The organism is Devosia marina (assembly GCF_009758415.1).
Classification (GTDB): Bacteria; Pseudomonadota; Alphaproteobacteria; order Rhizobiales; family Devosiaceae; genus Devosia; species Devosia marina.
The window spans coordinates 1-46,251 of sequence record NZ_WQRF01000013.1; the positions used below are offsets into that span (position 1 = coordinate 1).

At 60.4% G+C, this 46,251-nt stretch carries 48 protein-coding genes and 1 riboswitch; of the genes, 25 read left to right on the top strand and 23 right to left on the bottom strand.

Annotated elements, in window-relative coordinates:
* Positions 1-601 precede the first annotated feature (601 nt).
* The 4 genes from ribH to ribD are packed head-to-tail and all read right to left on the bottom strand — an operon-like array spanning position 602 to position 3,923.
* Positions 602-1,045, bottom strand: a complete 444-nt coding sequence (gene ribH, locus GO014_RS18305) for a 6,7-dimethyl-8-ribityllumazine synthase (RefSeq protein ID WP_157291736.1) — start codon at positions 1,043-1,045, stop codon at positions 602-604.
* Entirely contained in the window at positions 1,038-2,258 is a 1,221-nt protein-coding gene (gene ribB, locus GO014_RS18310; RefSeq protein ID WP_157291737.1) for a 3,4-dihydroxy-2-butanone-4-phosphate synthase, read from the bottom strand. The genes ribH and ribB overlap by 8 nt, the downstream gene beginning before the upstream one ends.
* Entirely contained in the window at positions 2,234-2,842 is a 609-nt protein-coding gene (locus GO014_RS18315; protein ID WP_157291738.1) for a riboflavin synthase, read from the bottom strand. Before GO014_RS18315 ends, ribB begins: the two co-directional genes overlap by 25 nt.
* On the bottom strand, positions 2,823-3,923 hold the full coding sequence (ribD, locus tag GO014_RS18320) for a bifunctional diaminohydroxyphosphoribosylaminopyrimidine deaminase/5-amino-6-(5-phosphoribosylamino)uracil reductase RibD (RefSeq protein WP_246204732.1): 1,101 nt from the start codon (positions 3,921-3,923) through the stop codon (positions 2,823-2,825). The genes GO014_RS18315 and ribD overlap by 20 nt, the downstream gene beginning before the upstream one ends.
* A 41-nt stretch (positions 3,924-3,964) precedes the next feature.
* Positions 3,965-4,114, bottom strand: a riboswitch (FMN riboswitch).
* A 193-nt stretch (positions 4,115-4,307) separates the two neighbouring features.
* Here ribD and GO014_RS18325 point away from each other — a divergent pair.
* Positions 4,308-4,586 carry a hypothetical protein gene (locus GO014_RS18325; protein ID WP_157291739.1) on the top strand — a complete coding sequence of 93 codons (279 nt, stop codon included), beginning with the start codon at positions 4,308-4,310 and terminating at the stop codon, positions 4,584-4,586.
* Between the two features lie 106 nt (positions 4,587-4,692).
* Here GO014_RS18325 and queF read toward each other — a convergent pair whose 3' ends face one another.
* From queF to GO014_RS18340, 3 genes are all read right to left on the bottom strand, one after another.
* Complete coding sequence (gene queF / locus GO014_RS18330) at positions 4,693-5,154, bottom strand: preQ(1) synthase (RefSeq protein ID WP_157291740.1); 462 nt, start codon at positions 5,152-5,154, stop codon at positions 4,693-4,695.
* Complete coding sequence (locus tag GO014_RS18335; protein WP_157291741.1) at positions 5,151-5,729, bottom strand: VUT family protein; 579 nt, start codon at positions 5,727-5,729, stop codon at positions 5,151-5,153. Before GO014_RS18335 ends, queF begins: the two co-directional genes overlap by 4 nt.
* Positions 5,730-5,906: 177 nt before the next feature.
* Complete coding sequence (locus GO014_RS18340) at positions 5,907-6,482, bottom strand: hypothetical protein (protein WP_157291742.1); 576 nt, start codon at positions 6,480-6,482, stop codon at positions 5,907-5,909.
* A 178-nt stretch (positions 6,483-6,660) separates the two neighbouring features.
* Here GO014_RS18340 and GO014_RS18345 point away from each other — a divergent pair, with 178 nt between their 5' ends.
* Positions 6,661-7,464 (top strand): FecR domain-containing protein, encoded by an 804-nt coding sequence (locus GO014_RS18345; RefSeq protein WP_157291743.1) that lies wholly within the window; start codon positions 6,661-6,663, stop codon positions 7,462-7,464.
* Between the two features lie 148 nt (positions 7,465-7,612).
* Here GO014_RS18345 and GO014_RS18350 read toward each other — a convergent pair whose 3' ends face one another.
* From GO014_RS18350 to GO014_RS18370, 5 genes are read right to left on the bottom strand one after another with little or no spacing between them, the layout of a single operon-like run.
* A complete protein-coding gene (locus tag GO014_RS18350; RefSeq protein WP_157291744.1) occupies positions 7,613-8,329 on the bottom strand; it encodes a HoxN/HupN/NixA family nickel/cobalt transporter in 717 nt (238 codons plus the stop codon).
* On the bottom strand, positions 8,326-9,630 hold the full coding sequence (locus tag GO014_RS18355) for an MFS transporter (protein WP_157291745.1): 1,305 nt from the start codon (positions 9,628-9,630) through the stop codon (positions 8,326-8,328). The genes GO014_RS18350 and GO014_RS18355 overlap by 4 nt, the downstream gene beginning before the upstream one ends.
* A gap of 11 nt (positions 9,631-9,641) precedes the next feature.
* Positions 9,642-9,917, bottom strand: coding sequence for a metal-sensing transcriptional repressor (locus GO014_RS18360; RefSeq protein ID WP_157291746.1), 276 nt, complete (start codon positions 9,915-9,917; stop codon positions 9,642-9,644).
* A gap of 60 nt (positions 9,918-9,977) precedes the next feature.
* On the bottom strand, positions 9,978-10,739 hold the full coding sequence (locus GO014_RS18365; protein ID WP_157291747.1) for a hypothetical protein: 762 nt from the start codon (positions 10,737-10,739) through the stop codon (positions 9,978-9,980).
* 12 nt (positions 10,740-10,751) lie between these two features.
* Positions 10,752-11,474, bottom strand: a complete 723-nt coding sequence (locus tag GO014_RS18370) for a HupE/UreJ family protein (protein WP_157291748.1) — start codon at positions 11,472-11,474, stop codon at positions 10,752-10,754.
* On the opposite strand from GO014_RS18370, the gene GO014_RS18375 reads away from it, so the two are divergent.
* Positions 11,473-11,970, top strand: a complete 498-nt coding sequence (locus GO014_RS18375) for a hypothetical protein (protein WP_157291749.1) — start codon at positions 11,473-11,475, stop codon at positions 11,968-11,970. The two genes, GO014_RS18370 and GO014_RS18375, sit on opposite strands and share 2 nt — an antisense overlap.
* A gap of 365 nt (positions 11,971-12,335) precedes the next feature.
* Positions 12,336-12,968, top strand: coding sequence for a tyrosine-type recombinase/integrase (locus tag GO014_RS18380; protein ID WP_157291750.1), 633 nt, complete (start codon positions 12,336-12,338; stop codon positions 12,966-12,968).
* A gap of 727 nt (positions 12,969-13,695) precedes the next feature.
* On the opposite strand, the gene GO014_RS18385 is transcribed toward GO014_RS18380, so the two are convergent.
* Both GO014_RS18385 and gabT read right to left on the bottom strand, forming a co-directional pair.
* Entirely contained in the window at positions 13,696-15,147 is a 1,452-nt protein-coding gene (locus GO014_RS18385) for an NAD-dependent succinate-semialdehyde dehydrogenase (RefSeq protein ID WP_157291751.1), read from the bottom strand.
* Between the two features lie 15 nt (positions 15,148-15,162).
* Positions 15,163-16,440: a 4-aminobutyrate--2-oxoglutarate transaminase gene (gene gabT / locus GO014_RS18390; RefSeq protein ID WP_157291752.1), complete on the bottom strand. Its 1,278-nt coding sequence runs from the start codon at positions 16,438-16,440 to the stop codon at positions 15,163-15,165.
* A gap of 105 nt (positions 16,441-16,545) precedes the next feature.
* Between gabT and GO014_RS18395 the strand changes: the two genes are divergently transcribed.
* From GO014_RS18395 to GO014_RS18435, 9 genes are all read left to right on the top strand, one after another.
* Positions 16,546-17,439 (top strand): LysR substrate-binding domain-containing protein, encoded by an 894-nt coding sequence (locus GO014_RS18395; RefSeq protein ID WP_157291753.1) that lies wholly within the window; start codon positions 16,546-16,548, stop codon positions 17,437-17,439.
* A gap of 119 nt (positions 17,440-17,558) precedes the next feature.
* Positions 17,559-18,332, top strand: a complete 774-nt coding sequence (locus tag GO014_RS18400; protein ID WP_246204733.1) for a gamma-glutamyl-gamma-aminobutyrate hydrolase family protein — start codon at positions 17,559-17,561, stop codon at positions 18,330-18,332.
* 92 nt (positions 18,333-18,424) lie between these two features.
* Entirely contained in the window at positions 18,425-18,898 is a 474-nt protein-coding gene (locus GO014_RS18405; RefSeq protein ID WP_157291754.1) for a DUF3830 family protein, read from the top strand.
* Positions 18,899-19,066: 168 nt separating this feature from the next.
* Positions 19,067-20,101 carry an ABC transporter substrate-binding protein gene (locus GO014_RS18410; RefSeq protein ID WP_157291755.1) on the top strand — a complete coding sequence of 345 codons (1,035 nt, stop codon included), beginning with the start codon at positions 19,067-19,069 and terminating at the stop codon, positions 20,099-20,101.
* A 298-nt stretch (positions 20,102-20,399) separates the two neighbouring features.
* Positions 20,400-21,221: an ABC transporter permease gene (locus GO014_RS18415; protein ID WP_157291756.1), complete on the top strand. Its 822-nt coding sequence runs from the start codon at positions 20,400-20,402 to the stop codon at positions 21,219-21,221.
* The gene (locus GO014_RS18420; RefSeq protein ID WP_157291757.1) at positions 21,214-22,017 is read left to right on the top strand and encodes an ABC transporter permease; all 804 of its coding nucleotides are present in this window, start codon (positions 21,214-21,216) and stop codon (positions 22,015-22,017) included. Before GO014_RS18415 ends, GO014_RS18420 begins: the two co-directional genes overlap by 8 nt.
* Positions 22,018-22,020: 3 nt before the next feature.
* Positions 22,021-23,064, top strand: coding sequence for an ABC transporter ATP-binding protein (locus GO014_RS18425; RefSeq protein ID WP_116588733.1), 1,044 nt, complete (start codon positions 22,021-22,023; stop codon positions 23,062-23,064).
* 22 nt (positions 23,065-23,086) lie between these two features.
* Positions 23,087-24,517 (top strand): aminobutyraldehyde dehydrogenase, encoded by a 1,431-nt coding sequence (locus tag GO014_RS18430; protein WP_157291758.1) that lies wholly within the window; start codon positions 23,087-23,089, stop codon positions 24,515-24,517.
* A 50-nt stretch (positions 24,518-24,567) separates the two neighbouring features.
* Positions 24,568-25,488 (top strand): LysR family transcriptional regulator, encoded by a 921-nt coding sequence (locus GO014_RS18435; RefSeq protein ID WP_157291759.1) that lies wholly within the window; start codon positions 24,568-24,570, stop codon positions 25,486-25,488.
* A 129-nt stretch (positions 25,489-25,617) separates the two neighbouring features.
* Here the strand turns inward: GO014_RS18435 and GO014_RS18440 are convergent, their stop codons facing one another.
* From GO014_RS18440 to GO014_RS18460, 5 genes are all read right to left on the bottom strand, one after another.
* Positions 25,618-26,079 carry a metallophosphoesterase family protein gene (locus GO014_RS18440; RefSeq protein ID WP_157291760.1) on the bottom strand — a complete coding sequence of 154 codons (462 nt, stop codon included), beginning with the start codon at positions 26,077-26,079 and terminating at the stop codon, positions 25,618-25,620.
* Between the two features lie 17 nt (positions 26,080-26,096).
* The gene (locus tag GO014_RS18445; RefSeq protein ID WP_157291761.1) at positions 26,097-26,480 is read right to left on the bottom strand and encodes a metallophosphoesterase family protein; all 384 of its coding nucleotides are present in this window, start codon (positions 26,478-26,480) and stop codon (positions 26,097-26,099) included.
* A gap of 40 nt (positions 26,481-26,520) precedes the next feature.
* The gene (locus tag GO014_RS18450; protein ID WP_157291762.1) at positions 26,521-27,453 is read right to left on the bottom strand and encodes an MBL fold metallo-hydrolase; all 933 of its coding nucleotides are present in this window, start codon (positions 27,451-27,453) and stop codon (positions 26,521-26,523) included.
* A 355-nt stretch (positions 27,454-27,808) separates the two neighbouring features.
* On the bottom strand, positions 27,809-29,737 hold the full coding sequence (locus GO014_RS18455; RefSeq protein ID WP_157291763.1) for a DUF5054 domain-containing protein: 1,929 nt from the start codon (positions 29,735-29,737) through the stop codon (positions 27,809-27,811).
* 6 nt (positions 29,738-29,743) lie between these two features.
* On the bottom strand, positions 29,744-30,994 hold the full coding sequence (locus GO014_RS18460; RefSeq protein WP_246204734.1) for a LacI family DNA-binding transcriptional regulator: 1,251 nt from the start codon (positions 30,992-30,994) through the stop codon (positions 29,744-29,746).
* 84 nt (positions 30,995-31,078) lie between these two features.
* On the opposite strand from GO014_RS18460, the gene GO014_RS18465 reads away from it, so the two are divergent.
* The 8 genes from GO014_RS18465 (at position 31,079) to GO014_RS18500 (ending at position 40,873) form a co-directional block, all read left to right on the top strand.
* Positions 31,079-32,422 (top strand): extracellular solute-binding protein, encoded by a 1,344-nt coding sequence (locus tag GO014_RS18465; RefSeq protein WP_157291764.1) that lies wholly within the window; start codon positions 31,079-31,081, stop codon positions 32,420-32,422.
* Between the two features lie 246 nt (positions 32,423-32,668).
* The gene (locus tag GO014_RS18470; RefSeq protein ID WP_343031016.1) at positions 32,669-33,574 is read left to right on the top strand and encodes a carbohydrate ABC transporter permease; all 906 of its coding nucleotides are present in this window, start codon (positions 32,669-32,671) and stop codon (positions 33,572-33,574) included.
* Positions 33,571-34,401 (top strand): carbohydrate ABC transporter permease, encoded by an 831-nt coding sequence (locus GO014_RS18475; RefSeq protein ID WP_157291766.1) that lies wholly within the window; start codon positions 33,571-33,573, stop codon positions 34,399-34,401. The genes GO014_RS18470 and GO014_RS18475 overlap by 4 nt, the downstream gene beginning before the upstream one ends.
* Before the next feature lie 7 nt (positions 34,402-34,408).
* Complete coding sequence (locus tag GO014_RS18480) at positions 34,409-35,515, top strand: ABC transporter ATP-binding protein (RefSeq protein WP_157291767.1); 1,107 nt, start codon at positions 34,409-34,411, stop codon at positions 35,513-35,515.
* 109 nt (positions 35,516-35,624) lie between these two features.
* The gene (locus GO014_RS18485) at positions 35,625-37,031 is read left to right on the top strand and encodes a CehA/McbA family metallohydrolase (RefSeq protein WP_157291768.1); all 1,407 of its coding nucleotides are present in this window, start codon (positions 35,625-35,627) and stop codon (positions 37,029-37,031) included.
* Between the two features lie 3 nt (positions 37,032-37,034).
* On the top strand, positions 37,035-37,889 hold the full coding sequence (locus tag GO014_RS18490; RefSeq protein WP_157291769.1) for a sugar phosphate isomerase/epimerase family protein: 855 nt from the start codon (positions 37,035-37,037) through the stop codon (positions 37,887-37,889).
* Positions 37,886-38,956, top strand: a complete 1,071-nt coding sequence (locus GO014_RS18495) for a Gfo/Idh/MocA family protein (RefSeq protein WP_157291770.1) — start codon at positions 37,886-37,888, stop codon at positions 38,954-38,956. Before GO014_RS18490 ends, GO014_RS18495 begins: the two co-directional genes overlap by 4 nt.
* 357 nt (positions 38,957-39,313) lie before the next feature.
* A complete protein-coding gene (locus GO014_RS18500; protein ID WP_157291771.1) occupies positions 39,314-40,873 on the top strand; it encodes a sensor histidine kinase in 1,560 nt (519 codons plus the stop codon).
* A 764-nt stretch (positions 40,874-41,637) separates the two neighbouring features.
* Here the strand turns inward: GO014_RS18500 and GO014_RS18505 are convergent.
* Complete coding sequence (locus GO014_RS18505) at positions 41,638-41,979, bottom strand: YciI family protein (protein ID WP_157291772.1); 342 nt, start codon at positions 41,977-41,979, stop codon at positions 41,638-41,640.
* 113 nt (positions 41,980-42,092) lie between these two features.
* Positions 42,093-42,530 (bottom strand): hypothetical protein, encoded by a 438-nt coding sequence (locus GO014_RS18510; protein ID WP_157291773.1) that lies wholly within the window; start codon positions 42,528-42,530, stop codon positions 42,093-42,095.
* 108 nt (positions 42,531-42,638) lie between these two features.
* Here GO014_RS18510 and GO014_RS18515 point away from each other — a divergent pair, with 108 nt between their 5' ends.
* A complete protein-coding gene (locus GO014_RS18515) occupies positions 42,639-42,962 on the top strand; it encodes a YciI family protein (protein ID WP_157291774.1) in 324 nt (107 codons plus the stop codon).
* 9 nt (positions 42,963-42,971) lie between these two features.
* The gene (locus GO014_RS18520; RefSeq protein ID WP_157291775.1) at positions 42,972-43,355 is read left to right on the top strand and encodes an MAPEG family protein; all 384 of its coding nucleotides are present in this window, start codon (positions 42,972-42,974) and stop codon (positions 43,353-43,355) included.
* A gap of 104 nt (positions 43,356-43,459) precedes the next feature.
* On the opposite strand, the gene GO014_RS18525 is transcribed toward GO014_RS18520, so the two are convergent.
* On the bottom strand, positions 43,460-43,789 hold the full coding sequence (locus GO014_RS18525) for an antibiotic biosynthesis monooxygenase family protein (protein WP_179953008.1): 330 nt from the start codon (positions 43,787-43,789) through the stop codon (positions 43,460-43,462).
* A gap of 108 nt (positions 43,790-43,897) precedes the next feature.
* Between GO014_RS18525 and GO014_RS18530 the strand changes: the two genes are divergently transcribed.
* Positions 43,898-44,593, top strand: coding sequence for a helix-turn-helix transcriptional regulator (locus GO014_RS18530; RefSeq protein WP_210252483.1), 696 nt, complete (start codon positions 43,898-43,900; stop codon positions 44,591-44,593).
* A 108-nt stretch (positions 44,594-44,701) separates the two neighbouring features.
* Entirely contained in the window at positions 44,702-45,694 is a 993-nt protein-coding gene (locus GO014_RS18535; protein WP_157291777.1) for a DUF3179 domain-containing protein, read from the top strand.
* Positions 45,695-45,703: 9 nt separating this feature from the next.
* Here the strand turns inward: GO014_RS18535 and GO014_RS18540 are convergent.
* A partial coding sequence (locus GO014_RS18540) for an FtsX-like permease family protein (protein ID WP_157291778.1) occupies positions 45,704-46,251 on the bottom strand: 548 nt, incomplete at its 5' end.

Below are 46,251 nucleotides of genomic sequence, written 5' to 3' on the forward strand. Positions count from 1 at the left end.
ACAGCGGAAAGAACGGCTCGATCCGGCGCATCTGTTTCAGCGTCAACATCAGCAAATCACTCAAGGCAGCACCTCCTGCCACCTTGAATCACTGCTCATCATTCAACTCAACAAATTAATGGGTCCTGACCCTAGCTGTGATCCCTGAGAACCAGGGCTTTGCTCAAATTGCCGGAGCCCAGTATGGGCACCCTGAACGCGCAAAAATGGGGGAAATGGTTGCGTCGAATCTCCGACGCCGAATAGATGGCCATAGCCATTGCTGGTCTCCTGTTCCTGCAGGTGCCGCTTTGGTCAGGCCGTCAGTCCGATTGCCGTCGGGCTGGCGGCCGCCTTGCCAAGGCGGCGTGGACGGGAATGTCCGTGGGAAACGCTGGCACTTGTTGGGTCGGAAGTCACGTCCATTCGCCCAGCATGGTTAACCGTCACACAGTGTCGCCGTACTGACAGTGCGTGGAAGCAAAGCTGCTGGGCAGGAACGCGCCCCATTCCGGCCATTTATCCGGCATTAGCAAGCGCCCGTCAGCGGACTGACGGCTATCACCTCACATAACGTAGACCGGAGCGAGGCAAAGGGCGCTGGTCGATCATAGGAGACCGCCTAGCGAGCGATGGTCGCAATCGTATGGAGAGCCTCCAGACACGCCGCAGCAGCTTCCCGGCCCTTGTTGTGCTCGTCCTTGCGGCTGCGCAGGATGGCCTGTTCGTCCGTATAGGTGGTCAAAATACCAAAGGTGATGGGTTTGTCGGTCTCAAGACCGGCCTGCATCAAGCCATGGGCAGTTGCCTCGCTAATATATTCGAAATGGGCCGTGTCGCCCTTGATGACGCAGCCGAGGCAAATCACGCCGTCGAAACCGGATTGCGCCAACCGCTTGGCGATAAGTGGAATTTCGAAGGCGCCAGGCGCCGAATAGACATGGCCCGGCGCAATCGAAACGCCGTTTTCGGCGAGATAGGCCAGTGCACCATCGCGCAGGCCGTGGGTGACCTCGGGATTGAACTGGCTGACGACAAGGGCAAGGCGACATGTGGTTTCAGACATTCTGGTTCTCATGTTCCTGATGGGTGAAGGTGTGGCCGAACTTGTCCCGCTTGGTCGCGAGATAGCGCCAGTTGTAGGGATTGGCCGGGATTTCGAGCGGCACGCGCTCGGTGACATCGATGCCGAACTGTTCGAGCGACAAGGCCTTGTCCGGATTGTTCGACAGGAGCCGCAGGCTTTCGATTCCGAGCGCGCGCAGGATCTGCCCGGCAATGCAATAGTCGCGGGCATCGGGTGCAAACCCAAGGGCTGTATTGGCTTCCACCGTGTCGTGACCCTGGTCCTGTAGGGCATAGGCGCGGATTTTGTTGGCAAGGCCGATGCCACGCCCTTCCTGACCGCGTAGATAAATGAGGGCGCCGCCATCACCAGTGGCGATCTGGCGCAGGGCCTCCTGCAATTGCGGCCCGCAATCGCATCTGAGCGAATCCAGTGCATCACCGGTCAGGCATTCCGAGTGAAGGCGCACCAACGGCGTGCGCCCCAGGGGGTTGCGGATCAGTGCCAGATGCTCGGTGCCGTCCAACCGGCTGCGGAAGGCGCGCACCTCCAGCGGGATCGGCGAGTGTTCGGTGGGCAATTCGGACCGCGCCACCTCGTCCACCAAAGTCTCGTTGGCGACGCGATGGGCAATGATGTCCCTTATGGTGAGGATGGGAAGATTGTGCTCCCGGGCAAAGACCTCGAGATCGGGCCGCCGCGCCATCTGCCCGTCGTCCCGCATGACCTCGCAGATCACGCCGGCGGGCCGCAATCCGGCCAACCGCATGAGGTCGATCGCCCCTTCGGTATGGCCATCGCGCGCCAGGACGCCATTGTCGGCGGCCCGCAGGGGAAAAACATGCCCCGGCGAGGCGATATCGGCGGGCCGCACCTCGGGATCGGCGGCAACCTCAACGGTTCTGGCCCGGTCATGTGCCGATATGCCCGTTGTGATCCCCTCGACGGCCTCGATGGACACGGTGAAGGCGGTCGAGCGGCGGGCCCGGTTATTGGCCACCATCGGGGGCAGACCAAGCCGGTCGACCTGTTCGCCGGTGAGCGCCAGGCAGATCAGGCCACGGCCATGCCGAGCCATGAAGTTGATTGCCTCAGGAGTCGCATACTCAGCGGCAATGACCAGATCGCCTTCGTTTTCGCGATCCTCGTCATCGACCAGGATCACCATGCCGCCATTGCGTAATTGGGTCAGGGCTTGAGATAGGGCAGACATAGGCGCTCCACATATTTGGCCATGACATCCACCTCGACATTGAGATCGTCGCCAATGGCGAGGGTGTTGAGATTGGTGTGCTCCCAGGTGTGGGGGATGACGGTCACCAGCACGGCAACGCCCCCGTCCCGCTGGTCCAGGCCATTGATGGTGAGGCTGATGCCATTGAGGGCGATAGAGCCTTTTTCGACGCAATAGCGTCCAAGGGCGTCGGGCAGCACAAAGACATGCTTGTAGGCGCCATCGGCCTCGACCCGCTCCACCAGCCGCGCCAGTCCGTCGACATGACCCTGCACCAGATGGCCGGAAAGCCGCGTGTCGAGCGTTACCGCGCGCTCCAGATTGGCGTATTGGCCGACGGCCAGGCCACCCAGATTGGTGCGCGCCAGCGTTTCGGGGCTGATGAAGAAACGGGCGCGGCCGGCGCCATCGAATTGGGTGACTGTCAGGCACACGCCATTGACTGCAATGCTCTCGCCCAGCGATAGGTCCGCCCATCCGCTCTCAAGTTCGATCTCCAGCGAGCCGCCATTGGGCGCGGCCAGAGAGACGCGTGCGCGTTTTTCAATGATGCCCGAGAACATCTTTTTCCTTTCCGTGTGAATAAGCTTGGGAAACCAGGTTGCGCCGAACGGTCACCCGGTCGGTCCCGTCGGGATTGGCAGCCTGTTCGATCAGGACATGCTCGTCCCAGAGGCCGGTTGTGAGCAGATGCGTGGTGAGGTTCGGACCGGCTTCGACCAGCACTTCCATGCCGCCCGCCGCGCCAATCGCTTCCAAGGCGTGGTGCACGTCATCGGCCAGGTGCAGGGCAAAGCCGCGCTGTCGGGCGGCATCCAAATAGGTCTCGGTGACCCGCCGACGCCCGTCCAGAATCACCAGCATGCGTTGCTTTTCCGAATGGTCTGGCACGCGCCGCACGGTAAAGAGGGGGTTGTCGGCGAGCACCGTCCCCGAGCCTGTCAGGATGGCATCGGCTCGACGCCGCAGACGATGGGCCAGTTCCAGCGATGCAGCGCTGGTAAAGGTCTTGCGCCCGGCAACCGGCACCATGCTTCCCGATGCGGAAATGGCCTGCTTGATGGTGATGAAGGGCAGACCGGCTTGGCTGCGCTTTGCGAATGGCGCGAGCAGCCGGTTGGCTTCTCCAAGCAGCACAGCGGCCTCGGGGTGGTGGTGCAGATCGGACAAGAAGTGCACATCGAGCCCCGCTGCGCGCAGGCGTTCGGCGCCGCCGCCCGTGACTTCAGGATTGGGGTCACGGCAGGCAATCCAGACCAGGCGTGCGCCGGTGCCCAGAATGGCTTCTGCGCAGGGTGGCGTGCGGCCGTGGTGGTTGCAGGGTTCGAGCGTCACCACGACACTGTCGATTTTATCGGCAAGACCGGCGGCGCGAGCCTCGTTGATGGCGTCAGCCTCGGCATGAGGCATGCCTGCCCGCCGATGTGCGCCGGCAGCCAGTTCCTGCCCATTGGCGTCGAGCAGCACGCAACCGACCGGCGGATTCGGCGCCGTCGCGCCCTCATGGGCCCGCGCCAAATCCAGCGCACGCGCAAAGGCGCGCAGGATCGGCCGCGGCGGAAGATCTGGATTGGGGTAAACTGCGCTCTCGTCCATGCCCGTCCCGTCGTCACCAAAGACGCGTTCCAGGGCAAATGACGACAAGCACGCGCTGTCCGGTGAACGGAAAGCGCGCGTCGACGATCATCGGTTCTCTTCCATCCGGACTATACCGTCGGCCCCGGAATTACACCGGGTCTGCTGACCCCACCCCGAAGGATGGGCGCTCGCGGGCTGATGTGCACAAAGACACAATTACCGCCGGTGGGGAATTTCACCCCGCCCTGAGAACACTAGCAGGTAGCCTGCTTCAATCTGACTTAGAGCAAGGGCGGCAACAGATCAAGAAGGCGCATCAACGTGCCCTTATCCCGAGCATGTGCATGCAAGTTATCTCAATAGCGATTTAGTTCGAATAGGAACCGTACGGGAATCTAACCAGACACTGCGAGACCGGCCGAGTTGAGCCGAAGTCCTACGAGGGTGTTTATGAAAAAGTCTCTTCTTCTGTCTTCCGCGCTGTCGGTCGCCGCGGCGATTGCGATCGCCAGCCCCGCACTGGCCATTGGTTCAGGCGACGTGCCTGCTCCTGTGGATTTGATTGACATGGCAGGCCCGGGCCAAAGCCACACCAATGGCAGCGGCATTTCCGGCTTTGACGGAAACCAGGGAAATGATCGCAAGGTGGGCAATGCCGGCGGGGGGTCCGTGTCGGAGCCCATCGAAGAACCGGTTGAGGAGCCGGTGGACGACGGTGGGGTCTGGTAATATTGCCCAACCCCGCAGGGCAGCCTCAAGTTGTGAGACTGCCCTGCGAGTCAATTTCCGGGTTCAGTTGCACGCTCGCCTTGGTTGGCGCACTAACAGACTGAACCTAGCCACGGCCGCGATAGCTGGGAACGCCAGTGTCTGGTAGCCAGAGATGGCTCGGCGGAGCCCCGGTCTGCCAGAAGACGTCAATCGGGATGCCGCCGCGCGGATACCAGTAGCCGGCAATTCTGAGCCAGCGCGGCTCGAGCAGACCCACCAAACGACGCCCGATCCCGACTGTGCAATCTTCATGGAAGGCCCCGTGATTGCGGAAAGCCGTCAAATAGAGCTTGAGGGATTTTGACTCTACCAGCCACCTATCTGGAACGTAGTCGATGACCAGATGGGCAAAGTCCGGCTGGCCGGTGACCGGGCAAATTGATGTGAATTCAGGCGCGGTGAAACGGGTCAGGTAATCGGTATCCTCGTGGGGATTGGGCACGCGTTCCAAAACGGCCGTCGTGGGGTCAGTGGGTGCCGGAATGTCGCGCCCAAGCTGGCTCAGGCCTAGATGTTGCTCGCTCATGCCTGTGCTCCCTCAATGGGAGCCGCCGACGTGCGGCGTGTCTGCAACAGATGAAGTAGCGGCAACGCCAGTACCACCATCCAGCTTTTGCCTACAACCTGACCCCACATCAAGTCAGTGTTCCCAAATGCAAGTTGCAGAAAGATCAGCGTATCCACAAAGAGCCCGACGATGCTCGAGGCGAACACGGCGAGAAGCAAGCCGCGACGCCGCAAGGGCGTGAAAACCGCCATGTCTGCCAGTTCGGACACAAGAAATGCTGCGGCCGACGCAATCACCAGGGCGGGCGGCGCTATCGTGGCTGAGATGGCTGCACCAGCGACGATGGCGGCGATGGCCCAGATTGCACCAAGACGCTGTTGCACAAAATCCCGGAGGACAAATGCAAGGCCGGCCACCAGCACACCGCTGGGCGCCAGGAGGCCGGGCGCCACTGGCACAAGACAAGGGCCATCCGGAACGCAGACAGTTCCAACATTGCCGATCATCCAGTTGGCCAGCGGTACGGTCAGGGTAAAGGCAGCAATGAGGGCTAGGCCCTCGACCTTCCAACGAAGGTTAGGCGTATCTAACATGGTATTCTCCTGCTTTCAGGCAACACAGACCTGAGCGGAGCTTTCATTGCGGGAGTCGTAGGTTTTTCGCAAGGGGCGAGCCACAGCAAGCCAACTGGCGCCGGAGCTCGGTGACCGATCTGAAAACGTCGTGGCGGAGCGAAGGAACCCGGTCGTCGGTCCGATATCTAGTTGGAATTAGCGGCGCCCGCCGCCTTTCCCACCAGCATTGTCACTGCCGGAATTGCCGCGGCCCTCATTATCGTTGCGCCGTTCGTGAGCAGCTTCCACTGCGCCGTTGCTTTTCTCGTTCGCATGCGCCAGTGCAGCTTCACGATTGTTGCCCGGCAATTTGGCAGCGGCGGCCACCGGGTTGGCGCTGACTGCGTCCTCGTCGCCGACGACTTCATCACCAAGACTGCCATCGGGTTCGCAGCCCTCAACGTCTTCAAGGCCAAAGGCTTGAAAGAGCGTGGTCGGCGCGCATTCGTCAGTGATCAGTTCTTCCTGCGCAAATGCAGGCGCGGACAGGCAGCTGATAGCAAGCACGATAATGGGAAGGCGGCACATATGAGACAACTCCAGTGCGAGCGCCCAATCGATATCAACAACACGTAAACTTACCGTGCCGAAATAATGAAAGATTGCATCTGCTTGAACACGAGCGACAGATCGCGCGACCCGATCAGCGGGCGAGCGGCCGGGAACCCATGCGCAAGCCGCGTATGTCCGAGTCAGCGCTGAGAAGGTGATCCACGGAATCGCAGCTGCCATGACCCATATTTTGCTAAAACTGCGGCTTTCTGACGAAAAGCCCGGAAACCATCAGGCTGCGCAGATGCAAGCGGGCCCATGATCGCAACCCTTGATTAACGACCAGCAGGTCGCCCTCGTCGCAAAAGTTGAGGGGGCGGCGGCTGCCGTATAAAACTTGAAACACCATGATCGCCTAATGGCTATAGCACTTCCCATCCTTTTCCATTGCTTTGCAAACACCGTCGCTTACGCGGATGACTGGGTCGCTGAGCGACTTCGAGGCTCGGTGCTCGTTCTTCAGGAAAAAGATTGGGCCCCCCTCCAGCGAGGAGACATCGTCTCGGACGATAGCTACATCAAGACTTTGGGAAACGGTCGGGTGACGCTTACCCGAGGAGCAGAAGCCATAGACGTCTCTGGTCACTCGATGATCCAGATTATTGATCGGAATGGCGAGAAATTCACAAACGTTCATCAGCACTACGGCCAAATCGCCGTAGAGGCGGAAAAACGGGACGTGAAGCACTTCGGCATTCTCACGCTTTATCTGGCCGCAGTGGTCAAGGGCACGGAGTTTGTCGTGAGAAGCACGAGCGCTGGGGCCAGTGTGTCGCTCGATCGCGGTCAGGTGAGCGTGGAGGACCCGAATACCGGCACCTATGTCGAGATCACCCCCGGGCAATCCACCACCGTGGATCCTTCCGGTCGCTTTGAGGTTGCCGCAACCGGCGGCGCTACGTTGCCTGTCATTCGCAACGCTGACGGGAACGCAGTCAACGGCAAACCCGATCGCGATTCCCGTGGGAACGGCAAGGCTAATGCCGGCGGAAACGGTAACGGTCACGGAAACAGTAATGCCGGTGGCAACAATAACGGCAACACAGGCGGCAACGGTAGCGGCAGTGCCGGTGGCAACAATAACGGCAGCACTGGCGGCAACGGAAACAGCAATGCCGGTGGCAACGGCAACGGCAACCCAGGCGGCAACGGAAAGAAGTAGCTGGAGGTGATCTGCCATAATAACGGAATCAGTCGGCGGGAGGACCGGAACGACCAATCGTGGCCATTAACCTGCGCCGCACACACTCGTTCTGCTCAGTGTCTGGCGGGACAATCGCGTCGGTACCGTCCGCACGGATACGCCTTCGCTACTCAAGTAGGCGTTGAATATGCGGAGTGATAACCAGCATTAACAGCATGGTGCCGCCAAGGCCGAGTATCACCCGGCCGGCAAGCTCGAAACGCCCAACGAGTCCGCTCATTCTGGCGGCGCCAACATGCGCGGCCAAGCCGACCAGCGACAGCACGCTCCCCACCCCCACCAGCATCGCCAGGGCAAATATCACGCCGGCCTCCGGAGATCCCATCGAGGTCGCCATCACCACTGTGAACAGTGTCAATGGACAGGGCACCAAACCCGCGGCCACGGCAAAAAGACCGGGATGCTCATGCGATCGCGTGGGCCAGATGGCGCGCCAGACCATCCAGACCGCAATTGCGGCGAGCAAGACCTGGCTGGTTGTTTCGAGAAACGGCGCCCGGCCTGCCTGGGTGATAGTGCGCGACACCAGCCAATTGGCCCCGAAGCCGATGGCGACAGCGCTACCGATGTGGGTAGCGCTGAGCAGCATCGAGGTCGCGAAGGCCTTGAGCAGACCGAGCCGCTCTCCCAGGACGAAGGTTGCGAGAACCAGTTTATTGTGTCCCGGCGTCAGGGCATGGGCCATGCCGAACACAACCGCGAGCGGCATTGCTCCAAGCAGGGCAAGCCAGTCACCGCTCGCCGAGAAGGCGCTGATCTGATCTGCAACCGACCGCTGGATATCATCCTGCAGCGCAACCAGAAAGGCCAGGATATCGGTCATCGACCCGGCCAGTTGGCGTGCTCGGCGTCGATGACAAAGGCATGGATATGGCGATGGCCATGTCCGGCCAGATGCGGGTGACCTGCGGGCAGGTCATCATGGCTGTGCTCGATCTCGACCGGGTCACCCTGCGGCCAGAGCCGCGTGGCCGCGACGACGCCAAAGGTCGCAATGGCGGCCATGGCGATGAACGTAAACTGCATGCCTGCTGTCGCCCCAAGCCAGCCGGCCAGCGGATAGCTGAGGAGCCATGTGGCATGGGAGAGCGCAAACTGGGCGGCGAACAAGGCCGGACGATCTTCGGGATGGGATGAGCGGCGGATCAGGCGGCCGGTCGGCGTCTGGGTGGCCGCATAGCCGATACCGATGACGAACCACAGCGCCAGGAGTGTGCCGTAGCCGCCGACAACACTGCCCGCCAGCATTGTAGCAACAAGCAGGCCCGCTCCAGCGAGCATGACGGGACGGTCGGCGAACCGGTCCAGCAGTTTTGGCAGGGCCAGCGCAGCAACCATTGAGCCACCACCAAAGGCCGCCAGGGCAATGGCGGTGGCCTGTTGGTCGAGCCCGAAGGACGATTGCACCAGTACCACGGTATTGACGATGACCATGGCCCCGGCGGCTGAAACGGCAAAGGTCAGCGCCAGAAGGCCTCGCAGGCGCGGCGTCTTGAGGTAAATGCGCATGCCCCGGGTGGTGCGGTCATAGATGCCGCGCGGTGCAGCGGGTTTCGGGCTGGGCAGGACCACCGAAAGCACCAGCAGCGCGGAGGCCAGAAACCCGATGACTGTCCCGGCAAAGAGCCTGTTGAAAGAGATGACCGTCAGGAGCGCTGCGGCGAGCAGCGGACTGGCCACGCTTTCAAGGTCATAGGTTAGGCGCGAAAGCGACAAGGCCCGCGTATAGTGCTTCTCATCCGAGAGCACGTCCGGGATGGTGGCTTGAAAGGTCGGCGTGAAGGCGGCCGAAGCTGATTGCAGCACAAAGATCAGCACATAGACCTGCCAGATCTCGGTGACGAAGGGCAGCAGCACCGCCACCCCGGCCCGCACAAGATCGAGCCCCACTAGCATGGCCCGACGGGGCAGGCGCTCGGCAAATGCCGATGCGATGGGCGCCACGCCCACATAGGCAATCATCTTGATGGCGAGAGCAGTTCCGAGCACGGCGCCGGCATCGGCGCCCGCGAGATCAAAGGCCAGCAGGCCAAGCGCCACCGTGGCGAGACCCGTGCCGATCAAGGCGATGACCTGGGCCAGGAACAGGTGTCGATAGGTGCGATTGGCGAGCACGGCCAGCATCTGGAGAACCTTTAGAGGTAGCGGGTAATTTCACGGAAGCCGTCAATGGCGGCACGGTCGACGGAACCGTCCTGGGTGACCGCGTCATCGAGGCAGTGCTCGAGATGATCGTGGATCAGCGTCTTCTTGGCCTGCTGGATGGCCTTTTCGACCGCATGCAGTTGCTGGGCGATATCGACACAGGGGCGGCCGGTCTCGATCATCTCGATCACCGATCTCAGGTGGCCATCGGCTCGCTTGAGACGTTTGACGATATCGGGGTGCGAGGCGTGGATGTGTTCGGTCATGCACCAAGACCTATCCCCCCTGGGGGGATAGGTCAATGTCGTGATCTTCAGAGATTGGCCTTAGATCAGCTTGCGAAATTCCTGATAGTCGCCGCCTGTGCGCAGCGTCACCACGACGTCGTCACTGCCGCGATTGCGGAAGAACCAGCCATGCGTCCCCGAGACTGGGGGGATCAATTCACCAGCGTCACTCGCCACCCCGCGGCCTTTTTCATAGGTCAAGGACTGTCCCTCGCCCTCACCATGGGCATCGAAGTTGATGACGCCGCCATCGACGACGAACTCATAGGTGGCGACGGCACCAGCCTGCATGACCAGCTTATATTCCGTCCCCTCCATGGGTGTGAGGGTGAAGGTAACCTCGTCGCGCCAGAGCGGCGCGGCAACGGCCGCTGGCGCTTCAACGGGAGCAGTCGCAGCGGCCAATTCGGCTGGTGCGGGAGCGACCTCAGTCGGCACTGCCACTGTTGGCTGGGTCGACTGCAGTTCCAGGATCAGGCTTTCGAGGGCATCGACCCGCGCCGCCAGTTGCTGCGTGTCTGTCGCTGGGGCAGGCGTTGGGCTCGGAATGGTTGTTCCGGCTGCAACCGCTGCGCTCAACGCTTCTCCAGCTGCGGCCTCCTCGGCGAGCTGCATCTTGATCTGCCCCATGGTGGTGAGGCCCGTCAGACGCCCGAAGCCGGTGGGGTCGATGCCGTATTCGGAGGGCAGCACGACGGTAATGAGGATGGCCAGGGCACTCACGCCGGCGATGACGGTCGAGCGGATCAGGCGGTCCGTCGTGGGCAGGTCGGCCTTGCTGGGAAAGTCGGTATTGTACATGGGAAGTAATCCTTAGGGCACGACTATGAAGCCGACGAGCTGGTATCCGAACAGCACGAAACCGGCGCACATCATGGCGACGTTGGCAGAATAAGCGAGCTTCCAGAACGAGCGCGTGCGCCGCCAGAAACCCATGACGATGAGGATGGCGGCCAAAGCCAGCAGTTGCCCGATCTCGACCCCGACATTGAAGGCGATAAGGTTTGGCAGGAGTCCATCCGGCGACATGTCGTATTCAAGCACCTTTGTCGCGAGACCCAGGCCATGGAACAGGCCGAAGATCAGGGTCGCCGCCTTGGTATTGGGCTGGAAGCCAAGCCAGCGCTGGAAGGCGCCGATATTGTCCAGCGCCTTGTACACCACCGACAGGCCGATGATGGCATCGATGAAATAAGAGCTGATGGCCCAGTTGAAATAGACGCCCAGCAGCATTGTGGTGGAGTGCCCGATGGCGAACAGCGACACATAAATGCCGATATGCTCCATCCGATAGAGGAAGAAGATGACGCCGAGCAGGAACAGGATGTGGTCATAGCCGGTGATCATGTGCTTGGCGCCCAGATAGACATACGGCAGCAGGTTCCAGCCGGTGATTTCGGCGATGTAGCCGGCGTCGGATGTGTCGACGCCATGCGCCTGAGCGGCGCCGGTCAAGGCGAGGGCAGCCGCCAACGCCAGGAGGGCGGTCACGATCGGCCTGAATGGCCAAATCGCCCACGGAGGATTGAGGGTCATGGAATTGATCCGTGCATGTGAACGTGAGGGGCTTGCCTCTGGCGGGTCACAGCAAGGTTTTAGGTGGTCTTTCGGTGCCGAACCGGATGGAGCTCTTTATACCCAAGACCATGCCGCCGGGCCAATCCGGCGAGAGGTGGACCAAGACGACAGTCTGGACACTCGGATGATGGGGCACATCATGGGCATGATCGGTGGCGTCGTGGATATCCGCGCCGACATCACCATGGACGTGGCCGTGCGATTCCACGGCTTCGACAACGGCCCCAATGACATGCGAATGCGCTGCCGCAGCCACGACCGGCGTGGCGAGCAGCGAGGCAAAGACCAGGGCGACGAGCGCCGTCAGCCATCTGATTGGCCATATCCGCATGGTTCGAAGTTTGCCCCGGTCTGGTTAATGCGCGCTAAAGACGAGGTGCGCCACCTCGGCGCGGCTTCGTTCGCCTATGAGGGTGGCTGTTCTATGGCAGAAGGCCGGTGCCTAGGCCGATAGCGCCAGCGCCCACAACGTGCCATGCGAAAGACCAGGATGGCCGCCAGGAGGCAGAGGACCAGCGCAAGCCAATCGATTGTGGAACGCCGGCACGGCCATGTTGTGCGGCCCCCCAAAAAAGACGACAGACGTCCTCGAACACCACATGAAGACCAAACCAGATCGCCAGGTTCCGGATGTACGAACGGCAGCAAAGCTGTTTTCCCAACTCAAAGCAGACTATCCGCAAACGGCCCCGTTGGAGGCGCTGCCGAAGAGGGTTGTGGGGCAGGGGGTAGCTCTTCCGAGGCGGCACGGCGCCGACCGATGAACCGCTCGCCTTAATCGTTCTCCGATTGGCCGATGTTGGCCAAAGGAGAATGAAAATGGGTATCTCACAATATGACCCCGCCGCCAGAGGTCGGCCGGCGTGGAACGCCGGTCGGCAAGTCGGCGCAAAGCGAGCGCTCAAGGTCCGGCAGATCTGGGCCATCCGGTTCTTCCTGGACCGGGAGGGCCGCATGCGCGACCGAGCGCTGTTTGACATGGCAATCGATAGCAAGCTGCGCGGCTGCGATCTGGTCAAGCTCAAGATCGGCACACTGGTGACCGGTCATGACATTCGCGCCAGGGCGATGGTGATCCAGCAGAAGACCGGCCGGCCGGTGCAATTCGAGATCACGAGCGACGCCAGAGCGAGTTTGCTGGCGTGGCTCGAAAGGCGAGGAGGCTCGGTAGAGGATTTTGCCTTTCCTAGCAGAGCTGTTCCAAACGACCACCTGAGCACCAAGCAATATGCTCGGCTGGTGGATGAGTGGGTGACGGCTATCGGTCTTCGCAAGGAGGAATACGGTACGCACTCGCTCAGGCGCACCAAGGCCTCGCTCATCTATAAGGCCACCGGTAATCTCCGCGCCGTGCAAATCCTACTTGGCCATACTAAGATTGAGAACACGGTTCGGTACCTGGGCGTTGATGTCGAAGACGCACTAGAACTGGCAGAGCACACCGAAGTCTGACGATCAGCGGCCCCACCTTCGGTGAGGCCGCACGCGAAGACGCTTACGGACCAATATCATGCTTCGAGCGCTGTAACCGGACGGTCGGCAATCCCTTGATCACGTCACTTCCAAAGAGTGCATCCGGACCATCATTGATGCGCCCCATTCCCACCGTTCAGGCCGGGATTTTGATTTTCCAAAACCGGTCATCCCGCCTGGGTAAGAAGCCATCTCATTGAACGGGACATCGGAAGTGCGCGACGAGATGGCTCAACTGCGTAGGCTGCGTGCCCTAGCCCGTATCGGTCTGTTTGCGCTGCCACAAAACCTAGCTGTGCCTCTTAACATACCCGAAATCACAGAAGCCTGATCAGCCTGGCAAAACGGAGTGGACGCAACGTTATCGGTATTGCTAGCCTAAATTCGAGGATCTAAGTTGAACGAAGGCTGGGCAATACCTAAAAAGTGCTCAATATCCGTAGCAGAACAACGGGTCATCAGCCACAATGCCAAAATCCCCTATAATCCCTCTTGATAGCGCCACGCAGTATGTGGTGCTGGATGGAATGGTATCATTTCCAAGAAACGAGGATTGTGCCGAAGATTTTCCTGGCGATGCAATAAGATATAAAAAAAGAAGCTTCACTTCGTCACTTTTTAGCGAAGGTGCTTAAGAGATTTATGTTCTGGGCTGGGTCACGTCCAATATTTCAATGCGCAAACTCACTGAGTGACTAGCGCGAGATCAATGCACGATCAATCCAACGCAAGTATATTTGAGTTCGGTAAACTCCAAAATTCCGTGGTGTGATCCTTCACGCGAATTGCCGCTCTGCTTGACGCCGCCGAAGGGCGCCAATTCAGTCGAGATGACGCCGGTATTCACCCCGACCATGCCATATTCAAGACGTTCCATCACTGAAAACATACGGGAAACATTCTGAGTATAAAAATAGGCTGCAAGCCCGGTCTCAGTGTCATTGGCTGCAGCGATAACCTCATCTTCCTCGATAAAGCGGAAGACCGGCGCGAGGGGGCCAAAGGTCTCTTCGTTGGCCACTAGCATTGTGGCGTTGACGCCGGTCAGTACGGTGGGCTCGAAAAAGGTCTGCCCCAAACCATGACGCTTGCCACCCAGTTCAACCCTGGCGCCTTTGGCGAGCGCATCGGCGACGTGGGACTGAACCTTGGCCACCGCTTCCTCGGTGATCAAGGGTCCCTGGACAACCCCGTCGGCAAAGCCGTCGCCGACCTGTAGCGCCCGGACCCGTTCGATCAGCTTGGCAACGAAGGCATCATGGACCTTGTCCTGCACATAGATGCGATTGGTACAGACACAGGTCTGGCCCATATTGCGGAACTTGGAGATAATGGCGCCGTCTACCGCCGCATCAAGATCGGCATCTTCGAAGACGATGAAGGGGGCGTTTCCTCCCAGTTCGAGTGCCACTTTCTTGACGGTGCCAGCGGCCTGACCCATCAGAATTCTGCCCACCTCGGTGGACCCGGTGAAACTGACAAGGCGCACCTTGGGATGAGAGGTCAACACGCCGCCAATGGCAATGGCGTCGCCGGTGATCACATTGAGCGTACCCGCCGGAAACCCGGCGCGCTGCGCCAATTCGGACAGGGCGAATGCGGTCAGCGGAGTCTCCGGCGCAGGCTTAAGCACCACGGTGCAGCCAGCGGCTAGGGCCGGGCCGACCTTGCGCGTGATCATGGCTGCGGGGAAATTCCAGGGGGTGATCGCGGCCACCACACCAATGGGCTGACGCAATACCATGATGCGTGCGTCGGCGCGATGGGCAGGCAACAGTTCGCCCGCAATACGTTTGGCCTCTTCAGCATAAAACTCGACATAGGAAGCGGCATAGTCGATCTCGCCCAGAGCCTCGGCGAAGGGTTTTCCTTGTTCGCTGGTCAGTATGGTCGCAAGATCATCGCGATTGGCGACAATCAATTCAAACCATTTGCGCAGGGTGGCGCCCCGATCCTTGGCGGTGCGCGCCGCCCATGGGTGGAAGGCGGCCTGAGCCGCCGCGACGGCTTCTGTCGCCTCGGCAGCACCGTGATGGGGGACCTTGGCGATAAGCTCGCCATTAGCCGGATTGAGGACCGCTGTGGTGGCCTCGCCGATGAACTGCCCATTGATCAGGCTTTGCGTCCGCAGCAGGGTGGGATCGGTGAGAGTGCGCATATTTGGTTCCTGAACCTAGTGCGTTGCAACAAGAGCGCGACCGAGCTTGGCGAGCCCTTCTTCGAGCAGTGCATCGGAAATGGTCAGTGGGCAGAGAATGCGGATGGTGTTGCCGTAGATGCCGCATGAGAGCAGCACGAGCCCATCGGCCAGCGCTGTCTGAATAACGCGTTTGGTGGTTGCGGCGTCGGGTTCGCCACTGTCGGTGACGATATCAAAAGCAATCATGGCCCCGGGACCGCGAATAGCCGAAATGGGCACGCCGTCGTTGCGAAGAACCAGCTCTTCCAGCGCGCCACGGATGCTGGCACCAATCGTATCGGCGCGGGCCAACAGGCCTTCTTCGGCAATCACATCGAGCACAGCCAGAGCGGCGGCACAGGCCAAGGGGCTGCCGGCATAGGTGCCGCCCAGGCCACCGGGTTCGGCGGCATCCATGATGTCAGCCCGCCCGATGACGCCCGAAAGGGGAAACCCACCCGCCAGGGATTTGGCGACAGTCAGCAGATCGGGTTCCACCCCGGAATGCTCGATGCCGAACATCTTGCCAGTGCGGGCAAAGCCGGTCTGGACTTCATCGGCGATCAGCACGATGCCATGGGTGTCGCAGGTCTGGCGCAATGCCTGCAACAGTTCGGTGGGGGCAGGCAGGAAGCCCCCTTCACCCTGTACAGGCTCGATAATGATGGCGGCCACATCAGTGGGCGCGATGTCGGCCCTAAACAATGTGTCGAGCGCGCGCAGCGTGTCAGCCACATTGACGCCATGGCTCGGTGCTGGGAATGGCAAGTGGTAAATGGCTGGTGGCGCGACACCGAATTTGACCTTGTAGGGGGCGACCTTGCCGGTCAGCGCCATGGTCAGCGTGGTACGACCATGAAAACCACCGCTAAAGGCGATCACGCCGGGCCGTCCGGTGGAAGCCCGGGCAATCTTGATGGCGTTCTCAACGGCCTCGGCTCCGGTGGAAAACAGCACTGACTTGGCTGGTGCGCTGAACGGTGCCAACCCATTGAGCCGCTCGCATAGCGCCACATAGGGTTCGTAGGGCAAGATCTGGAACGCAGTGTGGGTGAAGTGATCGAGTTGATCGCGCACCGCCGCCATCACCTTGGGGTGACGGTGACCCGTATTCAGCACCGCGATACCCCCCGCAAAATCGATATAGCGATTGCCTTCAATGTCCCAGATCTCCGAATTTTCAGCGCGCTGGGCATAGACCAGGAAGGCACTGGCGAGCCCGCGCGGGATGGCGGCGATGTGGCGGTCACGGAGATCGGAATTGTGAGACATGGGACGCACTCTGGGAGCAGGATCTGGTCCCCCATTGTTACCGTGCCGTTCATCACACCCGTAGCAGATTGATTTGCATACAGTGGTGCATTAGAGCTTCCACTCATGAATGCTGACGGATTCAACCTTCCCCCATTGATCATGCTGCGCGCCTTCGAAGCGGTGGCACGAATGGGCAGCATGCGTAAGGCAGCGGACGATATTGGCGTCAGCCACACAGTGGTCAGCCGCCATGTGCGTAATCTCGAGCATTGGATGGGTCAGAAGCTGGTGACGGCGACGCCTCGTGGGGTAGCGTTGACAGCAACTGGTGAAACGCTGTTCGCATCGGTTACCCGCGCCTTCCGGATCATTGCCAACACTACGGCTGAGCTGCGCCCCGCATCACCGCGTGCCGGTCTGCGTATCTGGTGCATGCCGGGACTGGCCACTCGCTGGTTGACGCCGCGCCTGTCGGATATCGAGGCGGCAATGGGATCGGTCGAGATCAGTCTGCGGGCGATTGATCGCCTGCCCGACTTTGCCGCGCACGAGGCCGATCTCATGATCGGGTTTGGCCGTTTTGAGGACCTGCCGACTGGCGCCCGGCGACTGATCCTGCCGCGCATGTTTCCGGTCGCCAGTCCGGCATGGATTGCCAGCAATGGCGCACCAGCGGATCTCTTGGCCCTGGCACAGGCCCCGCTGATCCATGAGGAAAGCCGCCAGCAATGGACGGACTGGTTTGAGGCGATGGGCACTAGGCTAAGCGCGCAATTGCGCGGGCCGCGCCTGTGGGACGCCAATCTGGGCTTTGACGCTGCACTGGCGGGCCAAGGTATTGCGCTGGTGACCCGACTAACGGCTGGCAGCGAGATCGACGATGGCAGGCTGGTGGAAATCCTCGACAGCAAAGTGCGACTGGGCGGCTATTATCTGCTGGCGGCACCGCAGCGTCAGGGGGACCCCATGCTGATCCGGTTCGAGCGTTGGCTTGAGGACAACCTGCCGCGCGAGTGAGCGTTGCGCACCTACGCGAGCGCGCATAATTTTGGGCCGCGAAGCGCCGCTGTCTAGAGCGTTTTCGACAATTGTCCTGCTTGACGCGACAGGGGAGCAACCCGACTTTAAAGGGGTCCTTGGTCAACAACACCCGTCCCATTATGCCCAGCACCCGCAAACCCGTTATCGGGGTCATTTCCTGCACCCGTACCGTCGAGGGCGAAGACGCCTATATCGTCAAAACCCGCTATGTGGATGCCCTGGCCAAGCATGCTGATGCGGTACCACTGATCTGCCCTGCCATCACGACGCGCGACGATGCGGACGCCATGCTTGCGCGGCTCAACGCCATTCTGTTGACCGGCAGCAACTCCAATATCGAACCGCACCACTATGGAGCCGCCAGTGGGCGAGCGCCCTACGATCCAGGACGTGACACGATGTCGGCCCTGCTGAACAAGGCAGCGGTGGCGGCGGGCAAACCGGTGTTCGGGATTTGCCGGGGACTGCAGGAAATCAATGTGGCTCTGGGCGGTACCCTGGTGGACCAGCGGGACGGCGCAGAGCCGCCGGAATTGCCGCATCATGCGCCCGACGATGCGTCGCTTGAGCAGATGTTTGGCCATAGCCACCCCATTGACGTGGTGGCGGACACGCCCTTAGCTGCGATTACTGGCGAGCCGAAGCTCACCGTCAACAGCGTTCACTTCCAGACGATCGGGACACTGGGCGCCGGACTGGTGGTAAATGCGCGTGCTAAAGATGGCGTAGTGGAAGCGGTTTCCTCGGTCCAAGGACCGGCGAAAATCCTAGCGGTGCAATGGCATCCGGAGTGGCGACCAGAGACCCGGTCGCACGATCTGGCATTCTGGCAGGCGCTGGGCGAAATCACGCGCGACGACGCAATGTGATAAGAATTCATTATAGGCCGAATATTGATTAGGAATTGGACAGCGGCGCTGAAAGGCCTTTGATTATTGGCGTAAACCAACTTAGGCGATCCATGACCGACAAGAAATTCTATCTTAAATTCGTCAAAGCCAACGTTCAGGGTATCATCACGCTTTATTGGGATAACGCGCCCAAGACCTGTGAAGCCCTGTGGAACGCGCTGGAAACGCCGATCCAGTGGGATGCGACCCACGCCATCTTTTCGGGTCCCGAAATCATGATGGGCCTGCCTGAGACCCACCGCACTTTCGATCCAACCGCCCTGCCGCCGGAAAACCAGACAGTGCTGCCCGAGCCGGGCGAACTGCTGTGGTTCTATCAGCCCAAGAACTTCTTCAAGATTGACCCCAGCGAATTCTGGGAAATTGGTATGTTCTACGGCGTTGGCGGCCGCACCTTTGGCCCCACGGGTTGGATTCCCTGCACTTATATCGGCAAGATGACCGAAAATCTGGATGCTGTGGCGGAGCAGTGCCGCCTGATCCGGATCGAAGGCGCCAAGACCGTTGAACTGGGTCGCCTGTAGAGACGCTGGCCCAAATTGACTGGGTGGCGGCTGTTGCGTCACCGGTCGCCTCTTCGGGCCACAATACAATGACCTCGTCTCTCGACAGACCCGGGATGAGGTCCACTCCAGCGCCGGACACTCGCAGTACTGGCGCTGTCGCCATCAATTCAGCAAGGGAGACGACCAATGAAAGCTATTCTCGGTACAACCGCTCTGAGCCTTTCGGTTCTGCTCGGCACCACCGCCTTCGCGCAGGACACCACCTTTACGATCAATTCGTTCGGTGGCGCCTATGAGACGGCCCATCGCGCCTGCATCATCACCCCGTTCGAAGAAGAAACCGGTGTGAGCGTCAATGTTGTCACCGCTTACTCGGCAGATGCCTTTGCCCAGTTGCGCGCCCAGAAGGATGCGCCGCAGTTTGACGTGATCCACTTCTCGGGTGGCCAGGAAATCGTTGGCGCAGCTGAGGGGCTGCTGGCACCAATCGATGCGGCAAGCCTGGCCAATGCAGCAGACTTGTATGACTTCGCCAAGGCCAATCTGGCCAGGGGTGAGGGCCCGGCCTATTCGATTGCGGCCATCGGCATGATCTATAACACTGACGCTGTCTCGCCAGCGCCGACCCAGTGGACCGATCTGCTTAACCCCGAGTACAGCGAACATCTGGTTCTCACCGACATCTCCAATGGCTATGGCATGCTCGGCTTCCTGATGCTGAACCAGTCACAAGGCGGCGATCTGAACAACATCCAGCCCGGTCTTGATGCGGTTGCCAAGCTGCTTGAAGCGGGCGCGCTGATCGTGTCGACCTCGCCCGAAATCCAGCAGGAATTCGCGCAGAATGATGCGTGGATTGCCCCTTACGCTTCGGATTATGCGTTTACGCTTCGCAAGGCCGGTCTGCCATCGGGTTTCGCACAGGGCGCTGAAGGTACACCAGCCAGCTTCATCACCACCAACGTCGTAGCCGGCCGTCCCAATACCGATCTGGCGCTGAAGTTCGTCGACATGTCGATCTCGCCAGAGGCACAGGAATGCTTTGCCGAGGCACTGCGCTACTCGCCCACCAACTCCAAGGCCGAACTGAGCGCTGAAGTCGCTGCTGACGTCGCCTATGGCGAAGAAGGTGTTGCCGGTCTGATCCGCTTTGATCCCGCCGTGATTGAAGCCAATCGCGCCGCGTGGGTTGAAGAGTGGAACAAGACGATCGCTCGCTAAGGCGGCCGATTAGCAGGGCGCTGCTCTGTTCCACTTGCCCCTGGGTGCAGCCGGAACAGGGCAGGGCCGTCCGCCCCCAGAAAGATCACGATAGCATTCCGGGCGCCACTTCTTTGCCGCCCGGACTGCGCAGTTCTCCAGCCCAAGATGGACAGACGACCTATTCAGCAATCTGTGGCCTAGCGGCGTCCTGAGCAAAAGGGCGCAATCTCATCGTTCGACTCGCGCGCCATGAAGTCTACACATAGATGGAATGTCCGATTTCGCTAAGCTGCGTGGAGCAAGGAAGACGCAACGCATGAACGACCGCACAGAAAACTTGCTGCTGGCCTTGCCCGGAATTCTGCTGCTGGGCCTCGCCTTCTTCCTGCCGATCGCGCAGATGTTGCTGCTGAGCATATCCGGGCCTGAAGGTTTTACTCTGGCGCATTTCGTGCGTTTTCTGTCCGACCCCTACTATCTCAACATCCTGTGGCGCACGGTGCGGCTATCGGTGCTGATCACCGTGATCTGCGCGCTGATCGGGTTTCCGCTGGCCTATATCATGACCAAGGTTGGTCCCAAGCTACGGTTGGGGCTGGTGGTGATCGTGATCCTGCCGCTGATGACCAGCGTCGTGGTGCGCACCTTTGGCTGGATGGTATTGCTCAGCCGCAGCGGCATAGTCCCCGAACTGTTGCGTGATACGGGCCTGGTGGGCCGCACCTTCGCCCTGATGCAGACCGAAGCCGCCATCGTGATCGGCATGGTGCAGGTGCTGCTGCCGTTCATGACATTGTCCATTCTGGGCGTGCTCACCCGCATTGACGGGAAGCTCGAAGAGGCCGCCCGCACTATGGGATGCTCCTTCCTGCAGACGATCCGCACGGTGGTGCTGCCGCTGGCGCTGCCCGGTATTGTTGCCGGATCGCTGCTTTGCTTTACGCTGTCGGCCAGCTCGTTCGTTACCCCCAACCTGCTCGGTGGCACCCGCATTCAGGTCCTGGCCGCCTCGATTTACAAGTCCGTTACGGCGACGCCGGACTGGCCCTTTGCGGCGGCGCAGGCCGTCATCCTGTTCGTCGGCATCCTGCTGGTGCTGGTTCCCTATATCAAACTCACGGGAGCCAAGCATGGTTAGGGCTGTTCCGGGCTGGCTGCATATTGTCGGCATTATCTTCGTCGCGCTGACCGCACTCATTCTGTTGGCGCCGCTGATCGTGGTGATCGGGGTGTCAGTATCGGAAAGCCAGTTCATCGCGTTCCCGCCCAATGGGTTGAGCCTGCGCTGGTATCAGGAAGTGTTGTCGTCTAACGCCTATCTCAACGCAGCCTGGATCAGCATCCAGATCGCCTTGCTGGTCACCCTGATGGCCACGGCCATCGGCGGTGCGGCGGCCATCGCCATTCATCGCCGGCAATTGCCGTTCTCGGATACGCTGGCCACGGTATTCCTGTCGCCGCTAGTGCTGCCCACCATTATCTACGCCATCGGCATGCTGATGTTCTGGAGTTCGGTGTTCGGACCGGTCACGCCGCTTACGCTGGCGCTCAGTCATACGGCGATCGCGCTGCCCTATGTGGTGCGTACCACGCTGGCGGTGCTGGCGGAGTCGGACCCCTATCTCGAAGAGGCCGCACGCACCATGGGTGCGAACCGTCTGCAGCGGCTGTGGTTCGTGGTGGTGCCTCAGTGTTTTCCGGGCCTGGCTGCCGGGGCGTTCTTCGCCTTCAATATCTCGTTTGACGAAGCCGTGCTGTCGCTGTTCCTGCGGGGGCCGACGCTGACGACCCTACCGGTGCAGATCTACAGCCAGCTGGAGTTCTCGCCCGACCCATCGGTGGCCGCCGTGTCCACCATCATGATTGCCTTGACCATTGTGCTGATCTTCGTGATCGACAGGATGCTGGGCCTCACCCGTTTCGCGAGCGCTTGACCCATGGCTAATGTTCGACTGACCGATATCCGCAAATCCTTTGCCAAGACCCAGGTGCTGCACGGCATCTCGCTGGACATCGCCTCGGGTGAGTTCATCTCGCTGCTGGGCTCCTCAGGCTGTGGCAAGACCACACTGCTGCGCATGGTCGCCGGGCTGGAAAGCGTCACGGCTGGCGGCATCGAAATCGATGACCGCGACGTCACTAGCCTGCCACCCGAAAAGCGCGACATCGCCATGATGTTTCAGTCTTATGCGCTGTTGCCGCATCTCAGCGTCAGCGAGAACGTGCGGTTCCCACTGCGCATGCGCGGCATCGGTAGTCGTGAGGAGCAGCAGGAAAAGGTCGCCGCCGCGCTCGAGACCGTGCAGTTGGGCCATTTGAGCGAGCGCAAGCCACGCCAGCTCTCGGGCGGCCAGCAGCAGCGTGTGGCGCTGGCGCGCGCCATTGTCTCCCAGCCCAAGGTGCTGCTGCTCGATGAACCATTGAGTAACCTCGATGCCCGCTTGCGCGAAGACATGCAGGTGGAACTGATCGAGATCCATCAGCGGCTGGGCCTGACGACGATCTTTGTGACCCACGATCAGGAAGAGGCGCTGAGCCTGTCGGACAGGATCGTGCTGCTCAATGCGGGACGAGTGGAACAACAGGGCACGCCAGACGAGATTTACAACCAGCCCGCTACCAGCTTTGCATCGAATTTCATCGGCTCGGCCAATCTGGTGCCCGTCGAAATCACCGATAGTGCACAGGGCCCCGTTGCGAAGTTAGAGGACGGGCAGGTGCTGCATCTTGACCCGAACGAAGCCATCCGCGGCAAGGCTACGCTGGCGCTACGGCAGGAAGACCTGACTCTGAGCGCGAACGGCATGGGCCTCAAGGCCAAGGTGCGCACCCGCGTGTTTCTGGGCGCGCGTAATCGCTACGTCATGAGCCTCGCGGGCCATCCGCTGCGTGCATTAACTGCCAATGATCTCGACTTCGCCAATGGCCAGGAGATCGCGCTGGCTATTGATCCGGCACGCATCCGTGTAATAGCCGACTGACCCTCTTATCGGAATTTGCATCATGAGTTTTGAAACACGCCTTTTTATCAATGGCGACTACGTTCAGGGTCAGGGCCCGGCGCTCGCGAGCCATGAACCCGCGACCGGCAAGGTGCTCGCTGAAGTCGCGTCGGCGGACCGCGCCCAGGTCGATGCGGCTGTTTCCAGCGCCCATGCAGCCTTCGCGAAATGGAGCCAGACCACGCCCAAGGAGCGCAGTCTGGCACTACTGCGCATTGCTGACGCCATTGAGGCGCGCTCGCACAGTCTGGCCGATGTGGAATCGGTCAACGCCGGCAAACCTTGGCGCTATGTGCAGGCGGGCGAGTTGGCCAATGTTGCCGACGTGTTTCGGTTCTTCGGCACGGCGGTGCGCAATGTACCGGGGACAGCAGCGAACGGTTTCCGCTCAAGCCGACACACCAGCATGATGCGCCGCGATCCGCTGGGCGTGATTGCCTCGATTGCGCCGTGGAATTATCCGCTGCTGATGGCTGCTTGGAAAATCGCTCCAGCCGTTGCCGCCGGCAATGCCGTGGTGATCAAGCCATCGGAAAACACCCCGCTGAGCCTGTTGTTGCTGGCGTCGATCCTGGCCGAATTCCTGCCGCCAGGCGTCGTCAATGTGGTGTGTGGTGATGGCCCTGAAGTGGGCCAGACACTGATTACCCATCCACTGGTGCGCATGATCTCGCTGACAGGCGATGTGCGTACCGGGCGCGCGGTCCTAAAGGCTGCCGCTGGAGAAAGCATCAAGCGCACCCATCTTGAACTGGGTGGCAAGGCCCCGCTGATCGTGTGTGCCGATGCGGATATCGACAGGCTGGTGGAAACGCTGCGCGAAGCCAGCTTCTACAATGCCGGGCAGGACTGTACGGCGGCCTGCCGGATCTTTGTTGACAAGTCCATCGTCCAGGAGGTGACCGACAAGCTCTCGGGAATGATCGACTCTCTGGTTTATGGCGCGCCCGAACGCAATGATGTCGAGTTTGGCCCATTGATCACCGGGTCGCAGCGCGACCGCGTCGCCGGTTTTGTAGAGCGGGCGCGCGCCGATGGCGCCGACATCGTGGCTGGCGGCGCGACACCGGATCAGCCGGGCTATTACTACCAGCCAACGCTGGTAGCGGCGCCGATCGAGGCTGAAATCGTGCAGAAGGAAGTGTTCGGGCCGGTGCTGTCCGTCACCGCATTCGACGAGCCAGCCACGGCGCTGGAATGGGCCAATGCCTCTGAATACGGTCTGGCTTCGTCGGTGTGGTCACGCGACAGCGTGCAGGCGATGAACATCGCCAATGCGCTGCAATACGGTATCACCTGGATTAACACTCATGGTGTATTCGCAACCGAAATGCCCCATGGGGGCATGAAGAATTCGGGCTATGGCTCCGATCTCTCCATGCAGTCTCTGATGGACTACACGCAGGTACGCCACATCATGGTTGCCTCCTAGCTCGCTGAAAAAGGCGCGCAGGGATGGGTAAATCTGATAGAGGAAGCGCCATGCGCATCCTCGACATGATCACCTTTGTCGCGTTGGCGCGGCACCGCCATTTTGGCCGTGCCGCTGAAGAACTGCATACGACGCAGCCAGCCATCTCCATTCGCCTTGCCGCGATGGAGGAGGAGTTTGGCTGTCGTCTCATGCACCGCACCGGACGCAATTTCTCGCTGACGCCAAGCGGACAACGGGCGCTGGAAGCCTTCCAGTCGATCTTAAGTGCCTATGACGGACTCAAGCATGAGCTGAGCGACGAAACCAGTCTCGCGCCCAAGGTGGTGCGGATCGGGGCGATCGACTCGGTGTCCTCAACCTGGATGACACCCTTTGTCGAGGCGCTCCATGAAGCGGCGCCAACGCTGAAAATCGAGCTGACTGTCGAAGGCACAAAGAGCCTGGTCGACGGTATGAACAAGGGCGAATTCGATGTGATCTTTGCGCTCGATCCGGCCATTGGCGACAATTTCCGCAGCTTCACCTCCTGTGTGCTGCAGATGACGTGGGCGGGATCGCCCAAGATCATCAATCCGGACCGTACTTATAGCGTGGATGACCTGGCCAGCCTGCCCATCATCACCTTTCCCAAGGACACACCGCCCTATCGAATGATCGCGCCGTACTTTCAGGACGAACAGGTGCTGGCCAGCAAGCTGACGAGTTCCAATTCACTGTACTCAATCATCAGTCTGCTAATTGACGGGTTTGGGGTAGGTGCCATTCCAAGCGTCACTATCAAGCGTGAACTCAAGACCGGCCTGTTGCATCCCATTAGAGTGACCAAGCACTTTCCCGCAATGCCGATCATTGGTACCTACCAGGCGATCACCGAAAAAGAACTGATTATTAGCGTCGTAGAACAGGCGCGTCGCAGCGCGGCATTGTATTGCTCAACTGCAGACCCGAGTATGGCTTGGGTGGATTAAATGGGTGGGAATTGACCTGAGCCCCAAGTCCACTCCGGTTTTACGGAGAGTCCTTGGGTTGAGTTGACGTGAGACCCGATCCCGCGCCAGACATATGTCAGTTGAGCCCACAACGCGGTCTAGAAACGCTCAATGCGGCTGCATGGCCCGGTCGATCAAGACTTCCATTTCCGGGTCGGTTCCAACAGCTTCATCGATGCTGACTAGCCGGTGCGCGTACTCGGTCACCTTACCGTCACGCACCTCGAGGTCGAGACGGCCAACGAATGAACCGTGCGACCCTGACTGGATGATGATGGTGTCATTCACCGTCTCTGGCACGCGCAGTCTATTGTGAGTGTGACCGCTTACCAGGACGTCGATGCCCGGCACGTCTTTCGCAAGCTGGACATCTTGTGGAAATCCCAGATGCGACAAGACGACGATGAGGTCCACACCATCATCATGACGCAGCCGTTGAATATGAGAGGGCAATTCGGTTCTCCCCAAGGAGAGACGAATACCTTCATGGAATTTAGGCGGCACGGTTTTGTCGATGATGGTGGCGGCGATGCCAATAATGCCTATGCGGAGGCCGCCCCTCTCCACCACGCGCGTGGGCGCAAACGTTAATTCGCCAGTCTGTTGATCAAGGCAGTCGCCAGCATAGGGTAGTCGAGTTGCGAAACCAGTTCCTTTAGATGTGTTGGGCCATATGCGAAGTCCCCGTGGCCAGTCATCGCGTCCAACCCCAGGCGGTTCAGCACCGGCAGCAGGATTGAGCCCTTGGACTTCACTACCGGATAGGTCCCATGGAAGGTGTCGCCGTTGTCTAGTGCCACAACTGCGCCCGGTGATTCCTCTCGGACCTGCTGAAAAAACGCCGAAATCCGTGCGTAGCCGCCTAGGGTCTCAATATGCCTGTGATCCCCCTCGACGAAAACCTCTGGGTGCGGTTCCAAATAGCCGTGAACGTCATTGATTTGCAGAAGCGTCATTTTACCAGTTGCCATGGTCTAGCGCCTTTGACATGGGCCGCACCTTGTCAACGGCCTAGTCCGACTGCGGTGTGCTGAAATGATTGACCGGCAGTTTGAGGTAGTGACGGCCATCGGCTTCCGGTTCTGGAAGGCGTCCGCCACGCAGATTGACCTGCAGAGCGGCCAGCATGCGATCGGGCAGGGGTAGGGTGGCATCGCGGCCACGACGAAGTTCAAGCCAATCTTCGCGTCTGGTTCCGTCCTTAACGTGGACATTGTGCGATCTGTGCTCGGACACCGTCGCTTCCCATTGCGGTTCTTGACGCTCGGAGGTGCCGTAATCGTGGCCGATAAACAGGCGCGTTTGCGCAGGAAGCTGGAGCAGGGTTTGAGTGGTCTCCCAGAGTTGCTCGGCGTCGCCACCCGGGAAGTCGGCTCGCGAGGTGCCGACATCGGGATACATCAGCGTATCGTGGACAAAGGCGGCATCGCCCACCACAAAGGTGATCGAACCCAGGGTGTGACCAGGAGACAGAAGGACGCGGGCTTCCATATCCCCGATACTGAAGGTCTCGCCTTCGCTGAACAGGCGATCAAAATCACGGTCGGGATCGAATGCGTGGGGTAGATGATAGATCCTACTCCAGAGCCCCGCGATTTCACGCACCTTCTCCCCGATTGCCGTCGGAGCATCGGTGCGCTGCTTGAGATAGTCGGACGCCATGAGGTGATCGGCGTGGGGGTGGGTATCGAGTACCCATTCCACTGAGAGATCTTTCTCTCGGACAATATCGAGGATCTGGTCGGCGCTCGCTGAACTGGTTGAGTAGGATTGGGGGTCGAAATTCCACACCACGTCTATCAGGCCGGCCCGCTTACTGCCGGGATCAGCGCAGATATATTGGACCGACCCGGTGTCAGGCTCATAAACGCCCCAGACGTCGGGGCTTTCTGCGCCGCGTGAGGGTGAAAAGCGCACTATGGGCTGTTTGAAACTATCGGACATGGCTGATCTGTTTCCCGTCACAGTGAGCTCACAGGTCAATGCGTCTGCGTCCAGTAGGTTTCGTCTGCGAGCCAAGGGCGTGGAACCGCGCCGGACGGCACAAGGCAGGGATTGATGCCGTCCCCCTGGCACTTGCAGTAAATGTTATAGAGCGTCTCCGGATGCCTTCGCAGTTCGCCAGAAGCGACGATGTAGTTGATCTGCTGCCCTTCCCGGCGGCCTCTCGGGCCCCGGGGGCGCGTGGAGCGTCGGCACAATTACCACGTCAGCTTATCGCCGGTTAAGATAGCAAACGGCCCTGCTGAAGGCGCTGGCGAGTACCTCAGAATACGAGCTCGCCGCGGGGGGGCGATAATCACGCACTCGCGGCGACCCCGATAACGAAGCGGAAAGCAACACTGCCCTCCCACCACATCGGAAAGTTGGTGCCCCACTTGTTGTTGTAGAGGTTGAAACGCAGCCCGGCGCTGAAGTCGGGTCGCTCGGGCTGGAACGGAATGAAGGGCGCGCCCTCTGGTGAGACCAGCATACTGTCCAGTGTTTTGATCGTGAGCCTGCCCGAGCGTGCTGCCTCCACCGCCTGCAATTGACCGCCGCCGCGTCGAACAATATTGGCGCTGTCGTGCCATAGCCCCATTTTGCGGTGCTCCCAGCGGTCCGAGCCATCGGGCGTGAAGCTCAAGAAACCAGCTTCCGGCATGCGATTTGCGGGCTTGTCGTGAAGCACCAGCGTTACTTCCACCCTGTCAGCATCAACTTCGCGCAGCCGGTAGTTTAAGCTCCGGGGCGCGCCGAGTGCCGCATGGCCTTCCTCCGGCATCTGGCTCCAGGCAATACCGCCCGCCACGCCGCGATGCTGTGGCGTGAATTGTGCCGTGCGGGCGGTTTTCGCCGCGCCAAGACCCGGCTTGTCGTGGTCGAGAATGGCCCATTCGTCGCGATGTTGCAGATAGCTGTCGAGGTGTTTTTGCAACTCGTGCCAGTCGTAGCTTTCGTGGCGATAGGCGATGAGGCGTCCCTTATGCCCTTCGATCACCCGTCCATCCGGCGCGGTGATGCGGATGATGTCGCCGTTCGTTGCGTCGAGTTCGGCTGACCAGTCTCCGCTGGTGATATGCGTTCCGGCTGAAAGGGTGTCGGGCTTTGCCGGGACGATTTCGTCAAGCTCGGCCAGCGCGGCGTCCGCCTCGGCCCTGTCCCCGGCCACGAGGTTGTCCATCGCCGTTGCCATGTAAGCGCGCTGTTCGGCCCAGGATTGTTCCGCATAGGCGAAGCGGTGGTCCTGCTTGCGCGCCGCCTCGAAATCGGCGCGATCCCACGCCGTCTCGTCGCGCAGATAGGTTTTTATGTCGACGCCCCAGGTGTGTTCGGCCACCATGGTCAGGCCGCGCCCGAAGGCGCGCCGCTCAGGCGTCAGCGCATCGATCCAGCCGTCATAAACCCGGCCCAGAGCGCGGTAGCGCGAGAGCTTGATCGGGTCGGTAGCGGTACCATGGATCCAGCTATCGCCGATCTCCTCCGGTACGACAGGAAAATTCTCGCGCCGCGCCCACATCTGGTCGCCGAAGGCATCGAGCGTCGAGGCTCTAATCTCGGCGCCCGGGTTGGCGTGATGCATATGCCGCAGCGCCTCGACGGTCTGCCCGACGCTTTGCGGCCCGATATTGTCATTGGTGTGGGCGAAGCTTAGGCCCACATCGTTGCCGGCGGGAAAGTCGGTGGCACCATAGGAGGCCTGATACATGACCACCACCTCCTCCCCGCCGGGCGCGCGCCAGCGGAAAATAGGCGGCACGTCGGGCACCGGACTGGCGGTGTTGACGCCCAGATGCAGGAAGCGGATGCCGGCCTCGGCAAGGAGCGGCACCATGCCCAGCGTGTGGCCCGGCACGTCGGTCATCTTGGCGGCTGTGGTGGTGCGCCCGAAGCGCCGGTCGAGCTTGGCCGCATAAGAGAGGCCGGCGCGGAACAGGGCCGGGCTCATCAGCTCGGTATGGGTGGTAAAGGGCAGGCCATGCCAGACGATGAGGCCACGTTCAATCGCCTGTTCGAGCCGTCGCACCTTGTCGGCCGGCTGCGAGTTGAGGTGATCCCAGATCAGCCAGGCGCCCGTGGTCCAGATAAAGGCCGGTGCGCCGGGATTCTCGGCGTAAAAATGCGCGCCGGTGGCAATCGCCTGCGGAATGAACTGCTCGTGATACTGCTTCCGCACGCGCGCGGCATGATCGGTGAAACCAATATCAAGATGGGTCTTGAAGACGAGGTGGATGGTGCTGGAGGTCATGAAAAATCAGCCGACGGTGCCGCGCACGACGAGGCGGGTGTTGAGGGTCTCTTCGAGCGCGGGCGCGTCGGGATTGTTGAGGCGCCGCAGGATCAGTCGCACCAGGGCGCGCACGCGTTCTTCCAGGTCGAACTTGACCGTGGTCAGGTTGTAGCTTTTCCAGTGCGACTGGGCGATGTCGTCAAAGCCTACTACCTTGACGTCCTCGGGGACGCGCAGGTTCAGTTCGTGGCGCAGCGCGTCGATGACGCCAAACGCGCCCACGTCATTGGCCGCGAAGATGGCATCGGCACCCTCGCCGACACGGAACAGGTCGAGGGTGGCGGCATAGGCCCGGTCATAGCTGAAGTCGCTGGCTGCAATGATGGGTGGTGCCAGTCCGCGCTCGGCCATCACGACCCGCAACATGTGCTCGCGCGCCGTGTTTGCTCGAGATTTGTCGACACCCGAAACATAGGCTATGCGCCGCACCCCATAGCCCTGAAGCAGGGAGACCGCTTGTTCAACGCCAGTGCGATGAAGCACATTGAGGCGGTCATGTAATGGGCCCGCCTGACTTTCTTCTGGGGCACCGGAACGGGGATAGTGGACATAGATGGGCACGGCACGATCCAGAAATCTGGCCAGCGTGGCCGGCTTCACGTTCTCGACAAAGGCGATGACGGAATCCGGATTGAAGCCGCGCATATAGGCGAGCAATTGCTCGTCCATGGAATAGTCGATACGGGTCTTGAACAGCAGGGTGGCGAACCCTTCAGCCTGGAGCGCCGTCGTCAACGCATCGATCTCCTGGCTTTCCCAGTGACTGCAAACGTCGGGCACGATAACGCCGACCAGATGCGAGCGGCCGCTGACCAGAGCGCGGGCGGCGCGGTCGGGGGTATAGTTGAGCTCTTGGGCAATGCGCAGGATCAGCTCGCGCTTGGCAGGCTTTAGCGAGGCATGGGGGTTGAAGGCGCGCGACACGGCGACGCGCGAAACATTGGCGCGTTGCGCCACCATCTCGGCGGTAGCCCGCCCCCTTGCCGTCGTCTCGTCCTGGCTCAATGCCACCCCCGCTATCGCATCGATGAAATCGTGTTCATTTGTCTGACCGCAAGGCAGAACACTGTCAAGTTTCGACGCATGAAAACCGGTGACGATCACCGCCAAACTGTCATAGGAGCGTTGCAAATAGCCAGTAGCGCTGACGCATCTTTCCGCCGAGCCGTTTTGACAGCGTGTCAGGCCATTGACGGAAAGTGAAAACGTGTTCATTCTTCACCGGTCTCCTGCCAGGATGGGGGAGGCCAATACCGGCTATCCGAGAATTCGGGGCCATCACATGGGAGGAGTATTGCGATGAGCAATCATCTGCGCAGCATTGCGTTCGGCCTGATCGGCGCCACGGCGATGGCCGCGCCGGCATTCGCTGTCGATCTGGACATCACTTGCCGGTGCGTGATCGGCGGCGTCAACAGCGCCACTGCAGAGTGGATCGAAGAGAGCGTCATTCCCGCTTTCGAGGCCGCCAATCCAGACATCAACGTTACGCTCAACCAGTTCGGCGGCGAAGACGCTCAGCTCACCCAGCAGTTGGCGCTCGATTTTTCCACCGGCGCCGGCCCCGACATTTCCGCCTTTGACGGTTTCCTGATCCCGGCCTTTGCCGAAGGTGGTCAGCTCAAGTCGCTCGATGAACTGATCGGCGAGGATTATGCAAACTGGGAAGGCTGGGACCACATCTCGGACGGCATCCGCTCGATCCTGTCCTATGATGGCGAAACCTATGGCATCGGCCTGGGCACTGACGTGCGCATGATCCATGTCCGCAAGGATCTGCTGGAACAGGCCGGTATCGCTGACGACTGGCAGCCGACCTCCTGGACTGACGTGCTCGATGCTGCACGCAAGCTCAAGGAAGCGGGCGTCGAAGCCCCGCTCCAGCTCAACGCCGGCGTTGCCATGGGCGAAGCCACCACCATGCAGGGCTACTGGATGGCGCTCCTGGGCACCGGTGAAGGTGTTACCGATGAGAACGGCAAGTATATCGTGGAAAGCCAGGGCATCCTCGACGTGCTGAACCTCTACAAGACCATCTATGTCGATGAAGAACTGGGCGATCAGCGCGCACAGCTCCTGGCCGATGGCCGCAATCGATCCTTCGCCAATTTCCGCGACGGCAAGACCGCCATGCTGGTCGAGGGCGACTGGTTCTACCGCTCGGTCACCGCGCCCGGCTCGGAATTCGAAGTGGCCGACCGTGACAATGTCATGAGCTGGGTCAAGATGCCTGCAGAGGAACCAGGTGCCGGCATTCGCGGCCAAGACTTTGTCTCCATCTCGGGCGGTACGGGCTTTGTGATCAACCCCAATACTGACACGCCCAAAGAAGCCTGGAAGTTCCTCTCGTTCATGATGAGCCAGGAACAGATGACCGCCTTCCAGGACTATCAGCCGGGCATCCGCTCGCGCTCGGACGTGCCGATCCCCAATTCGCCCTTCCTGACCGAAACCAGCCAGACGCTGCTGCCGCTGACCACGGCCCGTCCGAACGACCCGAACTACAATTCGGTGTCGCAGGAAATCCAGCGCATGACAGAAGCCGTGGTTTCGGGCGAGTTGTCGCCGGAAGAGGCCATGGCCCAGTACAAGGCCGCGGTCACCAGCATTGTCGGTGAAGAAAACACCGTAAGCTTGCTCTAGGCCAAGACCCTCGCACACCCGGCGCGCCATGCGTGCCGGGTCGTCCCGACGGCCGCAGTGCCATCCATATCACCGATCCGTGCTCGGACCTCATCCGAGAACCGTTCGACACTTGCGTAATTTGGGAGTGGCTCTCGCGCGCCCGAGGTCGGCACACGAGTGTGCACCGCCGCCTGCCGACGCCTCAGACATTAGGCCAAAGTGACCATGACAACTGAACCCATCACGTCAAAGCCCCGGCGAAAGGTGCGCAATTTCTCCCTGCTCTCCAACAGGGCCGGGGCCGCCTTCATGCTCCCTGCGGGCCTCCTCGTCTCGGTGTTCGTGATCGTCCCGTTCTTCTGGGTGATCTTCGTCTCCTTTACCAACAGGACCCTGATCGGCCGGACAGCACTCAATCCGGAGTTTGTGGGCCTGGGCAATTATCTGGCGCTGTTCGACCCGGCCACTTTCTTTCAGCGCGGCCAGTTCGGCTTCTCGCTCATTCTGACCACCCAGTTCGTGCTGGCCTCGGCGCTGATCGGGCAGGCACTGCTTGGCCTGCTCCTGGCCTGGCTGATCCAGACCGTGCCGCCCTGGGTCAAGCGCATTACCGAGACCTTCGTCATCGCCGCCTGGATCCTGCCCGAAGTGGTCATCGGCTTTGCCTGGTTCGCCTTTCTGGACCGCGACCAGGGCACGCTCAATGCGCTGCTCACCGGGTTCGGCCTGCCGCCGGGGGATTTCCTGCTCGAGCAGCCCTTCTGGGTCATCGTGGTGTTCAACACCTGGCGCGGCGCGGCCTTCTCGATGATGCTGTTCAACTCGGCCTTCTCGTCGATCCCGCCGAGCTATTTCCAGGCCGCGGACGTGGCTGGCGCCTCAAGCTGGCAGAAATTCCGCGATATCGGCCTGCCGCTCATTCGCGGCCATATCGTCACCGATCTCATCCTCATTACCATGTGGACGTTCAATACGTTCACGCCGTTCCTGCTCACCAATGGCGGGCCGAGCTACCGCACTGAATTGGTTTCCATTTACAATTATCGCGTCGCCTTCCAGGACTTCCAGTTCGGCAAGGGCGCTGCGGTGGGTGTGATCATGATGCTGATCAACCTGGCTTTTGCGCTGGTCTATCTCAGCCTGGGCCGCAAGAAGGCGCCCAAATCATGAAGCTCACTCTTCCAGCTTATGTCGGCCGTATCGCCTTTTCGGCCCTCGCTGCCCTGATCGGCGCGATATTCGCGTTGCCGCTCATCTGGTTCATTTTCGCGCCCTTCAATGCGCGGGCTGAACTCGGCCTGGCAATTCCCGACCCGTGGACGCTCTCCAATTTTGCCACCGTATTCGGCAATTCCTACGCGGTTCAGGCACTCTGGAACAGTTTCATCCAGGCCACCGGCGGTGTCATCCTGGTGGGTGCGGCGGCGACATTGGCCGCTTATGCCCTGAGCCGCTCCTCGGTGCCGGGCAAGGGAGCCGTCACCTATACTTTGCTGCTGTTTTCCTCTGTCGTTTCGGGATCTGCCGCCATGGTGCCGATCTTCCTCATCGTTTCGGCCATGGGGATCATGGACACGCACATTGCCGTCATCCTGACATTCGCTGGCGGGCTCCTGCCGACGGCCATGTTCATCCTCCGCGATTTCATCGACTCCATCCCAAAATCCTATGAGGAAAGTGCCATGGTGGCGGGGGCGTCGCCGGTCCAGGCTTTCTTCGATGTCGCCCTGCCGGTCATCCGGCCCGGCATCGTGGTCGTGGTGGTCTGGGCGTTCGTCAATATCTGGGGGAGCTTCCTCATTCCCTTCATTCTTCTGCGCAGCTCGGACAACATGCCGGCCTCGGTGGCGATCTATTCCTTCTACTCGGAAGCGGGTACGCCCATCGTCACCCTGCTCGCCGCCTATGCGCTCATCTATTCGCTGCCCGTCGTGGCTCTGTATCTCTTCGTCAGCTGGAAGTTCGGTTTCCGGTTCTTCGGCGGCATCAAGGCTTGATCATTTCATGGCTTCTGTTGAATTCAAAAACGTCTCCAAGAGCTTCAACGCCTTCAAGGCCGTATCGGACGTTAGTCTCGATATTGGTGATGGCGAGTTCGTCTGTCTTCTCGGTCCTTCGGGATGCGGCAAGACCACCTCTCTCAGGATGATGGCGGGCCTGGAAACGCCGACCTCGGGGCAGATCCTGATTGGCGGCAAGGAGGTGACTCATCTCCACCCCAAGGACCGCAACATCGCCATGGTGTTTCAGGACTACGCGCTCTATCCGCATATGAATCTGGCGGACAACATGGCCTATCCGCTCAAGGTGCGCGGCGAGCCAGTTCAGAAGCGCCATGCCCGTGCAAGAGAAGTCGCCGACGTGCTCAAGATCGGCCATCTGATGGACCGCCTGCCCAGCCAGATTTCGGGCGGCCAGCAGCAACGGACTTCGCTGGCGCGAGCTCTGGTCTATCCGGCGCAGGTTTATCTCTTTGACGAACCGCTTTCCAATCTCGACGCCAAGCTGCGCCTCGAGGCCCGCGGGTTCCTCAACCACCTGCAGCGCGACATGGGCATGACCGCAGTCTATGTCACCCATGATCAGGCAGAGGCGATGGCCCTGGCCACCCGCATCGCGGTCATGGATCAGGGCAAGATCGTGCAGTACGCTTCGCCCATCGAGATCTACCGCCGTCCGGCCACCACCTTTGTCGCCAATTTCGTCGGCAACCCGCCGATGAACCTGGTGGAGGTGGAGTGTGAGCAGGGCGAGGGTCAGTTGCTGCTCAAGGGCGAGGGGCTCACCATGCAAGGCCTGCCGATGACCGATGCCATCGGCAAGGCACTGGCCACGAGCGGCAAGAAACTGACGTTGGGCGTGCGCCCGGAACATCTGGCAATTGCCGCTGCTGGCGCCAGCAACACAGTCACGGCGCCGCTGTTTGCCAATGAAAATATGGGCCCGGAAAGCCTCGTGACACTCGACCGTGGCGAGAATGCGCGGATCACGGCCCGTATCTTCACCGACGATCACTTAAACGTCGACAAGGTGGTGACGCTCAGCTTTTTGGCTGAGCATGTGCATCTCTTTGATGGCACTGGAAAACGTATCCCGGTTGCTGGGGAATGACCGGCCAATTGCAGCACGAGGGGGCTCTGCGCCACCCCGTTCTCATCTCCCCACCGTCGAGAGGGGAGGGGATCGCCCTATTCACGTGGCTGCACGTCGAGAAACGTCAATGACCACGATCACCACCCATGTCACCCGCGCCGACCAGGCCGCAAACCCCTATTTCTACATCCCATTCGATGTTCCCGAGGCCACGACCCGCATCGATGTCGTCCTCACCTATGCCAAGGCGGAGGACTGTATCATCGATCTGGGCGCATTTGATCCGCGTGACACCGGCTATCCGACCCAGCAAGGCTTCCGCGGCTGGAGCGGGGGCGCGCGCGACCGCTTTTTCATCGCGACCGACGACGCCACGCCGGGTTATATCCATGGCGAGATTCAGCCCGGCACCTGGAACGTCATTCTCGGACTCTATCAGGTCCCTGTGGCGGGAGCGGACGTCACCGTTACCATCACGCTCGACAGCGCTCACCGCCGGCTCGAACCGCAGCCGGCGCGCACCTTTCCGGTCCGATCCGAACCAGGTTGGTACAGGGGCGACCTGCACTGCCATACCTTCCATTCCGATGCCAAGGGTTCGCCCGAACTGCTGCATGCTGCGGCCAACCAGGCCGGGCTCGATTTCCTTGCTGTGGCCGACCACAACACCATTACCCAGAGGCGGTATTTCCACCCACAGTCTTCGCCCGAACTGATTTTCGTGCGCGCCATGGAGGTCACGACCGCCGTGGGGCACGCCAATGTCTACGGCATGGATGAATGGGTCGACTTCCGCATGACCCATCTCAGTGATGCCCATGTGCTCGAAAGGCTGGTGCACGAGAAGGGCGGGCTGCTTTCGATCAATCACGACAAGCCCACGATCCCCTGGGACTATGAATTTCCCGTCGCCGACTGCCAGGAAGTCTGGCAATCGACATGGCTGGCCTGGAACTGGATTTCCCTTGAGCGCTACCAGCAGCGGCTTGCCGCCGGGCAGCGGATTTCGGCCATCGGTGGCTCCGATTATCACCAGCCTGACCGGCTGATGCCCGAGGGTCCGCTGGTGTTGGCACGCCCCACGACCGTGCTGTTCCTGCCCGAACTGAGCGAAGACGCCGTGTTGGCAGCGATGAAGGCTGGACACGGCTATGTGACGGAAAGCCCGACGGGCCCCCATCTGGAAATGCGCGTGGGCGACATCGTGATGGGGGGCATGGCACGCGCGCTCGCTGAGGTCGAGGTGGTGGCGCGTGGCGCGGCGGGTGACCTCCTGGTGCTGATCGATGCGACGGGGCTGGTCGCCAAGCTTGAAATTGACAGCGATGATTGGTCGGCCAGCATACCACTGCCGCCCGTCCAGAAATTCATTCGGGCCGAAATCATCGCCGGTGATGCCAGCCGCGCGCGACTAATCGCCGAGTTCACTGCTGCGCTCGACGGGTGTGCACTCCCCTGGCAGCTCAAGGGTGCTGACCTCGTGGATCAACCTATCCGCAGAGCCCTGGGCAATCCCATCTACATCGGAGCGTAAACCATGCTTATCGCCAACGCGCCCTGTTCCTGGGGCGTCACCTATCCGACGGGCAATGACTATAGCTGGCAGCGTTATCTCGATGAGGTGGCGGCAGCAGGCTATCGCGGTACCGAATTGGGTCCCTTCGGTTTCCTGCCCAAAGACGCGGAACTGCTCAAGGCCGAACTCGCAACGCGCAACCTCGAGATGATCGGGGCAACTCATGTTCACACGTTCGGCGATGCCACTTCAGCGCCCGTTCTCATGCAGACGCTGCGCGAACTTGCGTCGCTGCTGGTCTCGCTGGGGGCAAAGCACCTGGTGATCATGGATGAGAGTAATTTTTATCCCAAGGGACAGGAAGGCGTGCTCGATGACGCCGGATGGGCGGGCCTGATCCAGATGGTCCGGGACGGGCAGGCGCTGGTCGAGGGCGAGTACGGGCTCCAGCTCAGCTTTCATCCCCATATCGGCACGGCAATCGAGCGGGAAGCTCAGATCGATCGCCTGCTGGCCGAGACCGACATCTCGCTCTGCTTCGATACCGGCCACCACGCCTTCTGGGACCAGGATCCGCTGGCCTATATGGAACGGGTGTTTCCCCGCATCGCCTATATGCATCTCAAGAACGTCAATGGGGCGGTGCGCCGACGCGTGCTTGAGGGCGAGCTTTCGGTCGCCGACTCTTATGATGCAGGGGTGATGTGTCCACTGCCGGACGGAGTGGTGGATATCCAGGCGGTGATGCGTCTGCTTGAAGCGCGCGGTTTTGTGGGCCCCATCGTGGTGGAACAGGATGTCGCCGCCGATGCCAGGGAGACGCCGCTCGAACTCGCCACCCGCAATCTTGCCTATATGAACGCCATTGCCAAATGACCCAAACTCTTAAAGTGGGCCTGATCGGCCTGGGTGAAGTCGCCCAACTCATGCATCTGCCGCTTTTGGCCGATGACCAGCGATTTTCCATTGCCGCGATCACCGATGTGTCGCCGAGCCTGGTCGAACATATCGCCCGCCGCTATGGCGTGCCCACGCGCCATGACAATGCAGCAGCGCTGAACGCTGATCCGGGACTCGATGCGGTCTTCATCCTGACGCCCGATCACCTCCATGCCGATCTGCTGGCTGAGGCGATCCGATCGGGCAAGCATGTCTTCATCGAAAAGCCGGCCTGCCTGACCGCCGACCAGCTGCGCCCGATCCTCGATATTCCCCAGCGTCCCGGTCAAGTGGTCTTTGTTGGCTATATGCGGCGCTTCTCGCGGCCCTTTCTCGAACTCAAGGACCGCCTGCCGGCTCTCGACACGATCCGCCACGTCCGTATCCGCGACATCATCCGCGAGGCGCCGTTCTTCGTGGCGCAAACACGTAACGTCTTCAGGCCCGACGATGTTTCGCCCGATCTCATCGCCGCTGGCCGGGCCCGCACCCAGGCAATACTCCGCTCGGTCATGGGCGAGGATTGCCCGCCCGATGCGCTTCGCGCCTATCAGGTCCTGACCGGCCTTTCTTCGCATAGTATTTCGGCGATGCGTGATCTTCTGGGCTTGCCCCGGCGGGTCCGCCACGCCACCCAGCACAACGGAGAAACCGTCATCGCGCTCTTCGACTATGGACACTTCACCGCCCTTTACGAGGCGGTCATCGACGACGTCTCGCGCTTCGACGCCGGCATTGAAGTGCTGACCCAGTCTCAGCATTTCAAGCTCAACTATGACACGCCCTATATCCGCAACCTGCCGACACGCCTGGAAATCACGTCTTCAACGGCGACCGAAACCGGCACGGAAGTGTTCGGCCCGGTCTACGAAGACCCGTTCCGCATCGAGCTTGGCGCTTTCCTTGACAGCGTCCTCAACGGTACGCCCAACAAGACCACACTCGAGGACTCCCTTGCCGACCTCAAGCTCTTTGCCGAGATCGGCCAGCACTTCAGGACCTGACATTAGCCGGCAGCGGCGTGGGGCGGAACGGTCAGGAATAGCTGCCGCTCAAAATGTTCCTGCGGGCGGGTTCGTTCAACTGTTCCTTTTTAAGCGGAGACAGGTGGTCGATGCGGGGTGTAGACAATGATCGAGCGGTTTCTGCGCGGCAGAAGTAGGGTTGTCAGCCGTAAATTCTGGCACACGCGCGGACGGCGCGGGTTGCAATATATTCCGTAGGGCGGCGGAACGACTTGGTTAGCTTATGGTTTCGTCCTGAGCGGATGCGCTGAAGCTGTTCCTCAGTGCCTTTGGTTGGTTTCATAGTTCAGCTTCTGGCCCCGATCCATCTGTCGGTCCACGCCGTAGCTGGTTCGTGTGTCATTGTATCCTGTTTGGATCTGGGAAAAATTGCTTGCAGGTTTAGTCGTTCGTTCATCCAAGGCTGCGATCGCGTTCATAGTCGCGAGCCTCGTTTTCTTTTTCTTCGTCGTTGGGGCGCTGATATTTCATTGGCACAAAGACACCGAGAGTCGGGCCGCCGCTTCCGCGATCGCTGCGGCTCAGGCTGTAAAGATCAATACGGGGTGGATTGTTGAAGTCGCCGAGCAAGCTCTGCACCGGATGGACCTTGCGCTCGAAGCAGATCTAACGCCAGGTAGTGGCGAAACGCAGTCTCGAATAGAAGAGGCGCTTGAGGGGCTACCGGACAGCGCCAAAGCCTACATTGTCTCTGCTGAAGGTCGGACGCTGTACACGACAGATCCCGGCTTCGTTAATATAGATATTCGCGACCGGGACTATTTTGCGGGTCCGGCCCTGGGGGAGGCGTTTCACACCTCTTCGCTTCTGGTCAGCCGTCTGGACGGATCGCAAATATTCGCCTTCAGCCAGCGGTTGGAGCGCGGCGGCGACTTCGTCGGGGTAGCGGTCATCTCTTTCAATGTGGATCTTCTCGGCGATCTTCTGGACTCCCTCGCATTGGATCCTGGGTCGTCTGTCAGCATCGTGCGCAAGGACGGCATGCTCGTCGGTCGCTTTCCGAAGGCCGACGGCCCGATCGATCTTCGCGAGCACGTGCTTTTCACAGATCACCTGCCACTCGCAGCGACCGGTACATATGCGGCGATATCACCGGTCGATCAAAAGGCGCGGATTGTTGGTTATGCTGCCGTTCCAGATACAAGTTTGATTGCCGTCGCCTCGGTCAGCATGTCCGAGACGCTTGGACGCTTCTGGCGCGGCGTCCGGGCAGTGCTTCTTGTGATCATTCCTGTCGGCCTGGGACTGACGCTAGCGGCCTTCGGCATCGTGCGACTTTTGCTTAAGGACAATCAGAGGCGAGAGGAACTTGAACGCGCCTTGAAAACTAACACGTTGATGTTCCGAGAAATACATCATCGTGTCAAAAACAACCTTCAGTCGATGCAATCGCTCATTCGGATGCAGGATCTACCCAGCGACGTGAAGCGGGACATCCATTTGCGCTTTGCCGCCATGTCTTCGGTCCACGAACACATGTACCACCACGATGCTTATGCGGCCCTGGAGGCGCCAGCGTTCGTGGCCTCCATTGTCGAGCCACTGGTGGAAGCTTACGGGTCTCCTGCCATTCTTGAGCTCGACATTGCTCCTATCGCAATAGACCACGACCGAGCCACACCCTTGGCGCTGCTCTTGAATGAGGTGGTCACCAATGCGCTCAAGCACGCATTTTTTGGTGGGGAGCAGGGTAAGCTGATCGTCAGTTTGCAGCCCGTAGCTGACGGAAAGGCGCTGCTCAAAGTTGCTGACAATGGGGTGGGATACCGACCGGAGGAGATTGTTCAGCGGATGGGCAGCAAACTCATCAATGCAATGGTCATGCAGTTGGACGGTCAATGGTCGCAGACCGTTCAAAACGGGGTCGTCTTCAAGGCAGAGGTTACGCTGAACTAGGTCTTCGAAGCCTTGAGCGATTATTGGCCGGGGTCCGTATCGAACCTCCAGTGGGCAGCGCGGGCGACTCTTGTGCCAATGCCTTGGCCGAGACCATCAACAGCCTCTAGAGGGCCGAGGTCTTGCGTGGCCCGCCTCTCCAATTTGGGAGAGGCGAGCTACGCCGCCGGCACGTAGCCTGAACCCAATTCATGCGCAAAGTCGCATATCTCCTGATGTCTGCTGGAGAGACTCCATGAAAACCGCTGCGGTAACGAGCGCCTCAGAACACGATTTCGACAGCTACTATGCGCGCAAAGTCGAACCCGCGCTTGCCGGTAGATATTGTCCTGGCTCTCAAACAGGCGTCGGGCAATTGCGGGTATACCAAGCCCACAGAGAACCTTGAGCGCCAGAACAAGGCTCGCCTTGGTAGACAAGGATTCGTGGCAGCAAACCAGCAGCATGCGGACCATGGCGTCATCGGAGTCCACCTCTGGGTCCGGTTCGGCGTCGTGCCCCTCTAGAGGAGGATGACGCTCTAGGATGCGTCGATGCCGTCCCTCCCGGCGAACCGATTCCAGATAGCCATTATACGCCACGCGATAGAGCCATGCCTGGGGACGTCAGGCGGGGTGCCATACGTCCAGGTTTCCACCGCACGAAGCATGGCCGTCTGCACCGCGTCTTCGATCCTGACGAGGTTCCCCGCGCCCAGCCTCCCCGCAAGCACGGCGACCAAGCGACCATAGCTATGCGGGAAGAACTTGGGGTCGAGTAGGTCGTCAGGCAGCGATTTCACGGACGGTCACGTTAGAATTTGGTCCGACCACGCCGGGACAGCCTCGAGCAATTTGCACGGCTTGCTCCAGCGAACCGGCGCTCAGGATCATGTATCCACCGAACACTTCTCGGGCCTCTATCGACGCTCCGTCAATGTCGCCCGCTGAAGTGGCCACAGTTACGGGACCGGTGAGACGTCCACCCAGATCAAGGATGTTGCTAGCAAATTCTTGGCGCCAGTTGTCGAACGCGGAGTACATGCGCTGCATCTCGTCGGCTGAGGGCATTGCGCCGCCTTGATGTGACGCGCTCGCATGAAGGCAGAGGAATTTCTTAGTAGTCATGGGTGCTTCTCCAGAATGCTTACACCTCAATGATGCTCAAGCGGATCGCTTTTGGACACAAATCGCATCTCGCGACGACGAGGGCTCGCAGTACCCCATTGCTTGGCGAGCCATCAGGCCGCCTGTGCTGCTCCTCCCGGACTACAAAACTCGCGAGCCATAGCGTGCGCCGCGCGTCGAACGTCGCTTGCCAATTCGCTCTCCGGCAATGTACGAGCCAGGATCGTGCCGCCAACGCACAAGGCTGAAATAGCCATGGCCTTCTGGCGCGAATCCGGGCCTGCCGCACCTGCGTTCACTTCGAACAACCAGATCATCGCCGACAAGAGCTTCTGATAGCTCTCCCGAACCTCGTCGGACGCTCTGGCCACATCTGATGACAACTCGATCATAGGACATTGGCCGGCCAGGTCAGCCAGATGCGCGTCGCTGAGATAGGCGTCGATCATCCGCTCCGCCATCACCAGTTCGCGACGGTTCGGATCTATGCCAGCTTTCCCGCGCCACTGTGCTCCCCGACCCTGGAGGAAGCTGTCCACTGGATAGGGCATGCGGTCCTTCTCTGAACAAGCCATAGCCTGCCAGCAAAAAGATGTTCTTGAACATATTCTCAGGGGAGCGATCTTCGGCGCATTCACTTGATGGGAAGGACACTTCAGATGCCAAAGTTCGTGTTCGTGTTCGTGTTCGTGTTCGTGTTCCGCGGTGGTACGCCAGATAGCCCGGAAGCTGGCCGGAAGTTGACGGACGACTGGAACACCTGGCTCACCGACATGGGTGACGCGGTGGCGGATTCGGGGGCAGCAGTGGGTGTGTCCACGTTCGTCGATTCAAAGGGAAACGAGGTCTCCGCCGGGGACCCGGTGTCGGGCTACATGGTCGTTGAGGCGGTCGACCTGCAGGTGGCGACGGCCCACACCAAGGCGTCTCCAATTCTGTCCCTGGGCGGCTCGATCGAGATCGCCCCGGTCGTCCAGATGTGAGCCTGAACAATGACAGGTATCGACTTGCCGTTGACCTTCACCTTCGTTGCTGTATGCGCCGCCCTGCTCATGCCTTTGACGGGCTGGATCGGAATCTATCGCGGCTCCCACAATATCCTGCGGGGTGATTGTGGCGATCCGGTCTTGTTTAAGCGCGTTCGTGCTCATGGCAATTTCATCGAGACCGCGCCGCTTATTGCTATGGTCCTGTTCGCGGCCGAATGGTTGGGACTTGGACAAGCCTGGCTCTGGGCGGCCGTGGTGTCGTTCTTTCTTGGTCGCGGGCTGCACTGGTTCTTGTACGTCAACAAGATGCTTGCCGGTCCCATGACCCTGGTCACCGCCCCAGGTCTACTGCTGGGTGCATGGGTCCTGTACACTCTTTGGACTTAGGCAGCGCCCGTGCGCTCCTGGCGAAGGCTAGTATCTGGCTCTGGCAGGTGAGCCAGTTGGTGATGGCGTTGTTGGGGCGCCACTGAAGGCGCCCCGCTCTTGAGCTATTGGTACACGGCCAAGGAAGAAAAATGCTCGACGCCGCTGGTGCCATCGCCGTCGCCCATGTCCATCACTGAGAAGAACAGCGCACAGGTCGGCGAGTCCTCAATCTTGGTCATGATTGCCTGAGCGTCGGTCTCGCTGCGCCAATGCACGATGTCGAGGTAGTTGCCGTCAGGCGCCTTGACCAGTTCCCGTCGCAGGAAGCCAGGCTGCGCAGCCAGAAAGTCCTGCTGGAAGGTATTCGACGCATTCAACAAGTCCTGTTCGGACTTTCCCGCTGCCAGCTTGATTGGCGCCATTTCCACAATCCTGTTCATCGTCTGCTCCATTGCGTTGCTGATGACGCCGGCTTACGAGGATATGAGTCATTTTGCGGCGCATTTGTTTGAGCGATCATGACCCGCACCTCAGATGCATCACGTCTGCGCAGAATGGATATGCTTTCCAGCCGTCTAAAGGCCGAAGAGCCCATGGCCATTGGCGCGCTGGCAGCCGAGTTCGGCGTCAGTCGCAGCACCCTTACGCGTGACATCGCCCTGCTGCGGGATCGCGGGCTGCCGGTTGATGCTGACAGGGGGCGCGGCGGCGGGGTTCGCGTGGCCTCGACCTGGGGTGTGGGGCGGCTCAATCTCGACTATCGCGAGGCTGTAGACTTGCTTGTCAGCCTCGCCGTCGCGGAGCAGACCCGCTCCCCCATACTCATGGCAAATCTCGCCCCGATCCGCCGAAAGCTGATGGCCTCGTTCTCGGCAAACAGCCGCAACCGGATCAACCAGCTCAAGGCGCGCATACTGATCGGTGGACCCACATCTGCTTCGGTCATATCGACCTACGTCCCGCCCAAGCCGCGGGTTGTCGAGCCGCTGCATGAGGCATTTCTCACAATGCAGGTCGCCCAGATCACTTACAGTGATGGAGAGGGAAGAAGAACCAAGCGGGTCATCGAGCCGCAATATCTGCTGCTCAACTACCCGGTCTGGTACGTGCTGGCATACGATCCGGGGCGCCAGGCCATCCGCACGTTTCGCTGCGATCGATTGCAGGCCCCACAGCAGCTCGGAGAAACGTTCAGGCTGCGCGGTGTCGCGGACTTCCGAGTTGGCCTGGAAAGCTTTGATATCATTGTGCCTTGAGATGGTCGCGCGGGTCACGCGATCAACAGTGCAACAGCATCTGTAACGGAAGCAGGGCGAGTTGAGACGAAGCTGGTGTCGGACTTTCAATGGCAGTGGGAGGTGAACATGTCGTCGCGGCGAGGTTTGGTTATTGGCGTTCTGTCACTGATTTTGCTTGGGTCCAAGGTCGCAACGGCCACAGGTCAAGTCGAATCCTGGGTCCGGGAGGGATGGAAGACCGACTTCTCCAGAACGCTTGTCGATTTTGAGGAGGTCATGTCAGGCGGGCCGCCGCGCGACGGTATCCCACCGATCGATGACCCGATATTCATTCCAGCGCGGGATGTGGTGGACCTTGACGGGCGCGAGCCGGTCATCCTGTTCCCTCTGGAAGGCGAGAGCCGCGCCTATCCTCTTCGTGTGCTGACCTGGCATGAGATCGTCAACGACGAGATCGATGGGCAGCCGGTGGCGGTCACCTATTGCCCGCTTTGCAACGCGGCGATTGTTTTCGACCGGCGAGCAGACGGGGAAACCCTGTCCTTTGGCACAACGGGAAAGCTGCGGCACTCGGACCTCATCATGTATGATCGATCGACCGAAAGCTGGTGGCAGCAATTCTCCGGAGAGGCGATCGTCGGCGACTTTGTCGGCACGGACCTGACCATGCTGCCCTCGCGGATTGTGTCCTTTGCGGACTTCCTAGGCGCCCATCCCGACGGATTGGTTCTGGTGCCTAATGACCCTGCGGCCAGGCCCTATGGCAACAATCCCTATCAAAGCTACGATACTGCCCAGCGGCCCTTCCTGTTCCGCGGCGAGCTGCCCCCAGATATTCCGGCGATGGCACATGTGGTGGTGGTCGAAACCGACAGCGAGCCGATCATTGTCAGCCTCAATCGCATTCGCCAATCGCCGTTGCAACTTCGGGGCTACAGTTTCTCATATAAAACGGGCGTCGCGTCTGCGCTCGATACCGCCACGATCAGTGATGGCAGGGACATTGGCTCGGTTCGCGTGACACGGGATGGCCAGGACGTTGTGCACAACCTGACCTTCGCATTCGTCGCCCATGTGTTCCATCCGGACGTGGCGATCATTGATGCGGACGCGCATTAGGGACGCGAGCTAGCCATCCTCCCGCAAGCGATCGGCGGGCCTTGCGGACATGGCGGACCAGGTCGTGGCGGCACCGGTTGCCGTCGTGACGATGATGATGCCGGTCGCCAACAGGCCCAATGGCAGCGGTTGAACGGCAAAGCCAATCTCGAGCAGGAAGGTGGAGGCAGCCCAGGCACCCACCAGGGCAATGAGGCCTGCCATGAGGGCTGCGATGGCGCCGAGGAGGGCGTATTCAATCAGAAACGCCTGGATCACGAAAGCACGCCGGGCCCCAAGAACCTTCATGACAACTGCATCGGCCTCGCGCTGCTGACGGCCCACACTGAGCGCGCCGGCCAGGACGAGTACACCGGCAATAACGGCGGTACCACTGACGAGGGCAATGGCGCTTATCAGCCCGTCAAATACGGACTGGACGCGCGCAAGAGCATCGCCCACGGGCACGAAGGTCAGTTGGGGCAAGTCAGCAATCAGGCCAGCCTCAATGGCCGGCGCGGCGCCAGGCAATGTCTTGATGGTGCCGAAATAGGATTGTGGTGCGCTCTCGATCAGTC

Bases quoted from the DNA above. Each gene is read 5' to 3' on its own strand.
- GO014_RS18375 (WP_157291749.1), top strand. From the start codon at position 11,473: ATGGAATTGATCCGTGCATGTGAACGTGAGGGGCTTGCCTCTGGCGGG.
- GO014_RS18475 (WP_157291766.1), top strand. From the start codon at position 33,571: ATGAAGCTCACTCTTCCAGCTTATGTCGGCCGTATCGCCTTTTCGGCC.
- GO014_RS18450 (WP_157291762.1), bottom strand. From the start codon at position 27,453: ATGTCCGATAGTTTCAAACAGCCCATAGTGCGCTTTTCACCCTCACGC.
- GO014_RS18530 (WP_210252483.1), top strand. From the start codon at position 43,898: ATGCTTTCCAGCCGTCTAAAGGCCGAAGAGCCCATGGCCATTGGCGCG.
- queF (WP_157291740.1), bottom strand. From the start codon at position 5,154: ATGAGCGAGCAACATCTAGGCCTGAGCCAGCTTGGGCGCGACATTCCG.
- GO014_RS18385 (WP_157291751.1), bottom strand. From the start codon at position 15,147: ATGCGCACTCTCACCGATCCCACCCTGCTGCGGACGCAAAGCCTGATC.
- GO014_RS18370 (WP_157291748.1), bottom strand. From the start codon at position 11,474: ATGACCCTCAATCCTCCGTGGGCGATTTGGCCATTCAGGCCGATCGTG.
- GO014_RS18465 (WP_157291764.1), top strand. From the start codon at position 31,079: ATGAGCAATCATCTGCGCAGCATTGCGTTCGGCCTGATCGGCGCCACG.
- GO014_RS18345 (WP_157291743.1), top strand. From the start codon at position 6,661: ATGGCTATAGCACTTCCCATCCTTTTCCATTGCTTTGCAAACACCGTC.
- GO014_RS18420 (WP_157291757.1), top strand. From the start codon at position 21,214: ATGGTTAGGGCTGTTCCGGGCTGGCTGCATATTGTCGGCATTATCTTC.
- GO014_RS18335 (WP_157291741.1), bottom strand. From the start codon at position 5,729: ATGTTAGATACGCCTAACCTTCGTTGGAAGGTCGAGGGCCTAGCCCTC.
- GO014_RS18395 (WP_157291753.1), top strand. From the start codon at position 16,546: ATGAATGCTGACGGATTCAACCTTCCCCCATTGATCATGCTGCGCGCC.
- gabT (WP_157291752.1), bottom strand. From the start codon at position 16,440: ATGTCTCACAATTCCGATCTCCGTGACCGCCACATCGCCGCCATCCCG.
- GO014_RS18515 (WP_157291774.1), top strand. From the start codon at position 42,639: ATGCCAAAGTTCGTGTTCGTGTTCGTGTTCGTGTTCGTGTTCCGCGGT.
- GO014_RS18340 (WP_157291742.1), bottom strand. From the start codon at position 6,482: ATGGCAGCTGCGATTCCGTGGATCACCTTCTCAGCGCTGACTCGGACA.
- GO014_RS18350 (WP_157291744.1), bottom strand. From the start codon at position 8,329: ATGACCGATATCCTGGCCTTTCTGGTTGCGCTGCAGGATGATATCCAG.
- GO014_RS18490 (WP_157291769.1), top strand. From the start codon at position 37,035: ATGCTTATCGCCAACGCGCCCTGTTCCTGGGGCGTCACCTATCCGACG.
- GO014_RS18480 (WP_157291767.1), top strand. From the start codon at position 34,409: ATGGCTTCTGTTGAATTCAAAAACGTCTCCAAGAGCTTCAACGCCTTC.
- GO014_RS18455 (WP_157291763.1), bottom strand. From the start codon at position 29,737: ATGACCTCCAGCACCATCCACCTCGTCTTCAAGACCCATCTTGATATT.
- GO014_RS18460 (WP_246204734.1), bottom strand. From the start codon at position 30,994: ATGAACACGTTTTCACTTTCCGTCAATGGCCTGACACGCTGTCAAAAC.
- GO014_RS18505 (WP_157291772.1), bottom strand. From the start codon at position 41,979: ATGACTACTAAGAAATTCCTCTGCCTTCATGCGAGCGCGTCACATCAA.
- GO014_RS18405 (WP_157291754.1), top strand. From the start codon at position 18,425: ATGACCGACAAGAAATTCTATCTTAAATTCGTCAAAGCCAACGTTCAG.
- GO014_RS18380 (WP_157291750.1), top strand. From the start codon at position 12,336: ATGGGTATCTCACAATATGACCCCGCCGCCAGAGGTCGGCCGGCGTGG.
- GO014_RS18355 (WP_157291745.1), bottom strand. From the start codon at position 9,630: ATGCTGGCCGTGCTCGCCAATCGCACCTATCGACACCTGTTCCTGGCC.
- ribB (WP_157291737.1), bottom strand. From the start codon at position 2,258: ATGTCTGCCCTATCTCAAGCCCTGACCCAATTACGCAATGGCGGCATG.
- GO014_RS18325 (WP_157291739.1), top strand. From the start codon at position 4,308: ATGAAAAAGTCTCTTCTTCTGTCTTCCGCGCTGTCGGTCGCCGCGGCG.
- GO014_RS18520 (WP_157291775.1), top strand. From the start codon at position 42,972: ATGACAGGTATCGACTTGCCGTTGACCTTCACCTTCGTTGCTGTATGC.
- GO014_RS18535 (WP_157291777.1), top strand. From the start codon at position 44,702: ATGTCGTCGCGGCGAGGTTTGGTTATTGGCGTTCTGTCACTGATTTTG.
- ribH (WP_157291736.1), bottom strand. From the start codon at position 1,045: ATGTCTGAAACCACATGTCGCCTTGCCCTTGTCGTCAGCCAGTTCAAT.
- GO014_RS18495 (WP_157291770.1), top strand. From the start codon at position 37,886: ATGACCCAAACTCTTAAAGTGGGCCTGATCGGCCTGGGTGAAGTCGCC.
- GO014_RS18510 (WP_157291773.1), bottom strand. From the start codon at position 42,530: ATGCCCTATCCAGTGGACAGCTTCCTCCAGGGTCGGGGAGCACAGTGG.
- GO014_RS18315 (WP_157291738.1), bottom strand. From the start codon at position 2,842: ATGTTCTCGGGCATCATTGAAAAACGCGCACGCGTCTCTCTGGCCGCG.
- GO014_RS18410 (WP_157291755.1), top strand. From the start codon at position 19,067: ATGAAAGCTATTCTCGGTACAACCGCTCTGAGCCTTTCGGTTCTGCTC.
- GO014_RS18485 (WP_157291768.1), top strand. From the start codon at position 35,625: ATGACCACGATCACCACCCATGTCACCCGCGCCGACCAGGCCGCAAAC.
- GO014_RS18360 (WP_157291746.1), bottom strand. From the start codon at position 9,917: ATGACCGAACACATCCACGCCTCGCACCCCGATATCGTCAAACGTCTC.
- GO014_RS18415 (WP_157291756.1), top strand. From the start codon at position 20,400: ATGAACGACCGCACAGAAAACTTGCTGCTGGCCTTGCCCGGAATTCTG.
- GO014_RS18435 (WP_157291759.1), top strand. From the start codon at position 24,568: ATGCGCATCCTCGACATGATCACCTTTGTCGCGTTGGCGCGGCACCGC.
- GO014_RS18365 (WP_157291747.1), bottom strand. From the start codon at position 10,739: ATGTACAATACCGACTTTCCCAGCAAGGCCGACCTGCCCACGACGGAC.
- GO014_RS18445 (WP_157291761.1), bottom strand. From the start codon at position 26,480: ATGGCAACTGGTAAAATGACGCTTCTGCAAATCAATGACGTTCACGGC.
- GO014_RS18430 (WP_157291758.1), top strand. From the start codon at position 23,087: ATGAGTTTTGAAACACGCCTTTTTATCAATGGCGACTACGTTCAGGGT.
- GO014_RS18425 (WP_116588733.1), top strand. From the start codon at position 22,021: ATGGCTAATGTTCGACTGACCGATATCCGCAAATCCTTTGCCAAGACC.
- GO014_RS18525 (WP_179953008.1), bottom strand. From the start codon at position 43,789: ATGGAGCAGACGATGAACAGGATTGTGGAAATGGCGCCAATCAAGCTG.